At 65.4% G+C, this 57,671-nt stretch carries 43 protein-coding genes and 1 riboswitch (2 of these 44 only partly in view); of the genes, 12 read left to right on the forward strand and 31 right to left on the reverse strand.

The genetic code is table 11. The annotated features are described in order from the left end of the window. Nucleotides 1-1,311, forward strand: the 3' portion of a protein-coding gene (locus JQ573_RS20690) for an acetyl-CoA carboxylase biotin carboxylase subunit (RefSeq protein ID WP_212316789.1). Its footprint begins 669 nt before the window's first position; the window shows 1,311 of its 1,980 coding nt (coding positions 670-1,980); the start codon falls outside the window, past its left edge; the stop codon is at nucleotides 1,309-1,311. A 133-nt stretch (nucleotides 1,312-1,444) separates the two neighbouring features. On the opposite strand, the gene JQ573_RS20695 is transcribed toward JQ573_RS20690, so the two are convergent. From JQ573_RS20695 to JQ573_RS20735, 9 genes are all read right to left on the reverse strand, one after another. Beyond that, nucleotides 1,445-2,437, reverse strand: coding sequence for an ABC transporter ATP-binding protein (locus JQ573_RS20695; RefSeq protein WP_212316791.1), 993 nt, complete (start codon nucleotides 2,435-2,437; stop codon nucleotides 1,445-1,447). Further along, complete coding sequence (locus JQ573_RS20700) at nucleotides 2,434-3,447, reverse strand: ABC transporter ATP-binding protein (protein WP_212316793.1); 1,014 nt, start codon at nucleotides 3,445-3,447, stop codon at nucleotides 2,434-2,436. Before JQ573_RS20700 ends, JQ573_RS20695 begins: the two co-directional genes overlap by 4 nt. After that, entirely contained in the window at nucleotides 3,447-4,340 is an 894-nt protein-coding gene (locus tag JQ573_RS20705; RefSeq protein ID WP_212316795.1) for an ABC transporter permease, read from the reverse strand. Before JQ573_RS20705 ends, JQ573_RS20700 begins: the two co-directional genes overlap by 1 nt. Nucleotides 4,341-4,344: 4 nt before the next feature. Beyond that, on the reverse strand, nucleotides 4,345-5,292 hold the full coding sequence (locus JQ573_RS20710) for an ABC transporter permease (RefSeq protein ID WP_212316796.1): 948 nt from the start codon (nucleotides 5,290-5,292) through the stop codon (nucleotides 4,345-4,347). A gap of 85 nt (nucleotides 5,293-5,377) precedes the next feature. Further along, complete coding sequence (locus JQ573_RS20715) at nucleotides 5,378-6,973, reverse strand: ABC transporter substrate-binding protein (RefSeq protein ID WP_212316797.1); 1,596 nt, start codon at nucleotides 6,971-6,973, stop codon at nucleotides 5,378-5,380. A gap of 412 nt (nucleotides 6,974-7,385) precedes the next feature. After that, a complete protein-coding gene (locus JQ573_RS20720; protein WP_212316798.1) occupies nucleotides 7,386-8,273 on the reverse strand; it encodes a TauD/TfdA family dioxygenase in 888 nt (295 codons plus the stop codon). A 79-nt stretch (nucleotides 8,274-8,352) separates the two neighbouring features. Further along, nucleotides 8,353-9,051, reverse strand: coding sequence for a DUF2270 domain-containing protein (locus JQ573_RS20725; protein WP_249132057.1), 699 nt, complete (start codon nucleotides 9,049-9,051; stop codon nucleotides 8,353-8,355). A 122-nt stretch (nucleotides 9,052-9,173) separates the two neighbouring features. Then, nucleotides 9,174-10,724, reverse strand: coding sequence for an AMP-binding protein (locus tag JQ573_RS20730; protein WP_212316800.1), 1,551 nt, complete (start codon nucleotides 10,722-10,724; stop codon nucleotides 9,174-9,176). 114 nt (nucleotides 10,725-10,838) lie between these two features. Continuing rightward, the gene (locus tag JQ573_RS20735) at nucleotides 10,839-11,993 is read right to left on the reverse strand and encodes an iron-containing alcohol dehydrogenase (protein ID WP_212316801.1); all 1,155 of its coding nucleotides are present in this window, start codon (nucleotides 11,991-11,993) and stop codon (nucleotides 10,839-10,841) included. A 618-nt stretch (nucleotides 11,994-12,611) separates the two neighbouring features. Here JQ573_RS20735 and JQ573_RS20740 point away from each other — a divergent pair. Further along, nucleotides 12,612-12,914 (forward strand): DUF6916 family protein, encoded by a 303-nt coding sequence (locus JQ573_RS20740; protein ID WP_249132058.1) that lies wholly within the window; start codon nucleotides 12,612-12,614, stop codon nucleotides 12,912-12,914. Here the strand turns inward: JQ573_RS20740 and JQ573_RS20745 are convergent. The 5 genes from JQ573_RS20745 to JQ573_RS20765 form a co-directional block, all read right to left on the reverse strand. Further along, on the reverse strand, nucleotides 12,896-13,456 hold the full coding sequence (locus JQ573_RS20745; protein WP_212316803.1) for a GNAT family N-acetyltransferase: 561 nt from the start codon (nucleotides 13,454-13,456) through the stop codon (nucleotides 12,896-12,898). The genes JQ573_RS20740 and JQ573_RS20745 overlap by 19 nt on opposite strands. A gap of 7 nt (nucleotides 13,457-13,463) precedes the next feature. Further along, nucleotides 13,464-13,991: a phage tail protein gene (locus tag JQ573_RS20750; protein WP_212316805.1), complete on the reverse strand. Its 528-nt coding sequence runs from the start codon at nucleotides 13,989-13,991 to the stop codon at nucleotides 13,464-13,466. 9 nt (nucleotides 13,992-14,000) lie between these two features. Continuing rightward, nucleotides 14,001-14,504 (reverse strand): phage tail protein, encoded by a 504-nt coding sequence (locus tag JQ573_RS20755; protein WP_212316807.1) that lies wholly within the window; start codon nucleotides 14,502-14,504, stop codon nucleotides 14,001-14,003. 12 nt (nucleotides 14,505-14,516) lie between these two features. After that, on the reverse strand, nucleotides 14,517-15,014 hold the full coding sequence (locus JQ573_RS20760; RefSeq protein WP_249132059.1) for a phage tail protein: 498 nt from the start codon (nucleotides 15,012-15,014) through the stop codon (nucleotides 14,517-14,519). Nucleotides 15,015-15,249: 235 nt separating this feature from the next. Then, nucleotides 15,250-22,803 carry a cadherin repeat domain-containing protein gene (locus JQ573_RS20765; protein WP_212316809.1) on the reverse strand — a complete coding sequence of 2,518 codons (7,554 nt, stop codon included), beginning with the start codon at nucleotides 22,801-22,803 and terminating at the stop codon, nucleotides 15,250-15,252. 873 nt (nucleotides 22,804-23,676) lie between these two features. Here JQ573_RS20765 and JQ573_RS20770 point away from each other — a divergent pair. The 3 genes from JQ573_RS20770 (at nucleotide 23,677) to JQ573_RS20780 (ending at nucleotide 29,572) form a co-directional block, all read left to right on the forward strand. After that, a complete protein-coding gene (locus JQ573_RS20770; RefSeq protein WP_312011596.1) occupies nucleotides 23,677-24,915 on the forward strand; it encodes an efflux RND transporter periplasmic adaptor subunit in 1,239 nt (412 codons plus the stop codon). Continuing rightward, the gene (locus JQ573_RS20775) at nucleotides 24,912-28,085 is read left to right on the forward strand and encodes an efflux RND transporter permease subunit (RefSeq protein WP_212316811.1); all 3,174 of its coding nucleotides are present in this window, start codon (nucleotides 24,912-24,914) and stop codon (nucleotides 28,083-28,085) included. The genes JQ573_RS20770 and JQ573_RS20775 overlap by 4 nt, the downstream gene beginning before the upstream one ends. Nucleotides 28,086-28,381: 296 nt before the next feature. Continuing rightward, nucleotides 28,382-29,572, forward strand: a complete 1,191-nt coding sequence (locus tag JQ573_RS20780) for an ABC transporter substrate-binding protein (protein WP_212316812.1) — start codon at nucleotides 28,382-28,384, stop codon at nucleotides 29,570-29,572. Between the two features lie 276 nt (nucleotides 29,573-29,848). Here the strand turns inward: JQ573_RS20780 and JQ573_RS20785 are convergent, their stop codons facing one another. The 5 genes from JQ573_RS20785 to JQ573_RS20805 form a co-directional block, all read right to left on the reverse strand. Continuing rightward, a complete protein-coding gene (locus tag JQ573_RS20785) occupies nucleotides 29,849-30,238 on the reverse strand; it encodes an MAPEG family protein (RefSeq protein ID WP_212317256.1) in 390 nt (129 codons plus the stop codon). A 106-nt stretch (nucleotides 30,239-30,344) separates the two neighbouring features. Further along, nucleotides 30,345-31,430: a lipocalin-like domain-containing protein gene (locus tag JQ573_RS20790; protein WP_212316814.1), complete on the reverse strand. Its 1,086-nt coding sequence runs from the start codon at nucleotides 31,428-31,430 to the stop codon at nucleotides 30,345-30,347. Continuing rightward, nucleotides 31,420-33,879 carry an ABC transporter permease gene (locus JQ573_RS20795; RefSeq protein ID WP_212316816.1) on the reverse strand — a complete coding sequence of 820 codons (2,460 nt, stop codon included), beginning with the start codon at nucleotides 33,877-33,879 and terminating at the stop codon, nucleotides 31,420-31,422. The genes JQ573_RS20790 and JQ573_RS20795 overlap by 11 nt, the downstream gene beginning before the upstream one ends. After that, nucleotides 33,876-34,529, reverse strand: coding sequence for an ABC transporter ATP-binding protein (locus JQ573_RS20800; RefSeq protein WP_212316818.1), 654 nt, complete (start codon nucleotides 34,527-34,529; stop codon nucleotides 33,876-33,878). Before JQ573_RS20800 ends, JQ573_RS20795 begins: the two co-directional genes overlap by 4 nt. Before the next feature lie 40 nt (nucleotides 34,530-34,569). Beyond that, nucleotides 34,570-35,328 (reverse strand): class I SAM-dependent methyltransferase, encoded by a 759-nt coding sequence (locus JQ573_RS20805; protein WP_212316820.1) that lies wholly within the window; start codon nucleotides 35,326-35,328, stop codon nucleotides 34,570-34,572. A 245-nt stretch (nucleotides 35,329-35,573) separates the two neighbouring features. Between JQ573_RS20805 and JQ573_RS20810 the strand changes: the two genes are divergently transcribed. Further along, nucleotides 35,574-36,890 (forward strand): MFS transporter, encoded by a 1,317-nt coding sequence (locus JQ573_RS20810; protein WP_212316822.1) that lies wholly within the window; start codon nucleotides 35,574-35,576, stop codon nucleotides 36,888-36,890. A 322-nt stretch (nucleotides 36,891-37,212) separates the two neighbouring features. Here JQ573_RS20810 and JQ573_RS20815 read toward each other — a convergent pair whose 3' ends face one another. Beyond that, entirely contained in the window at nucleotides 37,213-38,931 is a 1,719-nt protein-coding gene (locus JQ573_RS20815) for an amidohydrolase family protein (RefSeq protein WP_212316824.1), read from the reverse strand. A gap of 365 nt (nucleotides 38,932-39,296) precedes the next feature. After that, nucleotides 39,297-41,093, reverse strand: coding sequence for a chloride channel protein (locus tag JQ573_RS20820; RefSeq protein WP_212316826.1), 1,797 nt, complete (start codon nucleotides 41,091-41,093; stop codon nucleotides 39,297-39,299). A gap of 73 nt (nucleotides 41,094-41,166) precedes the next feature. Here JQ573_RS20820 and JQ573_RS20825 point away from each other — a divergent pair, with 73 nt between their 5' ends. Continuing rightward, entirely contained in the window at nucleotides 41,167-41,631 is a 465-nt protein-coding gene (locus tag JQ573_RS20825) for a MarR family winged helix-turn-helix transcriptional regulator (RefSeq protein ID WP_212316828.1), read from the forward strand. Nucleotides 41,632-41,836: 205 nt separating this feature from the next. After that, entirely contained in the window at nucleotides 41,837-43,405 is a 1,569-nt protein-coding gene (locus JQ573_RS20830; RefSeq protein ID WP_212316830.1) for a CYTH and CHAD domain-containing protein, read from the forward strand. A gap of 70 nt (nucleotides 43,406-43,475) precedes the next feature. On the opposite strand, the gene JQ573_RS20835 is transcribed toward JQ573_RS20830, so the two are convergent. Then, nucleotides 43,476-44,708: an MFS transporter gene (locus tag JQ573_RS20835; RefSeq protein ID WP_212316832.1), complete on the reverse strand. Its 1,233-nt coding sequence runs from the start codon at nucleotides 44,706-44,708 to the stop codon at nucleotides 43,476-43,478. A 224-nt stretch (nucleotides 44,709-44,932) separates the two neighbouring features. On the opposite strand from JQ573_RS20835, the gene JQ573_RS20840 reads away from it, so the two are divergent. Next, nucleotides 44,933-46,180, forward strand: coding sequence for a hypothetical protein (locus JQ573_RS20840; RefSeq protein WP_212316835.1), 1,248 nt, complete (start codon nucleotides 44,933-44,935; stop codon nucleotides 46,178-46,180). A gap of 165 nt (nucleotides 46,181-46,345) precedes the next feature. On the opposite strand, the gene JQ573_RS20845 is transcribed toward JQ573_RS20840, so the two are convergent. Together JQ573_RS20845 and JQ573_RS20850 are read right to left on the reverse strand one after the other, a co-directional pair. Next, nucleotides 46,346-46,519, reverse strand: a complete 174-nt coding sequence (locus tag JQ573_RS20845) for a hypothetical protein (RefSeq protein WP_212316837.1) — start codon at nucleotides 46,517-46,519, stop codon at nucleotides 46,346-46,348. A 112-nt stretch (nucleotides 46,520-46,631) separates the two neighbouring features. Beyond that, entirely contained in the window at nucleotides 46,632-48,863 is a 2,232-nt protein-coding gene (locus tag JQ573_RS20850; protein WP_212316839.1) for a TonB-dependent receptor, read from the reverse strand. Nucleotides 48,864-49,043: 180 nt separating this feature from the next. After that, a riboswitch (cobalamin riboswitch) is annotated at nucleotides 49,044-49,242 on the reverse strand. A gap of 112 nt (nucleotides 49,243-49,354) precedes the next feature. On the opposite strand from JQ573_RS20850, the gene JQ573_RS20855 reads away from it, so the two are divergent. From JQ573_RS20855 to JQ573_RS20865, 3 genes are read left to right on the forward strand one after another with little or no spacing between them, the layout of a single operon-like run. Continuing rightward, nucleotides 49,355-50,398, forward strand: a complete 1,044-nt coding sequence (locus JQ573_RS20855) for an iron ABC transporter permease (protein ID WP_212316841.1) — start codon at nucleotides 49,355-49,357, stop codon at nucleotides 50,396-50,398. Continuing rightward, nucleotides 50,395-51,168 carry an ABC transporter ATP-binding protein gene (locus tag JQ573_RS20860; RefSeq protein WP_212316843.1) on the forward strand — a complete coding sequence of 258 codons (774 nt, stop codon included), beginning with the start codon at nucleotides 50,395-50,397 and terminating at the stop codon, nucleotides 51,166-51,168. Before JQ573_RS20855 ends, JQ573_RS20860 begins: the two co-directional genes overlap by 4 nt. A 5-nt stretch (nucleotides 51,169-51,173) precedes the next feature. Next, nucleotides 51,174-52,004: an ABC transporter substrate-binding protein gene (locus JQ573_RS20865; RefSeq protein ID WP_249132144.1), complete on the forward strand. Its 831-nt coding sequence runs from the start codon at nucleotides 51,174-51,176 to the stop codon at nucleotides 52,002-52,004. A 177-nt stretch (nucleotides 52,005-52,181) separates the two neighbouring features. Here the strand turns inward: JQ573_RS20865 and JQ573_RS20870 are convergent, their stop codons facing one another. From JQ573_RS20870 to soxZ, 7 genes are all read right to left on the reverse strand, one after another. After that, nucleotides 52,182-53,222, reverse strand: coding sequence for an MBL fold metallo-hydrolase (locus tag JQ573_RS20870; RefSeq protein ID WP_212316847.1), 1,041 nt, complete (start codon nucleotides 53,220-53,222; stop codon nucleotides 52,182-52,184). A 326-nt stretch (nucleotides 53,223-53,548) separates the two neighbouring features. Next, the gene (locus tag JQ573_RS20875; protein ID WP_212316849.1) at nucleotides 53,549-53,998 is read right to left on the reverse strand and encodes a DsrE family protein; all 450 of its coding nucleotides are present in this window, start codon (nucleotides 53,996-53,998) and stop codon (nucleotides 53,549-53,551) included. Between the two features lie 136 nt (nucleotides 53,999-54,134). Then, entirely contained in the window at nucleotides 54,135-54,590 is a 456-nt protein-coding gene (locus JQ573_RS20880) for a hypothetical protein (RefSeq protein ID WP_212316851.1), read from the reverse strand. Next, the gene (gene soxB / locus JQ573_RS20885) at nucleotides 54,587-56,335 is read right to left on the reverse strand and encodes a thiosulfohydrolase SoxB (RefSeq protein WP_212316853.1); all 1,749 of its coding nucleotides are present in this window, start codon (nucleotides 56,333-56,335) and stop codon (nucleotides 54,587-54,589) included. Before soxB ends, JQ573_RS20880 begins: the two co-directional genes overlap by 4 nt. 36 nt (nucleotides 56,336-56,371) lie before the next feature. Beyond that, the gene (locus JQ573_RS20890; RefSeq protein ID WP_212316855.1) at nucleotides 56,372-56,686 is read right to left on the reverse strand and encodes a hypothetical protein; all 315 of its coding nucleotides are present in this window, start codon (nucleotides 56,684-56,686) and stop codon (nucleotides 56,372-56,374) included. Next, nucleotides 56,683-57,543, reverse strand: a complete 861-nt coding sequence (gene soxA, locus JQ573_RS20895) for a sulfur oxidation c-type cytochrome SoxA (RefSeq protein WP_212316857.1) — start codon at nucleotides 57,541-57,543, stop codon at nucleotides 56,683-56,685. Before soxA ends, JQ573_RS20890 begins: the two co-directional genes overlap by 4 nt. Then, nucleotides 57,540-57,671, reverse strand: partial view of a thiosulfate oxidation carrier complex protein SoxZ gene (gene soxZ, locus JQ573_RS20900; RefSeq protein WP_212316859.1) — the 3' portion only. Its footprint extends 180 nt past the window's final position; the window shows 132 of its 312 coding nt (coding positions 181-312); its start codon lies off the right edge, out of view; its stop codon occupies nucleotides 57,540-57,542. Before soxZ ends, soxA begins: the two co-directional genes overlap by 4 nt.

Below are 57,671 nucleotides of genomic sequence, written 5' to 3' on the forward strand. Positions count from 1 at the left end.
GGCGATCGCTATGGCAACGCCGTCCATCTCGGCGAACGCGATTGCTCGGTGCAGCGGCGGCATCAGAAGCTGATCGAGGAGGCCCCGTCGCCCGCGGTGACGCCGGAGCTGCGCGCGCGGATGGGTGCGGTTGCCGTGCAGGCGGTCAAGGCGATCGGCTATGAGGGTGCGGGCACGCTGGAATTCCTGCTCGATCGCGCCGGCAATTTCTACTTCATGGAGATGAACACGCGGCTGCAGGTCGAGCATCCCGTCACCGAGGCGATCACCGGGCTCGATCTGGTTGAATTGCAGCTTCGTGTCGCCCGGGGCGAGCCGCTCGGCCTGAGGCAGGAGGACGTCACCTTCTCCGGTCACGCCATCGAGGTCCGGCTCTGCTCGGAGGATGCCGGACACGACTTCATGCCGCAATCCGGCACCATGGCGCGGTGGCAGATGCCTGAAGGCATCCGCGTCGAGCACGCGCTGCAGTCCGGCTCGGAGATTCCGCCGTTCTATGATTCGATGATCGCCAAGGTGATCAGCCACGGCGCAACCCGCGATGAGGCGCGCGGGAAGCTGATCTGCGCCCTGGAGCAGGTCACGGCCTTCGGCGTCACCACCAATCAGGGCTTCCTGATCGATTGCCTGCGCCATCCGGTGTTTGCCAAGGGCGAGGCGACCACAGCCTTCATCGGCAGCAACCGCGATGCCCTGCTGGCGTCCCGGCTCGATCGCGGCGGTGATCTCGCGCTTGCGGCGCTGCTGCTCTATGTCACCAATCCGCACGCGCCGCCATGGCAGCGCGGACGGTCGTTGTCAGCGACATTCCCGCTCGGCTTGCGGATCGACCTCGGCCAAGGCGTGCAGGAGATCGAGATCGTCCGCGAGCGCGACGGCAGCTACCTCGCGACCCGCAATGGCGATCGCTTCAGCTTCGAGATCGACGAACTGGTTCAGGACAGCATCCGCTTCCACCACGATGGCCTGATGGAGCAGGCCAAGTTCCTGCGCGACGGCGACCGGCTTTACATCCTGCATCGCGGCGTCACGCTGTCGGTGCGCGATCTCACCCTCGCGCCGCCGGAGAGTGCTGCGGCTGCAGGTGGCGACGGCAAGGTCCGTGCGGCGATGAACGGCCGGGTCGTCGCGGTGCTGGTGAAGGCCGGCGACAAGGTCGCGGCCGGTCAGCCGGTGATGACGCTGGAGGCGATGAAGATGGAGCACGTGCACACCGCCGGTGTCGCGGGCACGGTGTCGTCGATCGATGTCGCCGAGGGCGAGCAGGTGACGACGGGGAAGATCGTGGTGGAGATCGAGGCGGCGGCGTAGCGACTGTCGTCCCGGCGAAGGCCGGGACCCATACTCCGCGGCCGGAGTTGTGAAGGGGACTCGTCGTGCAGCGGCGCGCAACGATCAGCCGTCGTGGTTATGGGTCCCGGCCTTCGCCGGGACGACGATGAAATTATTCCCCACGCCCCGTCCCGTCATTCAGCCAGCAGGCGACCTGATGCGCGGTGCCGGCCGCCTGCAGCGTGGGGCGCTCGGTCTTGCAGCGATCGATCGCGTAGCGGCAGCGGGTATGGAAGGCGCAGCCCGAGGGCGGGTTGATCGGGCTCGGCACGTCGCCGTCGATCATCGGCGCCAGCCGCCTGGCCTTGGGGTCGGCGATCGGCACCGAGGCGAGCAGCGCCTGGGTGTAGGGGTGACGCGGGTTGGCGAACAGCTCGTGCTTGTCGGCGATCTCGACGATGCGGCCGAGATACATCACGGCGACGCGGTGGCTGATATGGGCGACCACCGCGAGATCGTGCGCGATGAACAGATAGGAGAAGTTCTGCTTGCGCTGCAGGTCGATCAACAGGTTGATCACCTGCGCCTGGATCGAGACGTCGAGCGCGGAGACCGGCTCGTCGCAGACGATCAGCCGCGGACCGAGCGACAGCGCCCGCGCGATGCAGATGCGCTGACGCTGCCCGCCGGAGAACTGATGCGGAAAGTTCTTCATCTGGTCGGGCCGGAGACCGACCTGCTGGAACAGTTCCGCGACGCGCTCCTGCTTCTTCGCGCCGGTCGCGAGCCCATGCACGATCAGTGGCTCACCGACGATGTCGCCGGCCGTCATGCGTGGATTGAGCGAGGCGAACGGGTCCTGGAACACGATCTGCATCGAGCGGCGGTACGGCCGCAGCGCGCTCTTGCTGAGCGGTGCGATGTCCTCGCCGTCCAGCCTGATCGCGCCGCTGGTCGGCTCGACCAGCCGCAGCACGGTGCGCGCCACCGTCGACTTGCCGCAGCCGGATTCGCCGACCAGTCCGAGCGTCTCGCCTGCGCCGAGCGCGAAGCTGACGCCGTCGACCGCATGCACGGTGCCGACCTGACGGCGCAGCACGCCGCCGCGCACCGCGTAGTGCTTGACGAGATCGGTCACCTCGAGGAGCGGCCGTTGCTCGGTCATGGCGCCTCCACCATCTCGCCGGCGCGCCAGCATGCCGCCCAGTGCTTGCTCTTGACCTCGTCGAGCGGCGGATACTCCTTGAGGCAGCGGTCGATCGCGAACTTGCAGCGCGGCGCGAAGGCGCAGCCGGGTGGCAGATTGGTCAGCGACGGCACCATGCCGGGAATTTCGGTCAGCCGCGCATCGGTCTTCGCGCCCAGCGCGATCACCGCCGGCATCGAGGCCATCAGCCCGCGCGTATAGGGATGCAGCGGCGTTTCGAACAGCGACTCGACCGTCGCCTCCTCGACCTTCTTGCCGGCATACATCACGATCACGCGCTGCGCGGTCTGCGCGACGACGCCGAGATCATGGGTGATCAGGATCAGCCCGGTGCCGAGCCGCTGCTGCAGATCGACGATCAGCGCGAGGATCTGCGCCTGGATGGTGACGTCGAGCGCGGTGGTCGGCTCGTCCGCGATCAAGAGCGCCGGCCGGCACGCCAGCGCCATCGCGATCATGGCGCGCTGGCGCATGCCGCCGGAGAGCTGATGCGGATATTCCTGCGCGCGGCGCTCCGGTTCGGGGATGCGCACCAGCCGCAGCATGTCGACCGCCTGCGCCCACGCCTCCTTGCTGCTCATCTTCCGATGCAGGCGCACGGCCTCGGTGATCTGGTCGCCGATCCGCATCACCGGATTGAGCGAGGTCATCGGCTCCTGGAAGATCATCGAGATGCGGTTGCCGCGGATGGCGCGCATCGCGGCATCGTCGAGCTTCAGCAGGTCGGTGCCTTCGAGCGTCACGGAGCCGCCAACAATGCGGCCGGGCGGATCGGGCACCAGGCGCATGATCGAGAGCGCGCTGACGCTCTTGCCGCAGCCGGACTCGCCGACGATCGCAAGCGTCTCGCCGCGGCGGACCGAGAACGAGACGTCGTCGACCGCGCGGAACAGGCCGGAGTTGGTGAAGAATACCGTCTGCAGGTTCTGCACGTCGAGAACCGTCTCTGCCGGAAGTGCCTCGCTCATCAGCCGCGCTGCCTCGGATCGAGGATGTCGCGCAGCGCGTCGCCGAACATATTGGTGCCGAACACCGCGAGACTGATCGCAATGCCGGGGAAGATCACCAGCCAAGGCGCGGTGCGGACATATTCAGCGGCGGATTCCGACAGCATGCGGCCCCAGGACGGATAGGGCTCGGGGATTCCGAGGCCGAGGAACGACAGCGACGCCTCGGTCAGGATGGTCGAGCCGAGCTGCGCGGTGGCCAGCACGATCAACGGCGCGATGGTGTTCGGCAGCACGTGGCGCAGCGCGATGCGCGTCTCGCTCATGCCGATCGATTTTGCGGCCTCCACGAACGGCTGCTCGCGCAGCGCCAGCGTGTTGGCGCGGATCACGCGGGCAACCGTCGGGATCAGGGGAATGGCGATGGCAAGGATCACGTTCGGCAGCGACGGGCCAAGCGCCGCGGTCATCACCAGCGCGAGCACCAAGAGCGGCAGCGATTGCAGGATGTCGGTCACCCGCTGGAACACGAGATCGACCCAGCCGGAGAGATAGCCTGAGGTGAGACCCACAATGACGCCGAGCGTGGCGCCCAAGGTCGTGGAGCCGATGCCGACCGCAAGCGAGATCCGCGCGCCATGGACGATGCGGCTCCAGACGTCGCGACCGAAGGAATCGGTGCCGAACCAGTGCAGCGTGGAGGGGGCGGCGAGCCGGTGCGCGGAATCGACGGCAAGTGGATCGTAGCGGCTGATCAGATCGGCTGATATCGCGGTCAGCACGAACAGCAGCATGATGGTCAGGCCGATGGTGCCGAGCACGTGGCGCTGCGCAAGGAAGGCAAACCGTCCCCACCCGCCGCTGGCGTTGGCCCCGGCGCGTCGCAGTTCGCTGTCGAAATTGATCGTCGCCATCGGGCTAGTCCCCAAACCGAATGCGCGGGTCGATTGCGGCATAGAGCATGTCGACGATGAAATTCACGACCACCACGACGACAGCGATGAACATGACGAGGTTCTGCACGATCGGGTAGTCGCGCCAGCGCAGCGCCTCGACCAGGAAGCGGGCGATGCCGGGGATGTTGAACACGGTTTCCGTCACGATAAGCCCGCCGATCAGGAATGCGGCCTCGATGCCGATCACGGTGATGACCGGCAGCACCGCGTTCTTGAGCGCGTGGCGATAGTTCACCGAGGCCTCGGAGGCGCCCTTGGCGCGCGCGGTGCGGATGTAGTCCTGACGCAGGATCTCCAGCATCGAGGAGCGGGTGATGCGCATGGTCAGCGCCGCGCTGCGGAAGCCGACCGCCATCGCCGGCACCGCATAGATGGTCAGCGCCTCGAGCCATGTCTTCGGGTTCGGATTGAAGATCGGCATGGTGCCGAACAGCGAGACCGAGGCCATCAGGATCAAGAGGCCGAGCCAGAATGACGGCAGCGACAGGCCGCTGAGGCTGACGACGCGCAGCGCATAATCAAGCTTCGAGCCCTGATGCACGGCGCTGATGACGCCGAGCGGAATGCCGATCGAGGCAGAGAACAATAGCGCCAGCCCCGCAAGCCGCGCGGTGATCGGTATCCGCGGCAGGATTTCCTCCAGCGCCGGCTTCTCGGAGACATAGGAATAGCCGAGATCGCCATGCAGCAGGCCGCTGATCCAGTGCAGATACTGGATCACGATCGGCTGGTTGAGGCCGAGCTCGCGCTCGAGATTGGCCTTATCGGCGGGATCGACGAAGCCCGCGGCGTCGAACAGGATATCAACGATGTTGCCCGGAACGACGCGCAGCAGCACGAAGATGATGACCGAGATCCCGAACAGGGTCACGAGCATCAGGAACAGCCGCCGCACGATATAGGCAAACACCCTGGCTCTCTCCCTGATCCCGAATCTTCTCTTGACGCGTTTTCTTGACGCGAACCGGTATCCACTTCGCTCGAAGACGCTATGCCTACTTGTCCAACCAGACGTCTTCGTAGCGATAGCCGTTATAGGAGCTGTTGGACATGATCGTGACATTCTTCACGTAAGGCTTCCAGCAAGTGCCGGTGCGGGCATGGAAGATGATCGGACGCGCGACGTCTTCCTGCAGCTTCTTGTCGATCTCCCAGACCAGCTTCTTGCGCTTGTCGATGTTGGTCTCCTCGGATTGCTGGTCGAACAGCTTCTCGATGTCCTTGTTGCAATAATTGGTGTAGTTCCGCTCCGAGCCGCAGGCATAGTTTTCGTAGAAGGACTGATCGGGCTCGTCGACGGCATTGCCGGTGAGGTTGAGGCCGAGCGAATAGTCCTTGCGCGCGATCTTCGGAAACCACTGCGCGGTATCGACGACGTCGAGCTCGGCGTCGATATAGATGCTCTTGATCTGGTCGATCAGGATGATCGCGGGATCGCGGTAGACCGCGATGTTGCGGGTCGACACCTTGATCTGCAGGTGCTTGTCCGGGCCATAACCTGCTTTCTGCATCAGCTTGCGGGCTTCCTCGCGATTCTTCTCGATGTCGGGACCGTAGCCGGGGATCTGCTCCAGCATCTCCTTCGGCATCGCCCACAAGCCGTCGGGTGCCGGCTCCATGGTGCCGCCGATGTCGCCCTGGCCCTCGAACATGATCTGGATGAACGCCTTGCGATCGAGCGCCAGCGCCAGCGCGTGACGGATGTCGAGATTGTCGAACGGCGGTCCGCTCGAATTGATGATGATGTTGGTGGAGACATTGTTCGGTTCCACCATACAGACCGCCTTGGGGTCCTGCGACTTGACGTCCTTGAGCAGCGGGATCGAGACCTCGGTCGGGAATGTCATGTCGAACTTGCCCGAGACGAAGCCGAGGATCGCCGTCGAGCGGTTGGTGATAATGGTGAACTCGATGCCGTCGAGATAGGGCAGGCCCTTCTTGAAGTAATCGGGGTTCTTGGTGAGCTTGATCGATTCGTTGGCCTTGAACTCGACGAACTTGAACGGGCCGGTGCCAACAGGCTTGGTGCGCATCTCCGCCGGCGACACGTGACAGGGATAGACCGGCGAATAGCCCGAGGCGAGCAGCGACAAGAGCGCGGGCTGCGGCCGCTTCAGCTTGAACGATGCCTCATAGTCGCCGTTGGTGGTGATCTCGTCGACCTGGTCGTACCAGGATTTGCGCGGGTTCTGCCGGAACTTCTGCTGCGACTTGCCCATCAGCATGTCGAAGGTGCATTTGACGTCAGCCGCGGTGAACGGCTTGCCGTCGTGCCACTTCACGTCCTTGCGCAGCTTGAAGGTCAGCGTCTTGTTGTCGCCGCTCCAGGCCCAGCTCTCCGCAAGCTCGGGCCGGATCGTGTCGGCGCTGTTCTGCGCGATATGCTGGTCGAAGATGACGAGGTTGTTGAATATCGGCATGAACGGAATATTCACCGAATAGGTCGCGCCCTCGTGGATCGAGGCACTGCCGGGGCTATCGCGGTGGTAGATCCTGAAGATGCCGCCGGATTTCGGCTCGGCTGCGCACGAAACGTCGCTGATGGTCAGTACAGACAACACCGCGACGGCCAGCGCTTGCACGCTCCGCATGGTCCCCTCCACAAATTTCGGTCTCAATGGCCGATTGGCATCGACGATACCACGGTGAGGCTGTCGGGCAACAAGCGAGGGCCGTGCGGGGATTGGCAATTCGGATGACGTGGCAGCATTGAAATTTCCACGGACGGGGAATAATGGCTGTGATTGCGGGGAACTCAGTCTGTTTTGCTATGAAGCTACGAATCTCCGTTCGAATTCGATTGATAGCGCCGATGCGTGCGATGTGAGACCTTCCGCAATCAGCGACAGTTTGTCGCCGACATGATGTTTGTATTCCAAACTCTCACCGTCATCCTGAGGTGCGAGCGGAGCGAGCCTCGAAGGATGCACGGCCACCGGCCGGGCCGATTCATCCTTCGAGGCTCGCTGCGCTCGCGCTCAGGATGACGGGGAAACATTCGCTTCATTCCGCCGCCTGCGTTGAGGGCGGCTGCATGTTCGCGACACCATCGGCCTCGGTCGCCGAGATCGTGGTGCGGATCATCAGGCGGCCCTCATGCGCCGGCCAGGGGCGGCCGCGATGCATGGTGGCGCGGTTGTCCCACATCACGACGTCACCCTGCTTCCACTGATGCAGATAGCTGACGCCGGGCGCGGTGGCGGCTTCGGTCAACTGCTCGATCAGCGTCTTGCCGGCATCGGCCTCCATGCCCTCGACGCCATAGGCGTGGGAGGCCAGATACAGTGCGCCGCGGCCGTTGACGGGATTGCGCCAGACCATGCGCCAGCACACCGGCGGCAGTGCGTCGACTTCTTCCGATGTCGCGAGTCCGGTTGCCACCTTGTTGCGCGAATGCGCGTAGGAGTGCCAGGCGAACGAGTTCTCCAGCCGCTTCGCCACGTCCTTGTCGAGCCGCTCGAACGCAAGCCGCATCGAGACGAACTCGGTCTCGCCGCCATGTTCGGGGATGATGCGCGCGGACAGGATCGAGGTCAGCGCCGGCACGCGCTTGAAGGAGGAGTCGGTGTGCCAGAGCTGATTGGCCTTGGCGCGCAGCTGCTGCCGATGGTCCGATGGAACTACCTTGCCGTCGGGTCCGAAGGTCGACAGGATCACGAAATGCGAGCCGGTGCCCATCGAGCCGACCTTGGTCGTCTCGGGCGGACCGAAGCGGCGCGAGAACGCGAGCTGGATGTCGTCGCTGAGCTCCTGGCCGCGGAACACCAGCACCGAGTGTTCCTCGAACGCCGCGCGCACCGCGGCATAGGCGGCATCGCTGCCGGCAACATCCGAAAGTGTGACGCCGCGCAGTTCGGCTCCGAATCCCTCGCGCAGTGGGATCACTTCCATCGGCAAATCCTCCCTGACGTTTCTTCTTGAGGCGAGGTTAGGGGAAAAGCCCGCCAGCGGCAACGCGGCTCGCGCCGCCTCACCCCATCGCGATCAGATTGTGCCGCGTCCGGCGGTCAGCGACCTCCATGCGATGCGTGACGAAGGCGAACAGCGCCCAGCTGGAATGGAAGGCGACGCCGGCCAGAACAACGATGGCTCCGGGAATCGGGCCGATCGAGGCGCGGTCCCAGATCTCGCTCAGCGTGGTCAGCGGCAGCGGATGGATCGCCAGCTTGCCGTAATAGGCGATGGCCTGGATCGCGAAGATCCAGCCATAGGTTCGGCGCAGCCGCCGGCCGATCGCCCGTGCAAGGCTGATGTGATACCTCGGGTGGCGGTAGTCGTTGGCGAGCAGCTCGGTCCAGGCCGAGCCCGGCGAGGGACCTTCGCCGCGGATCATCGGCGCGTAGAAATCGGTTTCGAGCAACCGCGCCCGGGCACGCCAGACGTTGAAGTAGCGGTAGCGCCGCGCCTCGAACAACAGAAAGACCGTGACCAGCAGCCCGACCAGCACCATCGGCAAAGGCGAAGCCTCCGCGCTGCTGTAGGTCGCCGACAGCGCGATGCCGGTCGTGACTACCGCCCAGTTGGTGGAGCTGTCGAGGCGGGTGCGCCAGACCGTGCTGCGGTAGACCTCGCCACGATAGAGATGGGCGAGCGCACCGATCTCGGCGGCAGTGAATTCGAGCCTTCCGGCCTGTCCCGGCTCGGGCTCGCGCGGCTGGGGCGACGGCATGGCGGCCTCCGGCGAAGCGGGCTTGCGATCCCGGAGCATAGCGCGAAATCCGCGCGAGGAGCGAGTCCGTTACGCCGTGCGGCGTCCCCGGCTGCGAGGGCTCGGCGCGCCGCATCGCCTGTTCAGACGATCCGTGAGGTCTTGTTGCCCCAATAGCGATCGCGCAGCAGGCGCTTGTAGAGTTTTCCGGTCGGCAGCCGCGGCAGCTCGGCCTCGAAATCGACCGAGCGCGGCACCTTCTGGCGCGACAGCGCGCTTGCGCAGAACGCGATCAACTCCTCGGCGAGATCAGGTCCGGGTGCGACGCCGTCGACCGGCTGCACCACCGCTTTCACCTCCTCGCCGAGATCGACATTGGGCACGCCGAACACCGCGGCGTCGGCGACCTTGGGATGGGTGATCAGGAGGTTCTCGCATTCCTGCGGGTAGATATTCACGCCGCCGGAGATGATCATGAAGGTGGCGCGATCGGTCAGATAGAGGAAGTTGTCGTCGTCGACATAGCCGACGTCGCCGACCGTGCTCATGCTGCCGTCCGCCGAGCGGGCCTCGCTGGTCTTGGCCGGATCGTTGAAATACTCGAACGGCGTGGCGGTCTTGAACCACACGGTGCCGGGCGTGCCCTTCGGGCAGGGCTGCATGTTCTCGTCGAGGATATGGAGGTCGCCGAGCAGCACCTTGCCGACGGTGCCGCGATGCGCGAGCCATTCCTCGCTGTTGCAGGCGGTGAAGCCGAGGCCCTCGGTCGCGCCGTAATATTCGTGAATGATCGGGCCCCACCATTTGATCATGTCGTCCTTGACCAGCGCCGGGCAGGGCGCCGCGGCATGGATCGCGATCTCGAGCGTCGACAGATCGTAGCGGGTACGAATCTCCTCGGGCAGCTTCAACAGGCGCGAGAACATCGTCGGCACCAGCTGGCTGTGGGTGATGCCCCATTTTTCGACGAGCTGGAGATAGCGCTCGGGATCGAAGCTTTCCATGATGACGACGGTGCCGCCCATCCGGATGGTGAGATTGACCGCGGCCTGCGGCGCCGAGTGATAGAGCGGCGCCGGCGACAGATAGACCATGCCCTCGCGGTAGTGCCAGAGCTTGGTCAGGAAATCGAACAGCGGCAGGTTTTGCGACGGCGGCTGCTCGGGCAGCGGCCGCACGATGCCCTTCGGCCGGCCGGTCGTGCCGGACGAATAGAGCATCGCGGTGCCCGCATATTCGTCCGCGATCGGCGTCGCCGGCAGCCCCGCGGTGGCCTGTTGCAGTCCGACGATGCGATCGCTCTCACTGTCGCCGTCGACCACGATGCAGAGCTCGACCTGCGGGCACTCCTTCAGCGCCTCGCGCGCGATGTCGAGCTTCAGCTTCGAGGTGATCAGGATCCGCGACTGGCTGTTGGTCAGAATGTAGGCGAGCTCACCGTGCGTGAGGTAGGAATTGACGCAGGTGAAGTAGAGGCCGGAACGTTCACCGGCGCCGCAGGCCTCGAGGTAGCGGTTGTTGTTCTCCATGAAGATCGAATAGTGGTCGAGCCGCTTCATGCCGCGGTTGCGGAACAGATGCGCGAGACGGTTGTTGCGCGCCTCGAGCTCGCGATAGGTGACGATCTCGCCGGTCCCGGCCATGATGAAGGCCGGTTGCAGCGGGCGCAGGTAAGCATGCTTGCCGGTGTACATCGAAGCTCAGATCTCCCTCAGTGTTGTTTTGCTTCCTGTTTGAGCATGATCTCCGCGCAAACGCTTCGCGTTTGTCGCGAGGGAAAACCGCTTCGCACTTTTCCGGATCATGCTTTAAGCGGCCATCATCAGAATCTCGCGGACCTGGGATGGACCGTCGATCCTGCGCGGATTGCGCGGCACCCAGGGCGTGCGCATCGCACCCGCCGCGATGCGGTCGAAATGCTCAGGGCCAACACGGACCTCCTGCAGGCTGCGCGGCATGCCGAGGTCGCGGATGAAGCGGTCGAGCACGTCGCCGGCGTCCGCGCCCGGATGGCCCATCGCGGCCGCGACCAGCGCCTGCCGGTCGGCATTGTCGCGCTTGTTCCAGCGCATCACCGCCGGCAGCATCACGCATGACGTGTAGCCGTGCGGCACGTCGAATTCGGCGCCGAGCACATAGCCTATGCCGTGGCTCGCGCCCATCGGCACGCCGGAGGCGAGCGGGCCGGTCGACAGCCAGGTGCCGATCTGGCAATCCATCCGCGCCGGGATGTCCTTCGGATCGGCCTTCACCCGCGGCAGGCCCTGCGCCAGCATCTCCAGCCCCTTCAGCGCCTGCGCATCGCCGTAAGGATGCGCCTCGCGCGAGCAGATGCCCTCGACGCAATGATCGACCGCGCGGATGCCGGTCGACAGGAACAGCCAGTCCGGCGTGTGCACCGACAGGTCCGGATCGAGGATGGTGGCGCGCGGCATCACCAGGGGATGGCGCAGCATCTCCTTCTGCCGCTTGGCCTCGTTGGTGACGCCTGCGATCGAGGAGAACTCGCCGCCGGCGATCGTGGTCGGCACGCTGATCTGGCGCACGGTGGGAGGATTCATCTCGGGCGAGACGCCGCCACGGGTGCGGATCGTGTCGATGCCGTCGGATGTCGTGACGTTGTTGGCGAGGCAAAGCTGCACCGCCTTGGCGCCGTCGGTGATCGAGCCGCCGCCGATGGTGACGATCAGGTCGGCCTTCGCGTCACGCGCCTGTTCCGCCGCCGCGATGACGGCGGCACGCGGCGTGTGCGCCGGCATCTGGTCGAATGTACCGACGCAGCGGGCGCCGAGCGCCTGGCGGACTTTTTCGATCTCGTCGGTCTCGCGGTTCAGCGTACCCGACACCATCAGGAAGGCGCGCTGGGCGCCAAGCCGGTCCAGTTGCTCGACGATGGCCTCACGGGCGGGCCGCCCGAACACGACCTCGTCCATGGCGCCGAATACGACACGGCCTCGATGCACGCGGCTGTCCTCCCTCAAGATGGCCCGCCTTGCCGGCGGCCCTTTGCGGGGAGGTTAGCGGAGGAAATCGCGGCCGTCATCAGGGCTCCTGGGTTGCACGGTCGGAGGCTCCGCGTTCAACGCAGTCGTCCCGGCGAAGGCCGGGACCCATAACCACCGCATTTGGTGATGAAAGGGACCGCGGCCCCAGCGTCGCGCAGCAATTGAGGTTTGGGGTAATGGGTCCTGGCTTTCGCCAGGACGACGCCGAGTGTGTTGCGCATTCTGTGAGTCATGCTTCCGCATCCTCGCGGCGCGATGCACCCGAGTCTTGCGTTTACTTACCCTCCTCTTGGGCAGAGGGCGCAGGGAAAGCCGGGTGCGCTTGGGGGCACCGCTCCATCCACCCGTCGTTCCGGGGCGGCGCGAAGCGCCGAGCCCGGAATCCATTGTGCCACCGAACAAGTGGATGAATGGATTCCGGGTTCTCGCTTCGCGAGCCCCGGAATGACGGTCGACGACAGGACCTCTCGACGTGAGGGCGGCAAGGGCTTCGGATCGAAGAATGGATGCCTGGCAGAAATCTTGACGGCAACATCGCGGCGTGTGTTACACCTCGAAAGCAACAGGGACGTGCGCATGTCATCCACCGTCGATCTGGCCGAACTGCATCTTGACGACTTCATGCCGCATCGAGATGCGGAGTTCGAGATGCAGACGGCGGAAGGCGTCGTGGCGTTGAAGCTCGCCAAGGTCGAGGCCGCGGGCAACAGCGGCCGGCCGGGCGGTGCGTTCTCGCTGCTGTTCACGACGTCGAAGGGAGCCTGGTTGCCGCAGGCGATCTATCCGGTGCGGCATCCGGCACTCGGCGTGATCGAGATCTTCCTGGTGCCGATCGGCCCGCTCGGAGACGGCAACGGCTATCAGGCGGTCTTCACCTGATGGCCGGAAGCTGCGGTCCCGCGCCAGCGCATCAGGTCGTAGACGCCCTTGTCTTCCTCGGTGACGAAACCGAGCCGGCGGTAGAGCCGCATCGCCGGATTGAACTTCTCGACATGGATTGACATCGCCTTGCCTGCGCCGGCGGCCTCGTCGAGCAGGTCGCGCATCAGCGCGCCGCCGAGACCCGATCCGCGATGTTCGGGCAGGAAGGCGATATCGATGACGCAATGCTCGCTCGGCCAGCGGTCGACATAGAGGCGGCCGATATCCTCTCCACCGCGCATCGTCACCAGCCAGTCGGCCGTCGGATAGTGCTGCTGGTAATGCGCATGCTGCGCCTGGAACTGCATCGCCAGGAAGGCGGCCTTCTGCTCCGCGCTCCACGGTGTCACTGCCAGTTCATCGGTGCGCGTCGAAGCATAGAGCCGCGACAGGAAGGGCAAATCGGCATCGGCGATACGACGGAAGCTCAGGCCGGCATCCGCGGCGCGCGTCCATCCGAACGCCGCTGCAGCCGCATCAGTGCTCAAACCATCCGTCATGGCCGGTCTAGCTGCGCGGCGGGAAAATGCCCTGCAACGCGATGCAGAAATTCAACGTGAGATAGGGCATCAGGTTGTTATGGGGCTGGCTGCCGCCGTTCGGCAGAATTGAACTGGTTGCCGAGAACGGCGAAACGTTGGTCAGCGTCGCCGTGTAGGCTTGCCCCGGGTTTGCGCGTGCAAGGGATCGTGCCGGACCGGGCGTGGCAAGCTGAGACTGATTGATATTGCCCAGAACCCCGTGGTTGTGCTGGGGCATCTGGCTTTGCAGCAGGGTCACAGTCGTCGTACCGGCGGACTGTCCGATGTCGTAGAAAGTGCCGGAGGAGCTCTGCCCCTGCTGCATCGGCGCGCTGCCTTGCAGGTTGGGCAACGCAAAGTTGCTCTTGCCGTCGCCGCCATAATAGGTGCCGAGCAGGGAGAAAAGCGCGGTGTTCTGCGAGATCGGTATGAGTTGCCCGTTGCAGACGGCCCACCCCAACGGCGCGAAGTCGAACGGGAAAATGCGGATCTCGGCCAGGAATTGATCAGACATGGTCCCGTCCTAGTTTTGGCTCGGGTAAACGCCGAACAGTGAAATGATGAAGTTGTAGCAGAGGTAGGGTTGCATGTTGTCGTGCGGCTGGCTGCCGCCGACGAACGAGCACGCCTGGCTCGCCATCGGCGAGGCGGCCGCGACCTCGCGGTAGATCTGGGTCGCTCCCACCGCGCCCACGACATTGCCCGTCACCGTGTTGCCGGTCGCATTGTTCAGGGACGCAGCCATCGGGTGGTTGTGGGTGGGCAGTTGCTGGGTGATCAGCGTTACCTGTTCGGAGCCCCCGGTCTGCCCGATGACGAAGCCACTGGTCTGGTGCAACGGCAGACGGCCTTGCAGGTTCGGCAGGGCGAACGTCTGCTGGCCGTCACCGCCATAGGTGGTCCCGATCAGATTGTACAAGGTGGCGTACTGGTCGATTGGCAGGATCTGTCCCTGGCAGAGCATCCAGCCGGCCGGCGCGAAATTGCCGCCGAACATGCGAATCTCGCCCACGTAAGGCTGGCCCATGGCGCGCGTCCTTCAGGTCCGGGAGGGGAAGATGCCCTGCAACGCGATGCAGAAGCTGAGCGTGAGATAGGGCTGCATGTTCTCGTGCGGCTGTGAGCCGCCGGCATTGCCGACGGTGCTCGGAGCCAGCGTCGTCAAATTGCTGGCAGCGGTATAGAGATTGGCCGACGTCGCCATCAGATTGTTGGTGACCGCGGCATTGTCGGCGCCGTTGGTGGTGCCCTGAAAAATATGCGGATGCTGGGGCATCTCGGGGATCGACAGCGTGTGAGACGTTTCACCGCCGGTTTGCCCGAGCGTGAAGCCCGAGCCCGCATGCAGCGGCACTTTTCCCTGCAGGTTGGGCAGCGCGAAGGTCGTCTGGCCGTTGCCGCCATAGACGGTGCCGAGCAATGCGAACAGCGCCTGGTTCTGATTGATCGGCAGCAACTGGCCATTGCAAAAGGCCCAGCCTTTCGGCGGGAAGTTGAACGACATCATCCTGATTTCAGAGAGAAACGGTAGGGACATCGATCCTCCGTCAGACGATCCGTCTCGTCAGTGACTCAATTAATGAAAATGCAAGGCAAATGCGGTCGCGCGATTACGAATGCACGATAGCGTGTTCTACGCGAAGTGCAACCTAAACGATTGTCGGAGTTTCGTGATTTTTTGTCTGGATGGGTGACGCGCAGATGTCGTTGCGATGACGTTCGCTTCGCCACAACGACCGATGCGAATGCGGCGCGACCGAATCGCCGTTCGATCAAACCACCAGATCGTGATGGGTCTGGAGATGATCGGTCGGGTTGTCGCCCATGGCGGCGTAGGTCATCTCGTGGCCGACCCACCATGGTGTCGCGGCACTGGACTGTCCGCTGAACAGATCGGACAAGGTCTGGGTGTTCGTGGCTACATCCACGTGGTTTGTGTTGGTCTGCGACTGCGTCTGGGTCAATGACGAGAAGTCGAAGCTGTCACCGCTGGTCATCTTGAGCGTACCGGTGGTCTGCAAAGTGGCGGTTTGCTGGTTCGAGGTTGCGGTGCCTTGCGTCGGCATCGCCTTTTGCAGGGCCGCATTGGATTGGGCGACATCCGAGGTAGTGGCAAGCCGGCGCTCGCCGTCGGCGAGGCCGATATACATCAGGCTGCTGGCATCCGATGGCGAAATCGAGTCGGGGAGGCCGAGCACGTGGCCCAATTCGTGGACCACGGTGGTCAGCAGATCGAGATGACCTGCCGCGGCCGTCGACGGATCGGTCAGGAGATCGGTGCCGGCGGCGTTGACGGCATGGGTGAACTCGAAATTGTCCGACGGGGTCGGGTCGATGAACCAGCCGTGGCCGGCGGCATCGGTGTCGATCGTGATATGCAAGGCGCCTTCCTGACCGACAATCTGGCCGGCGAGGTCGGCGATGCTGAAGGTCGCGGCATGCAGGAGGGCGAGCTGCGTCGCGTTGGCGCCCGCACTCGCCCATTCGGCGATCGCCGCCGACACCACCGAACTGAGCTCTGCCTGCGTCAGGTGCGTCTCGCCCGCGTTCGGGGTCGACGCCTGAACGCCGCCCGCTTCGGCAAGCAGCGGCGCGACCACCGCGGGCAGCGTCGGCAGCGTGCTGACCAATGTCGTCGTGCCGTTGCCACCGGTGGTGTCGACGGTGATGCCGCCCGTGGTGCTGGTGTTGTCGTCGGTGATCACGCCTGCGGCGTTGCCCGACGTCGAACCGTTCTTCGAGAGGTTCAGATGGGTGCTGGCGCCGAAGTTGCTCAGCTCGACATCGGTAGCGTAGAGCGCGCTATGGTTCAGCGTGTTCTTGCTGCCGGTGCCGCCGGAACCCATGCCGATGGCGACATTCGTCGTGCTGGTGTCGGTCGCGGTCGCGCCGTTCTCGACATCGAGCGCGGCGAAGGGACTGGCGGAAGTCGGAGACGACACCGAGTTGCCGTAGAGCGTGGCGTTCAGGGTCGAGCTGCCGTCGTTGTTCTGCAGCGCGATGCCGGCGTCGCCGACGCCGGTGATGGTGTTGTTCTGGATCAGCGTCGTCAGGCTGCCGGCGCCGGCGTCGCGGACGAAGATGCCGTCGGAGTTGGATCCCACCTTCGCCGGGCCGATATCGTTGCTGGCGATGGTGCCGGACATCGTGCCGTTGTCCTGGCCTTTCGAGACGAAGATGCCGACGGTGTCGAAGGCGTTGGTGCCGCCGTCGGTCAGGATGTTGTGCGAGATGTCGAACGTGGTGGTCGCGGCGGAGACGAGGCCACCGGATCCGCTGGCGATATGGACGGCCGTGCCGCCGCCGGGAACGATCGCCTGGCCGTTGTGGAAGGTGTTGCTCCGCACCACGGCGTCCATCGACGAATTGTTGTTGGCGGCGAACGCGATGAAGTCGGACCGCGTGCCGGCAAACGTGCTGTTGGTCACCGTGTAGTTGGCGGTCGCGGAGTTGTAGACTTGGCCGAGGACGTTGTCGTTGCCGCTCGAGCCGATCAGGCCGAACGTGTCGCTGTCCATGGTCAGGCGGTTCAGCGTGCCGCTGGTGTTGTAGAGATCGACATTCTGGGTGAAGCCGCCCGAAATGCTCGATCCCGTGATCGACGCGGTGCCGAGCAAATTGTCGAACCGGATGCTGCTTTCCTCGCGGTCGCCGGCATTGGTGGTGCCATTGGTGCCGCTGATCGCGCTGTTGGCGAGCGTGAAATTGGTGACGCCATTGCCGTAGATCGCGAAGTTGCTGAAGTCGTGCAGCGTCATGTCAGTCAGCGACACGTTGGCGGTGCTGTGCAGGAAAATGCCGGTACCGCCGTCGCCCGATGTGGTTTGCCCGCCGGCGTCGGTGCCGCTCAGGATATCGCCGCCGGTCTTGTTGTTGATCGTGCCACCGGATCCCGCGGAGCCGGTCCCGGTGACCGTGAGCCCGCCGGCCGTTCCCGTCGTGTCGAGGATGATGCCGGCATTGCCCGACGAGCCTGTCGCCGAAATGCTCTTGAAGGTGAGATTGCCGGCGCCGATGTTGGTGTGCTCGACATCGAGGGCGGTGCCGATCGTCGACGTGATGGTGTTGTTGCTGCCTGTGACGGTGATGGTGCCGCCATGGGTGAAGCTCAAGCCGGCACCGCTGGCCGTCTTGACCGTGATGTCGGACATCGTGACGGTGCCGACATTGTTGCCGTCGTCGCTGATGCCGATGCCGGTCGAGGCCGAGGTGTCGATGCTGACGCCGGTGATGGTGTGGCCCGACGTGCCGAGCAGGTCGATGCCGTTGTCGGCGCCGGTGACATGGATGACCGGATCGGTGCCGGAGCCGACATTCGCGGTCACCGTGGCGTTGGTCACCGGATTGGTGAACGTCAGGGTATGGCTGCCGCCGATCAGGTTGACGCCGCTGGCGAGGTTGATGCCGTTGGCTTCGCTGTACGTGCCGGTGCCGTGCTCGAGCACGACATAGTCGCCGGAGCCGGCCGGATTCGCCGCGTTGAAGGCCGCGATCGAGGTGTAGGGATCGTGCTGGGTACCGAGGTTGAGGCTGGTGCCTGTCGTCGAGTTGTCGATGTAGAACACCTGCGGCACGACGCCGACATGAAAGGTCTGCGCGCCGGAGGTCTGCGCGCCGGGCGTGCCGGTGTTGCCGTTGTCGTTGACGTTCAGCGTGACGGTATCCGAGCCGGTGAAGCCCTCGTCGCTGTTGTAGGTCAGCGTCGCCAGCGCGGTATTGACCTGTGCCGTCGTGCCGGTGAGCGTGACGGTGTGGCTGGCGTTGTTGGTGAAGCTCGCGAGCCCCGTGGTGTCGAAGCTCAGGGCGGCGTGGTTTGAGGCGATCGTTGCGGTGACGTTGCCGCTGCCGGCGTCGACGTCGGCGACCGACAGGCCGGAGATCGCAAGATTGGTGTGCGAGAAGGCGGTGCCGATCGAATTGTCCGCCGGCACCGTCGCGGTGGGCGCATCGTTGACGGCGGTCACGCTTCCCGTCGTCGATGCTGTCCCGGTGTTGTTGCCGCCGTTCGCGGTGCCGCCGTCATCGTGCACGGTCAGGGTATAGGAACGCGCGGTGGTGTCGGGGTTCTCGCTGGTGTTGTTGAACTGGATCTGGTCGAGCGCCGCATTGTAGTGCGCCAGCGTGTCGGTGCCGGTGAAGCTGATCGTTTCGGTGCCGGCGATGCTGGTGATGTCGAAGTGGATCCCGCCGATGTCGCCGCTGGTGCCGGCGTGACCCGCGATCGAGAGCGCGTCCGACGGCTTCAGATCGTTCAGCACGAAGGTCGCATCGGTCAGGTTGTTGCCTTCGGCGTCTGATATCGTCAGGTTTGGCGTGATCGTCACCGGCGTCGAACTCGCCGCCGGCGTGCCGTTCGGCGGCTCGGTGAATCCGGCGATGGCGCCGAAGCTGATCACCGGCGCGTCGTTGACCGGTGTGACATGGATGGTCGAGGTCGAGGTGTTGCTGTCCAGCGAGCCGTCATTGACCGTAAAGCTGACGGTACGATCCGCCCCGGACGGATTGTCGCTGGTGTTGAAATAGGTGATGGAGTCGAGCGCGGCCTTGTAGTTCGCGACGCTGGAGGAGCCGGTCAAGGTCAAAACGCCGGTCAGAGCGTTGTACGATCCGATGATGCCGTTCTGGGGGTTGAAGCCGAGCACGTCCTGGCCCGCGGCGAAGCCGCCGGTAATAGCAACCGTGGCGCTGGCCATGTTGGCGCTGTCGACGTCGGACACGTTGACCGACGTGTCGATCGCGGTCGCGGCTTGGTTCTCGATGTAGTTCAGCGTGCCGCCGGCTGACGTGACCGGCGGATCGTTGACCGGCGTGACGTGGATGGTGTCGGTGACTGCCGTGGAATTCGCGGCGCCGTCATTGGCTGTTATCGTCACCGTGCGCGCCAGGCCCGACGGGTTGTCGCTGATGTTGAAATAGGTCACCGAGGCCAGCGCGGCCTGGTAGTTGGCGACCGTGTCGGTGCCGGTCAACGTCAGTTTGCCGGTCGCAGCATCGAACGTGCCGGTGATGTTGCCGATGGTGGTGAAGCCCAGGACATCCTGGCCGTTGGCGTAGTTGCCGGTGATCTGCACCGTCGCGCCGGCCAGCGTGGTGTTGTCGACGTCGATTACCGTGATCGCCGGATCGAACGCCGTCGCGACCTGATTCTCGGTGTAGTTCAGCGTGTGGCCGGCGGTGACGACGGGCGGGTCGTTGACCGGAGTGACGTTGATGGTGTCGGTGACCGGCGTGCTGTCGAGCGTGCCGTCATTGGCTGTGATCGTGACGGTGCGCGCCAGCCCGGACGGATTGTCGCTGGTGTTGAAATAGGTCACCGACGCGAGCGCGGCCTGATAGTTGGCGACGGAATCGGTACCGGTCAGCGTCAGCGTTCCGGTCGCGGCATTGAACGTGCCGGTGATCGTGGCGGTGTTGACGAAGGCGAGGACGTCCTCGCCGCTCACATAGTGATCGGTGATCTGCACCGTCGCGTGGTCGAGCGTGGCGTTGTCGGAATCGGTGACGGTGATCGCCGAATCGATCACGGTCGCAACCTGGTTTTCGGTGTAGTTCAGGGTGTGGCCGGCGGTGACGACCGGGGCTGCGTCGATGACGACGCCGATGGTGAAGGTTTGCTGGCTGTGCAGCGTGCCGTCGGAGGAATCGACCGTAATGTCGTAGGATGGGCTGGCGGGGTTGAAGACAATCTTGGTGGGATCGGCGACCGTGACCTTGCCGGTGGCCGCATTGATGGTGAAGGCGCCGCCGGAGGTGTCGCCGACCAGCGAATAGGTCACGGCCGGGCCGTTGACGTCGGTCGAGGATGCCGTCACGCCGGTTCCGGAGCCAACCGGTGCGCCGACCGCGACGCGGTTGATGGCGCCGTCGCTGTCGACCGGGGTCGATGGCGCGACGTCGGTAACGGCGATGGTGAAGGTCTGCGAGCTCGCGAGCGTACCATCGCTCGCCTGGGCGGTGACGGTGTAGGCGTGCCCGGCCGCGCTTTCGTAGTCGATCTTGGTCGAGTCCGCGACGCTGATGACGCCCGTTGCCGCGTTGATGGTGAAGCCGCCGCCGGAGGTGTCGCCGATTAGCGAATAGGTCACGGCCGGGCCGTTGACGTCGGTCGACGATGCGGTGATGCCGACGGTCGAGCCGGCGGCCGCGCCTTCGGCGATCGAATTGGGGGTGGCGTCGGCATCGACCGGGGTCGACGGCGGAGCGTCAGCGACAGCGATGGTGAACGTCTGCGAGCTCGTGAGCGTGCCGTCGCTGGCTTGCGCGGTCACCGCGTAGGAATGAGTCGGGCCGCTGCTCTCGTAGTCGATCTTGGTGGGGTCGGCGACGGTGATGACCCCTGTTGTCGCGTTGATGGTGAAGCCGCCGCCGGAGGTGTCGCCGGTCAGCGAATAGGTGACGGCGGGACCGTTGACGTCGGTCGAGGACACGGTGACGCCGACCGTGCTGCCGGCGGCGGCGCCTTCGACGACACTGTTGGCGGCGGCATTGCTGTCGACCGGAATCGACGGCGCCGCGTCGCTGACGGCGATGGTGAAGGTCTGCGAACTCGACAGCGTGCCGTCGCTCGCCTGTGCGGTGATGGTGTAGCTGTGACCCGCGCCGCTGGTTTCGTAATCGATCTTGGTGGGATCGGCGACGGTGACGACGCCGGTCGCGGCGTTGATGGTGAAGCCGCCACCCGAGGTGTCGCCGACCAGCGAATAGGTCACGGCCGGGCCGTTGACGTCGATCGCCGACGCGGTGATGCCGACCGTGCTGCCGGCGGCGGCGCCTTCGACGACCGTGTTGGCGCCGACGTCGCTATCGACCGGGGTCGATGGCGCAACGTCCGTGACGGCGATGGTGAAGCTCTGCGTGCTGGTGCCGCCCTGGCCGTCGCTGGCCTGCGCGGTGATGGTGTAGGCGTGACCGGGCGCGCTTTCGTAATCGATCTTGGTGCCGTCGGCGACGGTGACGACACCCGTCGTCGCGTCGATGGTGAAGCCGCCGCCGGAGGTGTCGCCGACCAGCGAGTAAGTGACGGGCGGGCCGTTGACGTCGATCGCCGACGCAGTGACGCCGACCGTCGAGCCGTTGGCCGCGCCTTCGGCGATCGCATTGGGGTTGGCGTCGGCGTCGACCGGGGCCGACGGCGGGGCGTTGGTGACGCCAATGGTGAAGGTCTGCGAACTCGCGAGCGTGCCGTCGCTGGCGGTCGCCGTCACGGTGTAGGCGTGGCCGGGCGCGCTTTCATAGTTGATCTTGGTCGGGTCGGCGACGGTGATGATGCCGGTCGCCGGATCGATCGCGAAGCCGCCGCCGGAGGTATCGCCGGTCAGCGAATAGGTCACGGCCGGGCCGTTGATGTCGACCGCATGCGCGGTATTGGGATCGATCTTGAAGCCGCCGCCGGAGGTGTCGCCGGTCAGCGAGTAGGTGGTTGCGGGACCGTTCGGATCGACCGCGGACGCCGTGATGCCGACCAGCGTGTTGACGGCGGCGCCTTCGACGACGCTGTTGGCGGCGGGATTGGTGTCGACCGGCGTAGAGACCGGAACGTCGTTGACGTTGATCGTGAAGCTCTGCGAGCTAAAGCCGCCATGGCCGTCGCTGGCCTGCACGGTGATGGTGTAGGCGTGGCCCGGCGCGGTCTCGAAGTCGAGTTTGGTGGAATCGGCGACGGTGACGACGCCGGTGTTGGGATCGATCTTGAAGCCGCCGCCGGACGTATCGCCGGTCAGCGAATAAGTGACGCCGGGGCCGTTGACGTCGGCCGACGATGCGGTGATGCCGACCAGGGTGTTGACAGCGGCGCCCTCGTTGACGGCGTTCGCGGCGGCGTTGCTGTCGACCGGTGTCGATGGCGGCGCATTGCTGACCGCGATCACGAAGCTCTGCGACGAGGCGAAGATGCCGTCGGTTGCCTGCACATTGACGATGTAGCTGCCGCCGGAGCTCTCGAAGTCGACCTTGGTGGGATCAGCGACCGAGATCACGCCGGTGTTCGGATCGACCTTGAAGCCGCCATGGGAGGAATCTGATGTCAGCGAATAGGTGACCGGAAGGCCGATCAGGCTGCTCGACTGCGCGGTGATGCCGACCGAGGTGTTGGCTGCCGCGCCTTCAACGACCGTGTTGGTGCTGGAATTGGCATCGGTAGGCGGCGCCAGGAAGCCCTGGACCGGCGGCCAGAGCGTACCGGGAGGGCAGCCGAGGTAGAGATATTGCAGACCATGCGTGTCGGCGAACGCCTGCGCGGCCGGATCAAGAATGATATGTCCGGTCGGATCGAGGTGAAGTTCGGGGCGCGTTAAACCACCGATTGTATAAGCGGGTATGGTCGACATGCGCACTCCTGCGACCGGCGTGGAAGCCGATCAATATTTACAATTGTTGGGGACGATGACGTGTGAAGCCGTTCACACGTTTAAGTTGACTACCCGCGACGCGCGATCGCGCCAAGCCGCCTGCAATTTGAGAAGGCAGCGATGTTCGCGGAGCCGTGGCATCAGCGAGTTCAAATGCGCGTGCCATTTACGTAGTCGCTTTCACACACTCGCGCCGCGACAAAACACTATCAATGTTCGAGAAAAATGCGGCCGGCCAAGAATATTCATGCTTTGGCAACCATGACCGTATTGGCGATACTACCGGGTGTCAATGTGTGTCCGGATGACAACCGCGCCGTTAACTATGATTCCGCTCGTGCAGCGGGAGGTAGAGTGCGGGAACTTGGTTGGTCCTGCTGTCAGCGGGCCGGAGGTTTCTGTGCCAAAAGTGGAATCGGGTGCAGTGTGACGAATCTGTGAAGCGAACTCGCGTTGTGATTGATTCGGGGCGGCCTGTCTGTGACCTCGCAGCTCCGATAGGCCAGCCAAACTGCCCCTTTTCGTCGTCACGGTTTCGCGAGCGTGTCGTAAGGCTTTCAGATTGCGCAACTATTCGCTTGATCCGGCGGCCATCTTGAACAGACTGGGGTGCGGCTACATCTGTGACGTCCGCTGCCGCGACATTGCGGTGGTCCATCCGTGTTGAATCACCGCAATTTCAGTTGCGACTTTCGTAGCCCTGCTTTGGTCGGCGTGCTTCGTAGTCTTTTGGGGGAGAGCGAATTGAGTTCGATTGACAGAACGGGGCGTCCGGCTCCGGTGACCGGTGTCGAGCGTCGTTCGCTCCGCCGCCAGGGATTCGTCAGGGCGTGCCGGCGCGGCCTCGCGCCGATCGGGCTGTTGGCCGCGCTGACGGTCGGCGGCTGCGACGACAAGACCGCGCAATCGCCGGCCGCGCCTCCGGCGCCGCCCGTGACCGTCGCGCAGCCGGTCAAACGCACCGTCACCGACTGGGACGAATTCACCGGCCGCTTCGAGGCGGTCGAGGAGGTTCAGGTCCGCGCCCGCGTCGGCGGCTTCGTCAACAGTGTCGAGTTCAAGGATGGTGACATCGTCCACACCGGCGATCTGCTTTACATCATCGATCCGCGGCCGTTCGAGGCGGTCGTGCTGCAGGCCGAAGGTCAGCTCGCCGACGCACGCGCCAAGGGCGAGCTTGCCAAGCGGGATCTCGAGCGCGGGCTCAATCTGGTGCAGACCAGCGCGGTCTCGGAGCAGGTCGTCGACCAGCGCCGCCAGGCATTGCAGGCGGCACGCGCCGCCGAGACGCAGGCCGAGGGCTCGCTGAAGGCCGCGCAGCTCAACGTCGAATTCACCCATGTGCTGGCGCCGATCACCGGCCGCGTCAGCCGGCATCTGGTGACGCCGGGCAATCTCGTGCAGGGCAGCGAGAGCGGTTCGACGCTGTTGACCTCGATCGTGTCGCTCGATCCGATCTACGTCTATTTCGACGTCGACGAGGCGACCTATCAGCGCAACAGCAAGCTGTGGTTCGAAGGCCGGCGGCCGAGCTCGCGCGATACCGCGAACCCGGTGCAGGTGACGCTGACCGGCGAGACCAAACCCTCGCATGAAGGCAAGATGGACTTCATCGACAACCGCCTCGACGTCTCCACCGCGACGCTGCGCAGCCGCGCGGTGATCCCGAACAAGGACCTCTCGATCCTGCCCGGCCAGTTCGGCCGCGTCCGTCTGATCGGCTCCTCGCCCTACGAGGCGCTGCTGATCCCGGATACCGCCATCGCCACCGACCAGTCGCGCAAGATCGTGTTCGTGGTCAAGGACGACAACACGGTGGAAGCAAGGACAGTTACGCTCGGACCGCTGGATGAGGGTCTGCGCGTGATCCGCGAAGGCCTCAAGCCGGAGGACCATGTGATCGTCGACGGGCTGCAACGTGCCCGCGTCGGCGCCAAGGTGACGCCGAAAATGGCCCAGGCTCCGGCCGAAGCCAAGCCCTCGGCAGGGGACAAGCCGCCGGCGGGTGATAAGCCTCCGGCAGGCGACAAGCCCGCGGAAGCTGCCAAGCCCCCGGCAGCAGACAAGCCCGCGGCAGGTGCCAAGCCATGAATCTCGGCAGGCTTTCCATCAACCAGCCCATCCTCGCGATGGTGCTGTCGATCGTGCTGCTGATCGTCGGCGCGATTGCCTATCCGACGCTGCCGGTCTCGGAATATCCGCAGGTCGTGCCGCCGACCGTCACGGTGACCACGCAGTACCCGGGCGCCTCGGCGCAGACCGTGTCCGACACCGTCGCCGCTCCGATCGAGCAGGAGGTCAACGGCGTCGAGGACATGCTGTATCTCTACAGCCAGGCGACCTCGAACGGCCAGCTCACCATCACCGCGACCTTCAAGCTCGGCACCGACCTCGACAAGGCCCAGGTGCTGGTGCAGAACCGCGTCGCGATCGCGCAGCCGCGGCTGCCTGAAGAAGTGCAGCGCAACGGCGTCGTCACCCGCAAGAACTCGCCCGACATCCTGATGGTCGTGTTCATGCTGTCGCCCGACGACACGTTCGACCAGCTCTACATCTCCAACTACGCGCTGCTGCAGGTCCGCGACCAGCTGTTGCGGCTCGACGGCGTCGGCGACATCCAGATGTTCGGCGCGCGCGACTACTCGATGCGGCTGTGGCTCGATCCCGACCGGATCGCCAATCTCGGCCTGACCTCGGGCGAGGTGCTGGCGGCGATCCGGGCGCAGAACCTGCAGATCGCGGGCGGCCAGATCGCCGAGCCGCCGATCGCCGATCGCGCATTCCAGCCGAACCTCGTCTTCACCGGCCGCCTCAAGGACATCAGGCAGTTCGAGGACATCGTGGTGAAGGCCGGCTCCGACGGCCGCACCGTGCGCCTGCGCGACGTTGCCCGCGTCGAGCTCGGTGCGCTGTCCTACGCCACCAACAGCTTCCTGCTGCGCAAATCGGCGGTCGCGCTGCTGGTGACGCAACGGCCCGGATCGAACGCGCTCGCCACCGCAAAGAACATCTCCGACACGATGGAGCGGATGAAGGCGAGTTTCCCGAAGGGGCTCGACTACAATATCGGCTATAACCCGACCGAATTCATCGCCCAATCGGTCCATGAGCTGATCAAGACGATCTACGAAGCGATGGCGCTCGTCGTCATCGTGGTGCTGGTGTTCCTGCAGGGCTGGCGGCCTGCGATCATCCCGATCATCGCGATCCCGGTGTCGCTGGTCGGCACCTTCGCGGTGATGGCCGCGCTCGGCTTCTCGATCAACAATCTGACCTTGTTCGGCCTGGTTCTCGCGGTCGGCATCGTGGTCGACGACGCCATCGTGGTGGTCGAGAATGTCGAACGGCATCTCGAGCACGGCATGAGCCGGCGCGAGGCTGCGCTCAAGACCATGGAGGAGGTCGGCGGCGCGCTGGTCTCGATCGCGCTGGTGCTGTGCGCGGTGTTCGTGCCGACCGCCTTCCTCGGCGGCATCTCCGGGCAGTTCTTCCAGCAATTCGCCGTGACGATCGCGGTCGCGACCGCGATCTCCTGCTTCTGCTCGCTGACGCTGTCCCCGGCGCTGGCCTCGCAGATCCTGGTCCCGCACGAGGAGAAACGCCCGCCGGCGCGCTGGAACATCATCGCGCGCGGCTGGGACAGCTTCACCGCGCTGTTCAACCGCGTATTCGACCGGCTGGCGCACGGTTATGCGGCGGTCGCCGACTTCGTGATCCGGCACACGGTGGTGATGGTCGCGATCTACCTCGTCTTGATCGGCAGCGCCGGCTGGCTGCTCGCGACCACCTCCCAGGGCTTCATCCCGGCGCAGGACCGCGGCTATGTCATCATCTCGGCGCAACTGCCGGGCGCCGCATCGCTGGCGCGGACTACGGCTGTGGTGCGCGAGATCGAGCGGATCGCGCTGGATACGCCGGGTATCGTCCGCGTCGCGGCGTTCGCCGGCTTCTCCGGTGCGACGCGTACGCAGGCGGGCAACGCAGCGGCGCTGTTCCCGGTGTTCGACGAGCCGGAGGCTCGCCTGAAGAAGGGACTGACGGCGACCGCGATTACCGCCGACCTGCGCAAGCGTCTGTCGGTGATCCAGGGCGCCTTCATCATCGTCATTCCGCCGCCGGCCGTGCCCGGTATCGGCACCGGCGGTGGTTTCACCATCCGCGTCCAGGATCGACAGGGGCGCGGGCCCGAACTGCTGGCGTCCGCGACCGACGAACTGGTGTTGGCCGCGCGCAAGTCGCCGAGCCTCACATCGGTGTTCTCGCCTTACTCCGCGAACACCCCGCAGCTGTTCGTCGATATCGATCGCGTCAAGGCGCAGAAGCTCGGCGTTCCCATCGCCAACATCACCGACACGATCGAGACCTATTTCGGCTCGACCTATGTCAACGACTTCAACCTGTTCGGGCGCACCTATCACGTCACGGCGCAGGCCGATCTGCCGTTCCGCAAGGAGACCACCGATCTTTCGCGGCTGCGCACCCGCAACGCCGCCGGCGACATGGTGATGCTCGGCAGCGTCGTGGACTTCAAGGACATCTCGGGCCCCGACCGAGTCGCGCGCTACAATCTCTACTCGGCGTCTGAACTGCAGGGTGAGCCGGCGCCGGGCGTCAGCTCGACGACGGCGCTCAACACCATCAAGAAGCTCGCCGACGAAACCCTGCCGAGCGGCTTCTCGTTCGAATGGACCGACCTGTCCTACCAGCAGGTCAACGGCGCCAATGCGGGCCTCTACGTGTTCCCGATCTGCGTGCTGTTCGTCTATCTGGTGCTGGCCGCGCAATATGGCAGCTGGACGCTGCCGTTCGCGGTGATCCTGATCGTGCCGATGTGCCTGTTCGCGGCCACCATCGGCGTGCGCATCATGGGCCAGGACGTCAACATCCTGACCCAGATCGGCTTCGTGGTGCTGGTAGGCCTCGCCGCCAAGAACGCGATCCTGATCGTCGAGTTTGCGCGCGATATCGAGCTCGAGGGCCGGCCACGGCTGGAGGCGGTCATCGAGGCCTGCCGGCTTCGCCTGCGGCCGATCCTGATGACGTCGTTCGCCTTCATCCTCGGCGTGCTGCCGCTGGTGCTGTCGACCGGCTCGGGCTCGGAGATGCGCCAGGCGGTTGGTGTCGCCGTGTTCTTCGGCATGCTCGGCGTCACCCTGTTCGGCCTCGTCTTCACGCCGATCTTCTACATGGTGGTGCGCAACCTCGCGGAAGGAAAGAACGAGGGCAAGCCGAAGGAACCCGCAGCGAACGTGGCGGGGTAGCGGGCGGCATTCGGCGTACCGCGGCAGCAAGTCCTTCCCCGTCATCCTGAGGAGCCTGCGAAGCAGGCGTCTCGAAGGATGCACGGCCACCAGCCGGGCCGTCGACCCTTCGAGGCTCGCCCAGCGGCGCAATTGCGCCGCAAGGCTCGCACCTCAGGGTGACGGAGCAGATATTGTGCGGACTTGCGTCGGCAGCCCATACTAACGGCTGAGCGGAAAGAGATGGGCAGGCGCGGGGTTATAAAATAATGTCGCGCCGATTTTTCCTGATGAGAGACTGCTGGGAGAGCACAAAAATGAAGTCGGGATTCTTGGCTGCGGTCGCGGCGTGCAGCCTGATGCTGGCGGCGCCGGCGTCGGCACAAGGTGTCAAGATCGGCATCCTGAACGATCAGTCCGGCGTCTACGCCGACTACGGCGGAAAGTATTCGCTCGAGGCGGCGCGGATGGCGGTCGAGGATTTCGGCGGCGAGGTGCTGGGCCAGAAGATCGAGATCGTCACCGCCGATCATCAGAACAAGCCGGATCTCGCGACCGCGATCGCGCGACGCTGGTACGAGGTCGAGAACGTCGACATGATCACCGAGCTCACAACTTCGTCGGTCGCGCTCGCGGTGCAGGAGCTGTCCAAGGAAAAGAAGAAGATCGACATCGTGGTGGGTGCGGCGACCTCGCGCATTTCAGGCGACGCCTGCACGCCCTACAGCTTCCACTGGGCCTACGACACTCGCGCGCTGGCGGTCGGTACCGGCGGAGCGCTGACGGAAGCGGGCGGCGACACGTGGTTCTTTCTGACCGCCGACTACGCTTTCGGCTACGCGCTGGAAAAGGACACCAGCGACATCGTCGCCTCGAAGGGCGGCAAGGTGGTCGGTTCGGTCCGCGTGCCGCTCAACTCGTCGGACTTCTCGTCCTTCCTGCTGCAGGCGCAGAGCTCGAAGGCCAAGATCATCGGGCTTGCCAATGCCGGGCTCGACACCACCAACTCGATCAAGCAGGCAGCCGAGTTCGGCATCGTCAGGGGCGGCCAGAAACTCGCCGGCTTGCTGATGACGCTGTCGGAGGTGCACGGTCTCGGGTTGGAGGCAGCCCAGGGTCTTGTCCTCACCGAAGGGTTCTACTGGGATCACGACGACGCCTCGCGCGCTTTCAGCGAGCGCTTCATCAAGCGCACCGGCCACATGCCGAGCATGATCCATGCCGGCACCTATTCGGCGACGCTGAGCTATTTGAAGGCGGTGAAGGCCGCCGGCACCAAGGACAGCGAAGCGGTCGCCGCGAAGCTGAAGGAGCTGCCGGTCGACGACGCCTTTGCCAAGGGCAAGGTGCTCGCCAACGGCCGCATGGTCCATGACCTCTATCTGTTCGAGGTCAAGAAGCCGTCGGAATCGAAGAAGCCGTGGGACTATTACAAGCAGCTCGCCGTGGTGCCGGGCGACAAGGCGTTCTTCACCGCAAAGGACAGCGGCTGCCCGCTGACCAAGTGACGCCTAGCTAAAGCATGATCCGGAAAAGTGCGAAGCGGTTTTCCGAAAAGATCATGCTCAAACAAGGAGCTAAAGCGCGATGACGATTCAACCTGATCTCATCGCGCTTTAGGGCAACAAATATCGGTGTCGTCCCGGCGAAAGCCGGGACCCATAACCACCGATGTTAGCTATTCTGCCGCGCTGGGGCCCCAGCCATCGCAAAACTCGATCCCGTGGTTACGGGTCCCGGGTCAAGCCCGGGACGACGGCGGCGTGTGTGGCGCGATCGCGCCCTCAATGCACCAGCCGCCACACCGCGCCGCCGAGCGCGCCGATCCACAGGATGATGCACGCCACTGCCTGAATGGCGAAACCTCGGCTGCGCTTCGCCACCGCCTCGCGATAGCCGATGAAGTAGACGATGCGGCCGATCACCCAGAGTGCACCGATCGCGGCCGCCGCGGCATCGCCGACATAGATCGCAAACAGCCACAGCGACGGCAGGAAGATCGGCATCCATTCCAGCGTGTTCATCTGGATGCGGAAGATGCGCTCGAAATCCGGATGGCCTGAGATCGCCGGCAGCTTGACGCCGTAGGCGGCACGGGCGCGCGCGACCTGTGTCGAGGTGTAGAAATAGAACGCGACCGCAAGGCAGGTGACGATGGCCGTGTAGTGATACATGTCAGGCGTGTCCTCTTGTTTCATTGGCCCCGATGTCATGACGGGGCGGCAGCGACCGGTGTGACGGGCTGGACGAATTTGGGCGCGCCGATCTTCTGTCGGCGTTTCAGTACCCGGTCATCTCAAGATAGCCGATTCCCGCGTGGCTGCCCGCAAAGCGGATCGGGCCTTCCCAATAGGGGAAGCTGGTCCCCATCCAGGCCTTCGGATTGAGCGGGGTGGTTTCGACGGCAAGGCCGCGCGCCGGAACGGCGACGTGCCATGACGTCGGCAGCTTGCGGCCGTCGATCTCGGTGGTCGCAACTGGCGTGATGCTGTTGCCGGGGCCGGCGATCTCGGCCGAGCGGCCGTCCGGCGTGAACCAGTTGCCGAACAGGTTCTCGCGGCCATCCTTCTGGCGCAGCCGGTATAGCATCAGCTTCTCGTCGCCGGGCAGATGCAGCGAGAACCAGTCCCAGCCGGTTTGATCCACCGCCAATGGCTGGCTGCTCCATTCGCGATCCATCCAGGCCATGCCCGTGACGTCGACCGGTCTGTCGTCGATCACGATGCGGCCGGATGCCTGGTAGAACGGCTGGCTGTAGTAGTAGGAGGCTTGTCCGCGATCCGACTTGCGGCTGTAGCCATGGTCGCCCTGCAGCACCAGCGGGCGATTGGCGTCGAGGCGGAGCGCGGTGCTGAAGTCGGCAGCCGAAGCCTTCAGCTCGAGCGGCGCGATGCGCTGCGTATCGAATGGATCGATCCCGTACATCTCCCAGGCGTCGATCCAGGCGCGGAACGGCGTGGCCTCGACGCCGGCCTGCCCAACGCCGCCGCGCGCAAAGGTCTCGCTGAAGCGATGCGTGGTGGCGTTGGTCACGGCGGCGTGGCCCATCCAGACCTGCTGGTTGGCCCAGCCCTCGGCAGGTCCGCCCGGCTTCATCGCCTGGCGGAACAACGTCCATTGCGCGCCATAGGCCGCGCCATTCGCGTCGGAGAGATTCGCCGTCACGTACCACCATTCGATCCGGAGCTCCGGATGTGGGCCGTGATCGATTGGGAATACGAATGGCTTGCCCGGCGTGACGGCGGCAAAGCCTTCGGCATTCTCGCCGAGCCCGGCGAAGCCCTGCGCGAAACCCTTGCCGCCGAGCGCAAGCGCCAGCGCGCCGCCGGCAAAGGCGCGGCGCGTGATCATGCCGCTAGCGCTCATTGACGAAGATCCTGATCAGGCTGGCTGGCTGCATGCGCGCCAGTCTAGCGACCGGCAGCGCCGCCGCACAGAAGGCGGCGGCGAGTGCCACGGCGAGCAGCTCGATCAGCTGCAATGGGAAGACGTGGAACGGCAGCCGCCAGCCGAATGCTTTCACATTGACGATCGCAAGCAGGCACCACGCAACCAGAAGGCCGAGCGGCAGTGCGAACAGCGCGGTGATCAATGCGACCGCCATGGTCTTCAACAGTTCGAGCGCCGCGAGCCGCCGCCGCGTCAGGCCGATCGCCCACAGCGGCGCAAGCTGCGGCAGCCGCGAATTGGCCAGCGTGAGCAGGCTGGTCAGGAGCGCGATGCCGGCGACGCCGAGCGTGAAGGCGTTGAGCGCCGCGGTCACCGAGAAGGTGCGGTTGAACACCCGCCTGGATTCCCGCTTCATCGTCGCCTGGTCGGCGACGTTGCGGTCGTCGAGGCCGAATTTCTCCTGCAATGCCGTGATCAGCGGGGCGATGTGATCGGGCGCGACGCGGAGCCCGATCCGGGTCTGCGGCGTCAGCGGAAAGCGCCGGGTCAGCGCGGCGAAGTTGACCGCGATCTGGCCTTTGGGGTTGCCGTAATCGGCATAGATGCCGACGATCTCGAGCGGCCAGTTGCCGCCCGGGGCAGGCACCTCGATATGATCGCCAATCGCAAGCTTCATCCGCCGCGACAGTTGCTCGCTGACCAGACAAGTGTCGCCGGGACGCAAGCGCACCCAGGCATTCGCAGTGCTCTCGAGCAACGGCCAGTTGTCGCGATAGGTGACGTGGTCGGGCAGGCCGAGCACCTCGATCGGCGCGCCGCCGAATTGCGTATCGGCGCGGCCGCCGGGCAGGATGGCCTGAACCTCCGGCCGATCGCGCAGCCACGCCTTGATCTCCTTTGCCTGCTGATCGCTGGCGGCGCTGATGTAGACGTCGGCGGCAAGGCGGCCGTCGAGCCAGACCAGGAAGGTGCGGCTAAAACTTTCCACCATGGTGCTGACGCCGACATTGACCGCGAGCGCGAGCAACAGCGCCATCAGCGCCAGCGAGAGGCCCGAGAGCTGCTGGCGGCTGTCGGCCCAGAACCACATGCCGACCGGCGCCCGCGCGCTGCGCTGGCCGAACGCGAGCGCGATCTGCAGCACCATCGGCAGGATCAGCGCCGCGCCCAGCATCAGCGCAGCCAGCACGGCAAAGCCCGCGATCAGGGAATCGCCGAACTGAATCAGAGCCGCGGCGACCGCAAACACCGCGAGTGCCGCGGCACTCTGGAACATGAGCCAGCGCCGTTGCGCCTGCTGCCAGGCCTGCGGCTGCGCCGTCGTCAGCACCGGCATCCGGATCGCCTTGGCAAGGCTCGCGGCGGCGGCTGCGAGCGCGCCCAGGATGCTGATGGCGATGCCGGCGAACCACCAGGCGGGCTTGAGCGAAAGCTGTCCGGGGATCTGCGCGCCATAGAGCCCGCGCAGCGAGGCCGCGACATCGGGCAGCAAGGCTGCCGCAATGAAGTAGCCGCAGACGAGGCCAATCAGGCCGGCGACCAGCGCCAGCGACACCAGCTCGATCACCAGCACGGTGTTGAGCAGCCGTCCCGAGGCGCCACAGGCGCGCAAGGTGCGCAGCATCGGCAGCCGCTGCTCGAAAGCGAGGCCGACCGCGGAGTTGACGATGAACAGGCCGACGAAGAACGACAGCAGGCCGAATGCGGTGAGGTTGAGATGGAAACTGTCGGTCAGGCGATCGAGGTCGCTCTCAGCGCTCGGCTCCACCAGCCGAAGTTTTTCGCCGGCCACGCTTTCAAGCGTCGCGCGCGGCGTTTTCGATTTGCCGACCAGCAGGCGCGACACCTGGCCGGGCATCTTCAGGATGTCCTGCGCGATGCCGATATCGACGACCAGCGCGCCGGGTGCGAGCTCCGCCTGCACGCGCAGCGGCGGCAAGGTGATGCCGTTGGCCTGCGGCCGTTCGCCTTCCTTGAGGCCGAGATCGCGCAGCGTCTCGCCCGCCACCAGCATCTCGCCGGGCGGCGTGACGAAGGATAGCAGGCTGCCGCGTCCGACCGCCGGTGCGTTGCCGACCTCGGACGGCAGCGTCACCGGCTCGACGCCGAGCAGGCGCAAGCTGCGCCCGTCGATCTGGACCCGGCCCTCCAGCGTCGGTGACACCGGCCAGCCGGCGCGGCGCAGATCGACGAACAGTTTTTGCGGGAAGGTCGCGCTGTCGCGGCTCACCAGCATGGCGGTGCGCGAGCCGCCGAAGGTCGCGGCGGCGCGGTTATAGGCGATGCGGGCCTGCTGGTTCAGCGCCTGCACGCCGCTCCACAGCGCGGTGGCCGAGATCAGCCCGATCAACAGCGTCGCGAGCTGCATCGGATGCCGCCGCCAATGGCTCAGCAGCACCGCAAGAATCCACAGCGCCCGCCTCATGCGATTATACCGGCATGCAGGGTGACCTGGCGGTCGAGCGTCGCGGCGAGCCGCGCGCTGTGGGTGACCATCAGGAAGCCGCAGCCGGTGCGAGCAACCAGATCGCGTGCCAGCCGCAGCACCTCGTCGGCGGTGTCCTCGTCGAGATTGCCGGTCGGCTCATCGGCGAGCAGCAACAGCGGCTTCGGCGCCAGCGCGCGGCCGATCGCGACGCGCTGCTGCTGGCCGCCGGACAATTGCTCGGGATAGCGCTTGAGGAGCTGCTTGAGCCCGAGCCGCTCGACCAGCTCGTCATGCCAGGCGGAATCGTGCCGGCCGGCGATGCGGGACTGGAACACGAGATTGTCCGCGACCGTCAGACTCGGGATCAGGTTGAATTGCTGGAACACGAGGCCGAGCCGGTCGCGGCGCAGCTCGGCGCGGCCGGCGTCGCTGAGGGCGGAGACCGTGATATCGGCAAGCCTGATCTCGCCGCTGTCGGCGGCGTCCAGCCCCGCGATCAGATGCAGCAGCGTGCTCTTGCCGCTGCCGGATTCGCCTGACAGCGCCACGCTCTCGCCGGTTGCAACGGCCAGATCGACGCCGCGCAGCACCGCGACGTCTTCACCGGCAGAGCGGTAACTCTTGGTCAGGCCGGTGACGCGAAGCACCGCGGCGGTCTGGTCAGATGAAGCGATGGCCGTGCCTCATTCAAGGCTTCTGGTATTTCAGGACGAACTCGTCGATCGGCACCGGCGCCTTGAAGACGGGAATGTCCTTCGGGTCCTCCGCATGATGCAGGAAATCGGCCTCGGCCACCAGCTTGAAGCCGGCCGCCTCGATCTCCTGCTTCAGGGTGCTCTCCTCGATCCGGTGCAGCGTCTTGGCGACGCTTACGCCTTCGCCCGCCTTGGCCGAGTGGTCCGCGATGACCAGGAAGCCGCCGGGTTTGAGCGCGGCGAACATCTTCTTGTTCATCGCGGTGCGGTCGACCGGCAGATAGCTGATGTCGTGATAGAAAAAGAACAAGGTGATCATGTCGAGGTTGTTGACCTCGGGCGGGATCGGATCGTCATAGTCGCGCACGACATGGACGACGTTCTTCATCGCCGGCGACTTGGCGCGGGTGTCGAACTTGTCCTTGACGAAGCGCTCGAGCACGGTAGCCGAATCCTGCGCGTAGACCTTGCCCGAAGGGGCGACGGTGCGCGCGAGCAATTCGGTGCTGTAGCCGGCGCTCGCGGCCATGTCGAGAATGGTCATGCCGGGCTTGACGCCGGCAAAGGCGAGCATCTTGGCCGGCTGGCGGCGCTGGTCGACCTGGCGATCCGCATCGCTGCGATCGGGCGCGGCGACGATCGCCGCATAGTCGGGACCGGCGGCGTCCTCGGCGCGGACTTCAGGCACGGCGAGCAGCGTGGCGGACACAAGCGCAGCGCAGGCGGCCGCGCGAAGGATCGATCTGTTCATGAAATAACCCAACCTTCAATAACCTCGGCTTTTCGTTGCCCCGAGCATAGCAGCCGGCCCATGACAGATCACCGCTTCACTGGCCGCGACGACGCGATCGTGATCGGGGCGCGCTTGCCCGGCCGTCGTGTCGCGCCGACCACAGAACCCGAGGAAATGCGGGTTGCGTTGCGCGGCGAGGCGTGGCTAGCATCCCGGCGGGGCCGATCTTACGAGCCAAAAAACGAAACGACGGGGAGCCAGACATGACGACGCAACCGACGCCCAAGGGGATGTCGAAGGGGACGCCCAAAGGCGCCTGGCAAATCACCTTCCTTCTGTTCCTGTACATGGTGGTGAACTTTGCGGACAAGATCGTGGTCGGGCTTGCCGGCGTGCCGATCCGGAAGGAGATGGGTCTCACCCCGGAGCAGTTCGGCGATCTCGGCTCATCCTTCTTCTATCTGTTCTCGATCTCGGCGATCGTGGTCGGTTTCATCGTCAACCGCGTCGACACGCGTTGGGTGCTGCTGATCCTGGCGGTGATCTGGTCGCTGACGCAATTTCCGATGATCGGCACCGTCAGCCTCACGACGCTCACGATCTGCCGCATCATCCTCGGCGCCGGCGAGGGACCGGCCTTCTCGGTCGCCGCGCACGCGATCTACAAATGGTTTCCGGATGAGAAGCGCACGCTGCCGACCGCGATCCTGTCGCAGGGGTCGGCGTTTGGCGTGATCCTCGCGGTGCCCGCGCTGAACTGGATCATCGTCAATCACAGCTGGCATCACGCCTTCGGCGCGCTCGGCATCGTCGGCCTGCTCTGGACCGTCGCCTGGTTCGCGCTCGGCAAGGAAGGGCCGCTGGTGTCGACGGCTGCCGTTCTTGCCGACGAGCCACGGATTCCCTATTGGAAGCTGCTGACGTCGCGCACCTTCGTCGGCTGCGTGGTCGCGACCTTCGGCGCCTACTGGGCGTTGTCGCTCGGGCTGACCTGGTTCACCTCCTTCATCATCGAGGGGCTCGGCTTCTCGCAGCAGCAGGCCGGCTTCGTCTCGATCCTGCCCTGGATCTTCGGTGCGACGATCGTGCTCCTGACCGGCTGGATCTCGCAGCTGATGCTGGCGCGCGGCTTCACCACCCGCGGCGCGCGCGGCGTGCTCGGCTCGGTGCCTCTGATCATCGGCGGCGCCATTCTCGCAACGCTGCCCTATGCGCCGCCCGGCGCGCTGATGATCGCACTGCTGGTGATCGGCTCCGGCCTGTGCGGCTCGATCTATGTGGTGTGTCCGCCGATGCTCGGCGAGTTCACGCCGGTGTCGCAGCGCGGCGCGATCATCGCGATCTACGGCGCGCTGTACACCATCTCAGGCATCCTGGCGCCGACGGTGATGGGCAGTGTGATCCAGCACGCTGCCACGCCGATGGCCGGCTATATGAGCGGCTTCACCATCAACGCCGCAATCATGGTCGGCTCCGGCCTGCTCGGATTGCTGCTGCTGTGGCCCAACACCGAGCGTGCGCGGCTGACCGGCAGCTCGCAGCAAGCGGGCACGATCAAGGGCGCGATGTCGCCGACGTAAGGGACGTGCTGCTTCGAGCCTCCCCTGGAGGGGGAGGGTCGGATCACATTGAGCGCAACGAAATGTGAGACGGGGTGGGGTGATCTCTCAACACGGGCAGCATCCGTGTGGAGAGACCGTCACCCCACCCCGCTGCGCATTCCGCTTCGCTACATGCCCAGCGACCCTCCCCCTCCAGGGGAGGGCGGACGCGGCGGCCGCGGTTCGCGTCAATGTCGAGCTCTCTGTAGCCCGGATGAAGCGCAGCGAAATCCGGGGCCTTGCTATCCGCGGATCGAGCTGCCCCGGATTGCGCTTCGCTTCATCCGGGCTACAAGCTACCTCAATTCATGCCCTGCGCGCCGCGCACCAGCCTGCCCGGCCGCGCGCCGGTGGCCTTGCCCTCGCGCTGGGTGACCACGCCGGAGACGATGGTGGCGTCGTAGCCGTCGACCTGTTGCAACAGGCGGCGGCCGCCGACCGGCAGGTCGTAATGCACCTTCGGCGGATGCAGATGCAGCCGGTCGTAGTCGATCACGTTGACGTCGGCCTTGAAGCCGGGCGCGATCACGCCACGATCGGTGAGGCCGACCGAAAGCGCGGTCTTGCGCGACTGCGCCGCGATCACGAACGGGATCGAGAGCTTCTCGCCGCGACTGCGGTCGCGCGTCCAGTGCGTCAGCAGATAGGTCGGGAAGCTGGCATCGCAGATGATGCCGCAATGCGCACCGCCGTCGGACAGGCCGGGCACGGCGCTGGGTTCGCGCAGCATCTCATGCACGGCATCGAGATTGCCGTCGGCATAATTCAGAAACGGCACATAGAGCATGCCGCGGCCCTCGTCGGTCAGCATCGCGTCATAGGCGAGCTCTTCCGGCTGCCGGCCCTGGCGGCGCGCCTGCGGGCCGAGCGCGTTCTCCGGCGGCTGCTCATAGTCCGGCGGATTACCCAGCAGATACATCTTGTCGTAGTTCGGCCGGAAGAACAGCGGATCGTCGGTCGCCGTCGCGCTCTCGCTCAGGATCGCCGCGCGCACTTCGGGCCGCCGCAACTGCGTCAGCCGCTCGGCCAGCGGCAGCCTGGCGATTTCGCGATAGCTCGGATGGGTCTGGAACGGGTTGCGCGACAATTCCAGCCCGAGCAGCAGCCCGACCGGCCGCGCCGCGATCTGGGTCGTGATCGACAGGCCGCGGGCGGCGGCCTCATTGATGGTGTCCATGGTCTGCCGCCAGCGCCGCGGCGCCTTGTCGGCCTGGGCGACGGAGAACGAGATCGGGCACCTCGTGTTCTCGGCGACCCGCAGCATCATCGGCAGATCTTCGTGGACGGTGCTCTGGTCGAGCACGAATTGCAGCACGCTGCGGCCGACGCCGTGCATCGCGCCGGCGATCGCGGTCAATTCATCTTCGCCCGCTTTCAGCGTCGGCGTGTAGTCGCCGGTCGAAGTGCGGTGGTTGAGCGTGCGCGAGGTCGAGAAGCCCAGCGCGCCGGACCGCACCGCATCACCGGCGAGCGCCGCCATGGCCTGATTGTCCTCGGGCGTCGCGGGATCGCGGCGCGCGCCGCGCTCGCCCATCACATAGACCCGCAGCGCCGCGTGCGGCAGTTGCGCGCCGATGTCCATGTCGAAACTGCGCTTCGACAGCCACTCCATGTAGTCGGGGAAGCTTTCCCACGCCCAGGGAATGCCGGCGGAGAGCACCGGCTCCGGAATGTCCTCAACGCCTTCCATCAGCTCGATCAGCCTGCCGTGATCGCTCGGCCGGCACGGCGCGAAGCCGACGCCGCAATTGCCCATGATCGCTGTCGTGACGCCGTTCTGCGACGACGGCGTGATGTCCTGGCTCCAGGTCACCTGGCCGTCGTAATGGGTGTGGACGTCGACGAAGCCGGGCGCCACTAGTCTGCCGCGCGCGTCGATCTCTTCCTTGCCTCTTGCGGCGACCTTGCCGACTTCGGTGATCTTGCCGCCTGAGATCGCGACATCGGCTTCATAGAGGTCGCCGCCCTTGCCGTCGGCGATGTTGCCGCCGCGGATCACGAGGTCTGGGGTCGAGGTCATGGCGTTTCATCCCGTGGCTGTTCTTGGTTGCCAGCATCATGGGTGAGCCCTTGATGCTGTCAACCATCGCCGGTGAAGCTCTGGGATGCGCTGGCGGTGATTTGCCCGCGAGGATCGCGCGTTGCGCCCGGCGGAAATTTGTTCCGCCGGGGACGCCGCTGTACTCCCTCTCCCCGTTCTTACGGGGCCGAGACGAGCGAAGCTCGCTCTTAGAGGGTTGGGGTGAGGGGCCGTCTCCGCAGATGCGGTGATAGCTGAGTTCGCGGAGGCTCCCCCTCACCCGGAACGCATCTGACGATGCGTTCCGACCTCTCCCCGCACGCGGGGCGAGGTGAAACGGAGTCCACGGCTGGATTCGTGTTGCGCTACCGCGCGCCGAAGAACGATGTCTTCTGGGTCTCCTCGGCCAGCAGCCTGGCGCGCACCTGCATCAGGTCCTTCCAGCCGATATAGCCGACGAGGCGCCGATCCTCGCGCGAGATCACCGGCAGATGCGAGACGTTGACCTGCATCAGGCGGTCGGCGAGCCGATCCAGATATTCGTCGGGATAGGCGACGGTGATCTTGCTGCCCGCCAGCAGCTGGCTGAGTGTTGCGGTGCGATGCTTGCCGGCGCGGCGCCAGCGCAGCACGGACGGCGGATCGATCACCCCGAGCACGTGATGGTTGGCGTCGACGACCGGGAAGCTCGGGTGACCGGTCTTCGGGTTGGTCAGGAAGGCTGCCGCGCCGTGCAGCGTCATGGTGTCGGAAACGGTTTCGACCGCCTTGGTCATCACGTCGCGCACGCGTGTCAGCGCAAAGGGATCGACCCGGTACTCGCGCACGAGATGGTGGCCGCGCCGCGCGACCTTCTCGGTCAGGATCGAGCGCCGCATCAAGAGCACCGTGACGCCGTGCGCGGTGCCGCAGGCCGCGATCAGCGGCAGCAGCACATGGGTGTTGCCGGTGAGCTCGACCGCGAAGAAGGTCGCGGTCAGTGGCGAGCGCATCGTGCCGCCCATCGTCGCCGCCATCGCCAGCAGCGCCCAGAAGCCGGGGCTCGCGGCCGGCAAATAGCCGCTCAGCGCCGTGCCCATCGCGCCGCCCATAATCAGCAGCGGCGCCAGCACGCCACCCGACGTGCCCGAGCCGAGCGCGACCGACCAGATCACCGCCTTCACCACGAGCAGCAGCAGCGCGGCTTTCAGCACCACGTCGCCTTGCAGCATCGAAGCCAAATTGTCATAGCCGACACCGAGCGCCTGCGGTTCGATCAGCCCGCCGAGGCCGACGACCAGGCCGCCGATCAGTGGCCACCACATCCAGTGGATCGGCAGCCTGAGGAAAGTGTCCTCGCAGCCATAGACCAGCTGGGTGAGCACACCCGACAGCAGCCCGGAGAGGATTCCGATCAGCATCCAGGCGCCGAGCTGGAGCACGGAGATGTCGACGCTGCCCGTGAACGGAAACAGCGGCGCGGGCATGTGCAGGAAGGTGCGCCCGACCGCTGCCACCACGGCGGCGACGGTGACGGGAATGAAGCTGCGCGGCGTCCATTCGAACAGCAGGAGTTCGACCGCCAGCATGATCGCGGCGATCGGCGTTCCGAACACCGTGGTCATGCCGGCGGCGGCGCCGGCCACAAGCAGGGTCTTGCGCTCGTTGTCCGTGACGGGGAGCATCTGCGCGATCAGCGAGCCGATCGCGCCGCCCGTCATGATGATCGGGCCCTCAGCGCCGAACGGGCCGCCGGTGCCGATTGATACCGCCGACGACAAAGGCTTCAGGATCGCCACCTTGGGATCGAGCCGCGAACGACCCAGCAAGATGGCCTCGATGGCTTCCGGAATGCCGTGCCCGCGGATCTTCTCGCTGCCGAAGCGTGCCATCAGGCCGATGATCAGCGAACCCGCGACTGGCACCAGCACGGTCCAGAGGCCAAGCGGCGAGTCCTGCAATTTCAGGTCGGCGAAGCTGAATTGGCCGAAATAGGCGATGTTGGTGGCAAGCTTGATCAGTTGCAGCAGTCCCGCACCGGCCAGCACGCCGGCGGCGGAGACGAACACGGCGATCGCCGAAATCACCACGACGCGCGGATCGGTGGTGAAGTCGCTTAGCAGGTGGCTGGCCTTGTCGCCGATTTTGGCGGAGGTGCTCGACTTGGTGGAAATGATGCTCATGGGTGGCGTAAGGCTCGGGTGCATGGACGCGGGCGTCATATCGCATTGCGATATAATTACAAGGAGACATCGAATGGCAGCGTTGAAAAGACCCGCGAAGTCGCAGGCCAAGACACCGAACAGGGCCCGAAAACGGGTTCCCAGCCAGGCCGATTACGAGGCGCTGTCGCAATTTCGCTATCTGATCCGTCGTTTTCTGGAATTCAGCCAGGACGCGGCGAAAGCCGAGGGCCTGACGCCGCGGCAGCATCAGGCTCTTCTGGCGATCAGGGGCTATCCGGGCGGCGGGCCGGTGACGATCGGCGATCTGGCCGAGCGGCTGCGGCTTCGTCACCACACCACGGTCGAACTCGCCGACCGGTTGTCGGAGGCCGGGCTGGTCGAGCGCGTGCTCGATCCCGCCGACCAGCGACGGGTGCTGCTGAAGCTAACAGGCCTCGCGGCCGATCATCTCGCCGAACTGTCTGCGGTTCATCTCGATGAGCTGTCGCGGATCGAGCCGCTCTTGAAGCAGGTGCTGTCGCGGCGATCGGAATGAATTCGTGCTGCGCATAACGCTTCGCGCCCGCGCAGCGCGCTTCTCGCGCTTGGATCGCGATGCGGCCAAATCCAACCTAAAGGCGTAGTTTTAGATACAATTCGCGGCCAACGCAGGCTGCAATGGCGCGATATGCCTTGTCATTGTCATGAAACCTTCATAGACCATGGCGGGGGCGATATCATCAGATGGACGGCGGCCGGTCGTGACCGATGCGGGGACTCCCATTGCCGTCAGGCATGGCGATCAGGCGGAAATCGAACTCAAGCTGCTTGCGCCGCAAGGAAGCCTCGAAAAACTGCGCGAGGCAGCCTGCATCGTGCAGCATGCGCGCAATCGCGGTGCATTTCACCGGCTGGAGACGGTCTATTACGACACGCCGGAGCGGCTGCTGTTTCAGCATGGCATGTCGCTGCGCGTGCGACGCAGCGGCAAGACCTTCGTCCAGACGCTGAAGCTTGCGCCGAATGGCGCGCAGCCCCTGATGCGACGCCAATGGGAGGCGGCGGTTGAAGGCATCGCCCCTGATCTGGCGCGGTTCCCCGCCGACGAGATCGGCGATCCCGTGGCGGCGCTGAGCAACGTTGCACTGGTGCCGGTGTTCGCGACAAAAGTGCGCCGCCACGCGCGGCAGCTCGATCTGCCCGATGCGTCGGTTGAGATCGCATTCGACGAGGGCACGATCGAGGCCGACGCGCGCCGGGAGGTGCTGTCGGAAATCGAGCTTGAACTGAAGAGCGGCAATGCCGGCGTCCTGTTCGATCTCGGAACCCAGTTGCTCGATGCAGCACCGCTGCAGATCGGCACGCGCAGCAAGGCGGAACGCGGCTACGCGCTCGCGTTCGATGTCGCACCGTCGGCAGCGAAGGCCGAGTTGCCAGGCATCACCGCGGAGCTTGCGGTCGACGACGTCATCGCGCTGTTGGTGGGCTCCTGCTGGCACCATCTTTTGAGAAATCACGCGGTGGCCGAGCAGGGATCGGACCCCGAAGGCGTGCACCAGATGCGCGTGGCCTTGCGACGCTTGCGGACGATCTGCGCGCTGTTCCGGCGCGACATTCCATCGCCGGCATTCCTGGCGATCAACAGCGAAGCAAAATGGCTGATGCGGCAACTCGGCAAGGCCCGGGATTGGGACGTGTTCGCCGAGACGACGATCAACCGCCTGGTCAGCGCGGTTCCGGATATCGATCTGGATGGCCTCCGCCAGGCAGTTCAACAGCAACGGAAATCGAGCTACGGGACCTTGCAAAGCGTCCTGGCTGACCCCCGATGCAGCCGTTTCCTGCTCTCGCTCGGGCATTTGGTGGAACGCCGCGGTTGGCGCAACGAGATCGACAGCGAAGCGCTGGCTGTGCTGTCGCAGCCAATGCCGGTGCTCGCCGATCAAATTCTGGAACGATTGCATCGCAAGACATTGAAGCGAGGTGCGCGCTTCCGGCGGCTCGATATCCACGCACAGCACAATCTCAGGATCAACCTCAAGAAGTTGCGCTATGCGGCGGAGTTCTTCCTGCCGCTCTATGCGGCCCACGCGCCGGCGAAGCGCTACGTGAAGCGGCTCGCCGGGCTGCAGACCAGTCTGGGGCGGGTCTGCGACATCGGCAGCACGCGCGTGTTGCTCCACACCATCGCGCAGGACGACCAGCCTGCGCTTCACCTCGGCATCGGCGCGATGGCCGGCTGGCTGGCCCGCGATCAGATCGCGGTGGCGAAAGCGCTGCGCAAGAGCTGGCGGCGGTTCAAGACGACGCCCGCATTCTGGGGCCGGTGAGTTCGGCAGCAGCGTGGATCGTCGCGTCTTCCTTGGACGAACGCTCGATGCGGTTTGGAGCAAGCGTGCCCTAACGGGGCTGCGCCTGGATCGCAAGTGCAGAGGCCTGCGGCTTGCGCTCGGTGACCAACGCAAGCAGCACGGTCAGCACCATGAAGACCGCCGAGGCGCCGAACACCCAGTGCGGCATGTGCTGGTCCATGATCCAGCCGAACAGCAGCGGGCTGACGATGCCGCCGAAGTTGAAGCCGGTGGAGACGATGCCGAAGGCGCGGCCGGCGGCACCGGGAGGCGCGGCGTTGCGCACCATCATGTCGCGGGACGGCGCGATCACGCCGCCGAGGAACCCGGCAAGCCCCATCGCGAGGGTCAGCGCGACCGGCGGCAGGTTCATCAGCGCAATCAGCAGCACCAGCACGGCATTGACCGCGAAGCAGGCCGCGGCGAGTTGGCTGTGGCGGTGGGTCCAGTCGGCGAGATAGCCGCCGGCGAGCACGCCCGCCGCGCTGGCGCCGAGGAACGCGGTGAGCGCGATGTTGGCGGTCGAGAACGACGCGCCGTAGCCGCCCATCAGCGCGACCACGCCGAAATTGTTGATGCCCGAGGTCGACAGGCTGAGCAGCGTGAAGAACGCCGTCAGCACCATCAGCGCCGGCGTGATCACGCTGGCCTTCGCTGCCGCGTCGTCCTTCGGCTTGTTCTTGTTGGCGCCGGCATCGGGAATGCCGAGCACGATCAGGAACAGCGCCACCAGCGGGCCGACCGCGCCGGCCACGATCAGCGCGCCGGGGCCGCCGATCGAGGCGACCAGCGCCGCCATGATCGCAGGCGCCACCGCGCCGCCGAGGAAGCCGGCAAAGGTGTGGATCGAGAAGGCGCGGCCCATCCGCGCCTCGTCCATATGGGCCGAGAGGATCGCGTAGTCAGCCGGATGATAGACGCTGTTGGCGAGGCCAAGCGCCACGGCACAGACGATCAGCGACGTATAGCTCAGATGCAGTCCGAGCCCGATCAGCGCGCAGCCGCCGATGGTCAGCCCGATCAGCAGGATCTTGCGCGCGCCGATATGGTCGGCGAGGTAGCCGATCGGCGCTTGGGTCAGGCCCGACACCACCGCAAACGCCGTCAGCGCGAAACCGAGTTCGACATAGCCGACGCCGAGCTGCTGCTTCAGGAACGGGAACAGCATCGGCAGCACGAAGATATGGAAATGGCTGACCCAGTGGGCGACCGAAATCCCCGTCAGCGTGCGCAGCGCGCTGTCGGCTTTCGCTTGCTGCGGTGCGGCCAGAATGTCGACCATGTCAGTGAAGCCCCAATTCCAAAGCGTTTTCGAGCGAAGTGGGTACCGGTTCGCGTGACGAAAACGCGTCAAAAAAAAGCCCGGCAGGGCCGGCAGAAAATAAAGGCTGGCCGCTAATTGTCCATGAACGCGGGCGCATGGCTGCCCCCGGCGCGGGCGTGCCGGATCGACACATGCGGCATTAAAGGCGGCGACAAAGTGTGGTCCTGCGGTGATGATCGGCCATGATCGACGCCAAAAAGCCGCTCCGGGTGCTTGTGTCAGAGGGCTCCAGCACCTCCGGCCGCGAGGCGATCACGATCCTGGGGCTGGCCGGCCATCACGTCGAGATCTGTGACCCCTCGCGCTGGTGCCTGGCGCGTTATTCCCGCTTTGTCCGCAAATACCATCATTGTCCGCCGCTGCGGTCAGATCCGGCCGGCTTCCTCCGCTTCGTCGAGCGGCTGTTGGCGTCGCGGCATTTCGATGTGCTGCTGCCGACCCACGAGCAGGGCTTCTTGTTCGCCCGCGCCGCGGCGCGGCTGACATCGCGGACCGGCCTGGCGCTGCCGGATTTCGACAGCTATCGCGCGGTGCACAGCAAGGCTGGCTTCAGCCGGCTGCTCGACCAACTCGGCCTGCCGCAGCCGCCGACCCGGATCGTGCGCTCGGCCGACGGACTGCGCGAGGCGGTGCGGTTTCCATCCGTGGTCAAGACATCGGTCGGCACCGCCAGCCGCGGCGTCTGGTTCGTGCGCGATGCAGGTGATCTCAATCGCGCGCTCTATGATCTCGAATCCGCCGGTGACTTTGCCGGCGAGGTGCTGGCGCAGGATCTCATTACCGGCACGGTCGAGAAGGCCCAGTCGGTGTTCTGCCGCGGTACGCTGACTGGCTTCCACGCCTACCGGCAGATCGCGGCCGGCGTCGGCGGCGGCGAGGCGATCAAGGAGAGCGTGAGCCGGCCGGCGATCCGCGCCGCGCTCGAGACCATCGGCGCGCATCTCGGCTGGCACGGCGCGCTCTCGGTCGACGTCATCATGCCGCTCGACAGCGCAACGCCGCTGTTGATCGACTGCAATCCGCGGCTGGTCGAACCTGTCAACGCGTACCGGTCGGGCACCGATCTGGTCGACCTGCTGCTGCGCGTCTCGCTCGGCGAGACACCGGCGCCGCTGGCCGAGAGCCGTGCCGGGGTGCGGACGCATCTCGCGATGCAGGCGCTGCTCGGCAGCGCATCGCGCGACGGCACGCGGCGCGACCTGATCAGGGAATGCGGCCGCATCGCCGCGGGCGAGGGTCTCTATCGGGGAAGCAGCGAGGAGTTGACGCCGGTGCGGCTCGATTGGCTCAGTGCCGTGCCGCTGGCGATGACGACAGTGCTGCTACTGGCATCGCCGCCGATCGCCTCATCGCTGGCGCGCGGTGGCTTTGGCGCGCATCTGCTCGATCGCGCGAGTATCAGGAAGATCGAGGCTAAGGATTTCTGCTAACCCCATTCTCGTCGTCCCGGGCAAGCGAAGCGCGACCCGGGACCCATAACCACCGCTGGCGATTGTTGTGCATCGCTGGGCCACAGCGTGTTTCAACAACCCGACCCTGTGGTTATGGGTCCCAGCTTTCGCCGGGACGACGTGGGGATGGATATCGCTCATCCCTCACAACGGCTCGTCATCATTGCCGTAGCGATCGACCTTCGGCGTGGCGATGTCGCCGTCCTCGTAATAATCGTCGTCCTGTGGTGCCGCGGGCGGCGGAGGCTTTTTCGACTTGTCGTCGGTCTTGTCGTCGATCTTGCCGCTGCCCTTGCTCTTCTTTCCGGCCTTGGCCATGCGTTTCCCCTGCGCGGGTCAAATCAGCAGCCGGAATTCTACCCCAGTTCGTCGGTGCTTGTAACGTGAGGAGATGGCGCGGCCGGGTCACACCCGCCACGACCATCATGCCCTAGAACGTCGCGCCCGCCTTGACCATGTAGGTGCGGCCGGGCAGCGGATAGGCCGAGAAGCGGCCGGCCGTGAACGAGCTCGCGATGGCGTAGTCGTAGTACAGCGCGTTGAACAGATTGTTCACGCTGAGCGACCAGAAGAAGCGGTCAACTTGCCCGCTGAGCTTCAGATCGGCGGTGGCGTTGCCAGGAATCCGGTTCTGGGTGTTGGCCTGGTCGTTGTCCATGATGCGCGAGCTCCAGGCCCGCACCGTGGCATCGAACACCAGATAGTTCTGCCAGATGTTCCAGGTCACGCCGAGATTGCCGGTATAGCGCGACACCAGCGGAACGTCGTTGCCGGCCCATATGCCTTCGCGGAACACGGCGCGGGTGATCGCCATGCCGCCGCGCAACGTCACGGTGTCGCTGACCTTGAGCGAGGCGCTGGTCTCCGAGCCGTAGCGGCGGGTGGGGTCGAGGTTGACGTTGTAGAACAACAACGGGTTGAAATGGATCTCGTTCTCGAGATCCATCAGATAGAGGCTGGTCTGCACCTGAAACAGGTTGGTCTTGACGCGGAAGCCGCCCTCGACGTCCTGCGACGTCTGGGTCTTGAGCTGGAAGTTCTGCGGGATCGGGGCGAAGGTCAGCGGGTCGAATGACGGACCCGATGCGACGCGCTCGTCGACATCGGGCGTGCGGAATGCGCGCGCGGCGCGGCCGAACACCGAGAAGGTCTCGGTGAAGCGATGCTCGGCGCCGATATGCAGCGCGTATTGGGTCTCGTTGCTGTCGAGCGGCGCCGCCTGCGTGTCGAACGCAAACGGTGCATTCGGATCGTAGCGGTCGCGTGCCGACACGCTCGTGTTCTGGACGCGCGCGCCGTAGGAGAAGTCGGTCGTCGGCAGCAGGCCGATCGTGTGCTGCCAGTACCCGGCGACGGTCTGCTGCTCGATATTGTAGATGTGGTAGGGATCGACGCCCTGATAGGCGCCGCGTGCCTCGCGGAACGTCGAATCGTAATAGTCGATGCCGGTCAGGATCGTGGACGGCATCCCGAGCATGACGTTCTTGACGCTGAGGCGCGGCGTGATCGACCAGGTCTGCAGCGCGGCATCATTGTAGGTCGAGGCGAAGCTGATCGTCGGCACGGTGCCGAAGAAGCCGCTTTGCGTCTCGCGCTGGCGCCAGCCGCCATCGACGATGAGGTCGACGCCGTTCATCAGCGTCTTGGTGAAGCCGGCAGTGACGCTGGCGGTTTGCTGATTGGCGTAGTCGAACGGCGTCGCCGCGCCGCGGCGGTCGGTGAGCAGCTCGTTGACGCCGATCGACGGATCGACCAGCCGTCCGCCGGGCAGGCCGAGCTTCTGGTCGCTGCCGGTGACGGTGAGGAAGGCGGTGAGATCCGATGTCGTGTAGTTGACGTTGCCGACGGCGTTGCGCTGGTCGAGCGCGTTGTTGACGCGGTAGCCGTCGGACTTGATGCCGTTGCCGTAGAACGAGGTCGACCACGGTCCGGAATTGAGTGCCGCGGACACCGCGGCCATGCGGGTGTTGAACGAGCCGAAGCCGCCTTCGGCCCGGATCGTGGCCGGCGGACCGCCGGCGCCGGTCTTGGTGATGATGTTGACCACGCCGCCTACCGCGTTGTCGCCGTAGAGAACCGCGCCGCTGTTGCCGCGCGTGATCTCGATGCGTTCGATCGAATCGAGCGGGATCGTGGTGAGATCGAAGCCGGCCTTGTCGACGTCGTTGAGGCGGCGGCCGTTGAGCAGGAACAGGGTATTGTCGGAGGCGAATGCGCCGAAGCCGCGCAGGTCGACCGCGGTCTTGGCGCCGTTCGGGCCGCCATAAAGCGATTGCAGCTGCACGCCCGGCGCCTGCGCGAGAATCTCGGGCAGCGACGGCACCGGCGAATGCGCGATGTCGTCGGCCGTGATCACCGTCGAGGAAGAGCCGACGATGCCGGCGAACTGGCGGCCGCCGCCACCGGTGCCGCCCGTTCCGGTGCCGCCCGTTCCGGTGGCCAGTCCGGTCCCTGTCGTGTTCGATCCTGCTCCGCTGCCCACATTGTTGCCTTGCGCGGTGCCCGGCGCCGGGCGGCGCGGCGCCGGCGCTTCGTCAGCGGCCGGCTTGGCGCGCGTAAAATTCTGGTCGCCCGGCTTGGTGATTTCGATGGCCGGCAGCTGATTGGGAGAGGGCACCTGCTGCGCCCGTGCGGTCGAGAGAACGATTGTCGGCGCGATCATCGTCGACGCGAGCAGAAGCGCGCGGCGGCGCCGGGAGGAAGAGTTGGAGAACATCTAAGTGAGACCTCGGTAACGTCAGTGGCACGTCACCGCGAACCAGTCTCACCATCGTGCTCGCAGGCTCAGCTGCTTGCAGCCTCAAGTGAAGCTCATGCCTGTACTCCCCGACCGGCATCTTCGCGTGTGACCACGGCTGACGGCAGGTCTCCTGGCTCGCGGGTCGTTACCCTTCGTCGCCTTCCCAGGACCGAGATTCCCAGTGGCCTGTGACGAAGGATTCACCGCATACAGTTGCGGGGGCAGCCGCGGCGTTGGGGAAGTTTCCCCGCACCGCATTCCCTTTTCATCTCATGAAAGAACCGTCATGTTCATCTAGGGTTCGGCTGGGCAGCAAAGTCAATCCGGCGGAGGTCGGGCGGCTGCCAGGTGGCCACGGTTTTTGTTGAGTGTCGCTTGTCTGCCACGGCGATCGCTGTAAGAGCATGGATCCAATGAGCGTGCAGGATTTTGCCTTGGCGGCCGAGGTCGCGGCGCGGCGCCGGTGGGGCGCCACCGCGGCGCTGCTCGCGCTCGTGGTGCTGCTGCTGGTGCTCTCGCTCGGCATCGGGCCGGTGCGGCTGTCGCCGCTTGCGGTGATCGAGGCGCTGTTCGGCGGCGGCAGCGACGTGGCGCAGGTGATCGTGCGCGAGATCCGGCTGCCGCGCACCATTCTGGCATTCGCGATCGGCGGTATTCTCGGGCTATCGGGCGCAGCGCTGCAGGGCCTGCTGCGCAATCCGCTGGCCTCGCCGTCGCTGTTCGGCGCGCCGCAATCGGCGGCATTCGGTGCAGTGCTGGTGATCGCGCTGGGCGTGGCCGATGTGCGTTCCTATGCACTGCCGGTGGTGGCGATCATCGCCGCGTTCGGTTCAGTGTTCGCGCTGCTTGCGATCGCCGGCCGCAATGCCGGGCTGCTGATTCTGATCCTCGCGGGACTCGCGATCTCGAGCTTTGCGGGAGCTGCGACGGCGCTGGTGATGAATCTCTCCAGCAATCCGTTCGTGGTGCTGGAGATCGCATTCTGGCTGCTCGGTTCGCTGGAGGACCGCAGCTTCCAGCACGTGGCGCTGGCGCTGCCCTTCATCATCGCGGGCGCTGCCGTCCTGCTCAGCCAGGCGAACGCGTTCCGCGCGCTGACGCTCGGCGAGGAGGCGGCGCAGAGCCTCGGCGTCGATGTCGGACGGCTAAGGTTGCTTGTGATCACGGGCGTGGCGCTCGGTGTCGGCGGCGCGGTCGCCGTTACCGGCACGATCGGCTTCATTGGCCTCGTCGCGCCGCATCTGATGCGCCCCCTGATCGGTCACGATCCGGCGCGGCTCCTGGTGCCGAGCGCGCTCACCGGTTCGGCGCTGCTGCTCGCCGCCGATATCGCGGTGCGCATCATCCCCTCGACGTCGGATATCAAGGTCGGCGTGCTGACCTCGATCATCGGCGTGCCGTTCTTCCTCTATCTGATCATGCGCGAACGCCGCGCGCTCGGCGGAGGCGTGGCATGACGCTACTCTCCGCCACCGCTCTCAACGCTTCTCTCGGCAGCCGCAAGGTGCTGCACGATGTCTCGCTGTCGCTGGAAGCGGGCCATCTGGTCGCGCTGGTCGGCCCGAACGGCGCCGGCAAGACCACGCTGCTGCGCGCGCTCGCTGGACTAATTCCATCCGGTGGCGACATCAGGATCGACGGCGACGCGCTGGCCTCGCTGTCGCTGCGCGATCGCGCGAAGCGCTTTGCGTATCTGCCGCAGGGGCACACGGTGCACTGGCCGCTGCCGGCGCGCGATATCGTGGCGCTCGGTCGCTATCCGCATGGCGCGACCGATCCGGCGCGGCTGTCGCCGAGGGATATCGAGGCGGTGCTGCGGGCGATGCAGGCGGTCGACGTCACCGAATTCGGCGATCGCCGCGTCACCGAGCTCTCCGGCGGCGAGCGCAGCCGCGTCGCGCTGGCCCGGGTGCTGGCGGTCGAAGCGCCGGTGATTCTCGCCGACGAGCCAACCGCCTCGCTCGATCCGCGTCATCAGATCGACGTGATGCAGAAGCTGCGCAACGTCGCCGACACCGGCGTGCTCGTCATCGTGGTAACGCACGATCTCGGGCTTGCCGCGCGCTTTGCCGATCACGTGCTGGTGCTGTCGGACGGGCGGCTGGCGGCGCAAGGCGCGCCCGCTGAAGCGCTGTCCGAGAGCGTGCTGGCTAGCGTGTTCCGCGTCAGCGCCTACCGCGCCGAATTTCAGCGCGAGGCCGTCATCGTGCCATGGGCGGATGTCTGATGAGGATGCAGCGTCTCGCAGCGATGGCCGCAGCGGCATGGCTGATCTTGTGCGCTGCCGCGTCCGCCGCCGGACCGCGCATCGTCTCGATGAATGTCTGCAGCGACCAGCTCGTGCTGTCGCTGGTCGACCCGGACCAGATCCTGGGCCTCAGCCGCTTTTCCCGTGATGCCTGGCAATCCTGGGCCGCCGAGCAGGCGCGAAACTATCCACTTCTGTCCGGCGAGGCCGAGGACGTACTGCTGCTCAAGCCCGACCGCGTCGTGGTCAGCCTGTTCGACAAGCGCGCGACGCGCGATCTCCTGAAGGCCAACGGATTGCACCTCGTCGAACTCACGGTGCCGCGCACGCTGGACGAGGTAAAAGATCAGATCCGCGCGATGGGCGATGTCGTGCGGCATCCGGATCGCGCAGAGGCCGAGATCTCGCGCCTCGATGCGGCGATCGCGCGGGCCCGGGCGGTGGCGGATGGTCATCACTATCGGGTGCTGCCGGTGGAGCGCCGCGGCTTTGTCCCCGGTGACAGCAGCCTGATCAGCTCGCTGCTGACGGCAACCGGCCTCACCAACGCGGCCGGCGAACTCGGCGTCGGCGCAGGTGGATTTGCCTCGCTGGAGGTAATTGTAAAGCTGCGGCCGGATTTCATCCTGGTGTCGGAGGCGGGCGATCGCGCCGAGGATGAGGGCCGCGCCTTCCTGCTGCATCCGGCGCTGGAGCGCTTCTATCCGGCCGACAAGCGGATCGTGCTGCCGGAGCGGCTCACGGTGTGCGGCGGCGTGATGCTGGCGGATGCGTTGGATCGGCTGACGGAAGAACTCAAGCGCGTGGCGCGGTAGTTGATGTGCCCGCGATCTACGTTCCGTCATCCTGAGGTGCGAGCGAAGCGAGCCTCGAAGGATGCACGGCCCGGATATCTCCAAATGTTCGCGGAGGGAGCGGGGCCGTCGCCCTTCGAGGCTCGCTTCGCTCGCACCTCAGGGTGACGGTGATAGAAATTGTGCGCGGCTAACGGCTTACCCCATCACCACCGGCCCGCCGGCCTTCTTCCACGCATCGATGCCGCCTTCGATATGGGCGGTGTTCGCCAGCCCTGCTTTCTTCGCGGCGGCTACGGCCATCGCCGAGCGCTCACCGAAGGCGCAGAAGAACACGACGCGGCGGCCGGTCGCGGCCGCGACTTCGCGCAGCATGCCGCCGGGCTGCAACGTGGCGCAAATCCCGGGATAGGGCGCGTGCAGGGCGCCGGGCAGCATGCCGTGCTTGGCCCGCTCGCCGCTCTCGCGCAAATCGACCAGCAGGATATCGGGCCGGCCGAGGCTCGCGATGGCGTCTCGCGCGCTGAGGGAGAGGCCTTCCTTGGCCAACTGGTCCTGGTGCAGGCCGACATGCATGTTGGCGGGCACCGCGACGTCCATCATCTTTGGATTTGGGAGATGAAGGTTGTTCATCAGCTCGACATAGTCGTCGATCGATTTCACCTGCAGCCGCGGATTGTAGCGCTTCTCCTCGCCGATCGTGGAGACGGTGTCGCCCTTGTAGTCATGCGCGGGGAACACCATGGTCTCTTCCGGCAGCTTGAGCAGGCGGTTGAAGATCGAATCATACTGCGCCCGCGCGCTGCCGTTCTGGAAATCGGTGCGGCCGGTGCCGCGGATCAAGAGCGTGTCGCCGGTGAAGACGCGGTCGCCCATCAGATAGCTATAGGAATCGTCGGTGTGACCGGGCGTGTACAGCGCTTCGAGGCAGAGCCCTTCGATCGTCACCTTGTCGCCGTCGGAGACGCGCATCGACACCACGTCGGCCTTGCTCTGCTCGCCCATGATGGTGATGCATTGCGTGCGGTCGCGCAGTTCGCCGAGGCCGGTGACGTGATCGGCATGCAGGTGCGTGTCGACCGCCTTGACCAGCCGGAGGTCGAGTTCCTGCAGCAGCTTGCAGTAGCGGTCGGCCTTCTCCAGCACCGGATCGAGGATCAGCGCCTCGCCGCCGGCGCGGCTCGCGAGCAGATAGCTGTAGGTGCCGGACACGCTGTCGAAGAGCTGGCGAAAGATCATGACGGCTTTCCTGTTCTCCGGGTCGAGTCGTGAAGAGGATATTATTCCATAGATAGGGTGGATTCAAAGCAAATCCATCCCCCGGGGACCAATCCGGCTTCGTCAGCTCAGGATGACAGGGTGATTGCTCAGCTTGCTCGGTGTCATCACCCGCGCATGCGGGTGATCCAGTATCCCAGAGACGCCGGTGCATGAGGCGAGAGGCCGCGGCGTACTGGATCGCCCGGTCCATGTGCGCAATTGCGCACAGGCCGGGCGATGACGGCGGTGGACGAGGATATAGCCTCACATCCTCGCAGGATGACGGTTCTGGATGGAGCGCACAATCAAGGCCGGACGTAACTCCAGCCCTGCTCCTGCAGCTCCATCAGATGGACCACGCCCGACGGTACGATGGTGGCGTCGGGGACGACGGAGATTGCGTGGCCCTCGGCCTTCTCCATGCCCTGCCTGGTATTGTTGCAGGCGGAGAACTGGATCTTGCCGGGGAAGACGAGATCCTTGAGCCGCCTGATGCGGTCCTGCACCGGCGAGGTATCGCTGCGCAGCATGTGCAGGCCGGGGCCGTAGGTGATGATGTCGACGTCCACGTCCTCGTTCCTGGCGCGGTAATATTCGATCGCGTTGTTGAGCGCGAGATTCATGATCTGCGGGTCGTTCTGGTCGACCTGGATCGTGATGCGGTGCGGCTTGTCGGCGGCGAGTGCGCTCGCTGTGAAGGCAAGCGAAAGCACGGCGGCGGCGGCGAGACGGCGAAGCATGGCAGGGTCTCTCATGTGACTGCCGCTCTCTCCGTCATTGTCTGCGACAAACGCAATAGCGTTTGCGCACGGGAGCGAAGCGACGAAGCAATCCATTGTGTCCTTGCGGCAAAGCATGGATTGCTTCGCTTCGCTCGCAAGGACGGCGGGGTTAAGGACGGACCAGCGTGTATCCGTTCTCGGTGAGGAACAAAATCTGCGCGACGCCGACCTGCACGGGGGTGGCGGCGGCGATGTAGTCCGGCCGCTCGCCGGTGTCGCGCTCGATGGTGTCGACGGTGTTGAGGCAGATGTCGACCCGCGCGCCCTGCGCGACCAGGCTCTCGACCAGCTTGCGGTTCGCATTGTCGGGCCTGAGCAGCTCGATGCCCGGGCCGAAGGCGACGATCTCGACCGCGACCTTGTCGGGGTCGTAGTGCTTCATTAGATTGCTCGCGACGCTGATGACGAGGCCCTGCTTCTTCGGATCGTTGTCGGAGAGCTGCAGCACGACCTTGTGCTCGGCGAACGGCTTGTCCTGCAACGACGCGAGCTGGGCGCGGGCCGGCGGCGTTGCCAGCGCAATCGCCGCAAGGCCGAGCGCCGCGATGAACGCGCGCCGCGTCATCCGTGCCTCGCAATGCCCGGGTTGTCCTCGACGCCTTGCAGCGTCACGCCGGGTTCGGCGCGGTTCGGCGGCCGGCCGGAGCGCAGATGCTTGGCCACCACATCCCAGATCGGTGCGCCGTTCTGCTGGTTGACCGAGGCCCAGCCCGCGACCTTGTAGTGCTTGCCGGCTTCGAGGTGCTTGCCGTTGCCGAGCTTCAGCTCGGAAATGCGCTTGCCGACGCTCTCGCCCGGCGTGCAGGTGTAGGCGAGGCCGCCGACGCGGACCATGTCGCCGCCTTGCTGATAATAGGGATCGACGTTGAACAGGTTGTCGCAGACGTCCTCCAGCACATCCTTGATCTGGCTGCCGGTCATGGTCGCGACGTAGGTCTCGGGATAGGTGATCGCGGTTTCCGACAGCACGTCTTCCATGGTCAGCGGCTGGCCGGCGAGCGTGGTGAGGCCCCAGCGGAAACCGGGCGACAGCGCGATCTCGGCGTTCAGCTCGTTCAGCAGCGCGTCGCAGATCAGCTGGTCGACGGTGCCGGTGAAATTGCCGCGCCGGTAGAGCAGACGATCGGCCGTGCCGAGCTTGTCGCTCCACTCGTCGGCATGCGGATCGCGCATCTTGTCGATCAGCGTCTGCATCGCCGGATCGGGCTTCAAGAGCTCGGCGAACACCGGCAGCAGTCGGTAGCGGACATTGGCGACCTTGCCCTTGGTAAGATCGAGATCGAGCACACCAATGAACTTGCCGTTGGAGCCGGCATTGGTGACCAGTGTGACGCCGCCGGCATTGGTCACCGTGATCGGGATCGGGATCGCGTCATGGGTGTGGCCGCCGAGGATGACGTCGATGCCGGTGACGCGGCTCGCGAGCTTGAGGTCGACGTCCATGCCGTTATGCGACAGCAGGATCACCGCCTCGACCTTGTCGTTGTTGCGATGGCCGTCGACGAGCTTTTGCAGTTCCTCGTCGCGGATGCCGAACTTCCAGTCCGGCGTGAAACGCTTGGGATGCGCAATCGGCACGTAAGGAAAGGCCTGGCCGATGATCGCGACGCGATGGCCACCGATCTCCTTGATCGTGGACGGCTTGAACACCCGCCCCGAAGCCGGATCGAACGCCTTGGCGTCGTTGAACGCCGCTTCCTCGGTCAGGAACACGTTCTGCGCCAGGAACTCGCCCTTGAAGCGCGAGAGATTGTCGCGCAGCACCTCTTCGCCATAGGTGAATTCCCAATGCCCGGTCATCGCCTCGATGCCGAGCAGGTTCGCGGCCTCCACCATGTCGGCGCCGTTCATGGCGTTGGCGAGCCCGGTGCCCTGCCAGAGGTCGCCGCCGTCGAGCAGGATCGAGCGCTTTTCGCCGACATCGGCGCGCAGCTTGTCGATCAGCGTCTTCAGATGGGCAAAGCCGCCGAGCCGGCCGAAGCGGACGGCGGCCTTCTCGAACTCGACGCAGGTAAAGGCATAGGCATCGGCGCTATCGGGCCGGATGCCGAAACGGTCGAGGAACGCTTTGCCGACCAGATGCGGCGGCTGGCCGGCCATCGCACCGACGCCGATATTGACGCCGGGCTCGCGGAAGAACACCGGCTTCAGCTGTGCATGGGTGTCGGTCATGTGCAGGATGCGGGCGTTGCCGAAGCGTTCGAAGTCGTAGACGCTGGCGGTATCGGCACTGCGCGCGAGGCGGGGCAGGCCGGCCACAAGCGTTGCGGCGGCCGAAGCTGTCAGGAAATCCCGGCGGCGGACGATCATCACTCTCTCCGCGCGGCCCCCGTGGCCTGCGCGCCTTTAGCGAACTTCCATGTCCTTCCAGCGTTCCTTTTCGCTGGTCGCCTGGAAGATCGATGCCTTTGCCAGCGCCTCGGCCTCCTTGGCCTGGGCGACTGCGGTGTCGAAATCACCAGCCTCACCGGCCTTTTTTGCGGCGGCGAGCGTCGAGGCTGTCGTAGTCCACTGGTTGCGCAGCAGGCCTGCTTCCTTGTTGGCGGCCTCAGCCGCAGCATAGGCCGCCTTGTAGTCGGCCTCGGAGGCGGCCAGGGCTGTGGTAGCCGTCGCGATCAGCAGGGCCGATGCCGCGAAGATCGCTCTCACGGCCGCGCTCATGGCCTGGCTCCCGGCCCCGAGATCGGCAGGCCATTGCTGACATAGGACAGGTAATATTCGAGATTGCGGTACTCGTCGTCCTGCGGATTGAGCGGCACGCCGCGGATCTGGCTGTTGCAGGTGGTGAAGCGGCGGCTGGTGGTGCCCATGCCCGACCATTCCGAGCGGTAGATCGGCATCGCATTCAGGATGCCGAGTGCCGGCGCCAGCACCTCGGCGCGAATCCGCTCGCCCGGGCTCTGGATATGGCAGGTGGCGCAGGAGAAATTGAGCTGACCGCGGCGGGTGTAGAAATACTCCTTGCCCTTCTGATAGGCCTCGAGCGCACGCGGATCGTCCGGGATCTTGATGTCCATCGGCTTGCCGCGCGAGGTGAAGGCCATGTAGGCGGTGAGTGCCGCCATGTCGTCCTTCACATAGGAGAACGGCGCCTCGCCATTGGCCTCGCGGCAACGGTTGAGCGCGAGCTCGAGCGTGACGACCTTGCCTTCCTTCTCGTCAAAATAAGGATAGTTCTGGCGGATGCCGATGCCCTTGTTCTCGAAGCAGTCGGCGTAGGTCTTGCCGTTCTTGAACGGCGTCGAGAACATCTCCTTGCCGGCCTCGAGCGAAAACTCGTAGGGCGGAAACTGTTCCTTCTCCTCCCACTGCTTGTGCAGGTCCTCATTCATCGAATAGGGACCGTTGACGAAATCCTCGGGCTTCAGCTTGGGGAATTTGTTGGTGAAGAATTTCTGGAAGGCGGCCTTGTCGGCGGCGGGATCGACGGCGCCGGCTGCGTGCGCGGCTGGCGCCAGCGCCAGCACGCCGAGCGCAAGCGTGGCAATTGCTGCGCGGATTGCCGAGCGCCGCGTCATTGAATCTTCGCCGTGGTGGTGTCGGTCGCGCCCTTGTTGTCGACCCAGCTGACCGTCAGGTCGTCGCCCTTCTTGCCGCCCTTGAAGGCGAATTTGACATAGGGATCCTTGGAGACGCCGCCGCCCCA

The organism is Bradyrhizobium sp. AUGA SZCCT0105, assembly GCF_018129565.1.
In the GTDB taxonomy this organism is placed as follows: domain Bacteria; phylum Pseudomonadota; class Alphaproteobacteria; order Rhizobiales; family Xanthobacteraceae; genus Bradyrhizobium.

Coding starts and splice junctions, on each gene's coding strand:
- JQ573_RS20750 (WP_212316805.1), bottom strand. CDS start 13,991: ATGTCTGATCAATTCCTGGCCGAGATCCGCATTTTCCCGTTCGACTTC.
- JQ573_RS20695 (WP_212316791.1), bottom strand. CDS start 2,437: ATGACCGAGCAACGGCCGCTCCTCGAGGTGACCGATCTCGTCAAGCAC.
- JQ573_RS20755 (WP_212316807.1), bottom strand. CDS start 14,504: ATGGGCCAGCCTTACGTGGGCGAGATTCGCATGTTCGGCGGCAATTTC.
- JQ573_RS20805 (WP_212316820.1), bottom strand. CDS start 35,328: ATGAACAGATCGATCCTTCGCGCGGCCGCCTGCGCTGCGCTTGTGTCC.
- JQ573_RS20775 (WP_212316811.1), top strand. CDS start 24,912: ATGAATCTCGGCAGGCTTTCCATCAACCAGCCCATCCTCGCGATGGTG.
- JQ573_RS20865 (WP_249132144.1), top strand. CDS start 51,174: ATGCAGCGTCTCGCAGCGATGGCCGCAGCGGCATGGCTGATCTTGTGC.
- JQ573_RS20870 (WP_212316847.1), bottom strand. CDS start 53,222: ATGATCTTTCGCCAGCTCTTCGACAGCGTGTCCGGCACCTACAGCTAT.
- soxA (WP_212316857.1), bottom strand. CDS start 57,543: ATGACGCGGCGCTCGGCAATCCGCGCAGCAATTGCCACGCTTGCGCTC.
- JQ573_RS20745 (WP_212316803.1), bottom strand. CDS start 13,456: ATGACGGATGGTTTGAGCACTGATGCGGCTGCAGCGGCGTTCGGATGG.
- JQ573_RS20890 (WP_212316855.1), bottom strand. CDS start 56,686: ATGAGCGCGGCCGTGAGAGCGATCTTCGCGGCATCGGCCCTGCTGATC.
- JQ573_RS20850 (WP_212316839.1), bottom strand. CDS start 48,863: ATGATCGCGCCGACAATCGTTCTCTCGACCGCACGGGCGCAGCAGGTG.
- JQ573_RS20760 (WP_249132059.1), bottom strand. CDS start 15,014: ATGTCCCTACCGTTTCTCTCTGAAATCAGGATGATGTCGTTCAACTTC.
- JQ573_RS20835 (WP_212316832.1), bottom strand. CDS start 44,708: ATGGTCGACATTCTGGCCGCACCGCAGCAAGCGAAAGCCGACAGCGCG.
- JQ573_RS20790 (WP_212316814.1), bottom strand. CDS start 31,430: ATGAGCGCTAGCGGCATGATCACGCGCCGCGCCTTTGCCGGCGGCGCG.
- JQ573_RS20740 (WP_249132058.1), top strand. CDS start 12,612: ATGTCATCCACCGTCGATCTGGCCGAACTGCATCTTGACGACTTCATG.
- JQ573_RS20840 (WP_212316835.1), top strand. CDS start 44,933: ATGATCGACGCCAAAAAGCCGCTCCGGGTGCTTGTGTCAGAGGGCTCC.
- JQ573_RS20815 (WP_212316824.1), bottom strand. CDS start 38,931: ATGACCTCGACCCCAGACCTCGTGATCCGCGGCGGCAACATCGCCGAC.
- JQ573_RS20765 (WP_212316809.1), bottom strand. CDS start 22,803: ATGTCGACCATACCCGCTTATACAATCGGTGGTTTAACGCGCCCCGAA.
- JQ573_RS20795 (WP_212316816.1), bottom strand. CDS start 33,879: ATGAGGCGGGCGCTGTGGATTCTTGCGGTGCTGCTGAGCCATTGGCGG.
- JQ573_RS20780 (WP_212316812.1), top strand. CDS start 28,382: ATGAAGTCGGGATTCTTGGCTGCGGTCGCGGCGTGCAGCCTGATGCTG.
- JQ573_RS20810 (WP_212316822.1), top strand. CDS start 35,574: ATGACGACGCAACCGACGCCCAAGGGGATGTCGAAGGGGACGCCCAAA.
- JQ573_RS20820 (WP_212316826.1), bottom strand. CDS start 41,093: ATGAGCATCATTTCCACCAAGTCGAGCACCTCCGCCAAAATCGGCGAC.
- JQ573_RS20720 (WP_212316798.1), bottom strand. CDS start 8,273: ATGGAAGTGATCCCACTGCGCGAGGGATTCGGAGCCGAACTGCGCGGC.
- JQ573_RS20825 (WP_212316828.1), top strand. CDS start 41,167: ATGGCAGCGTTGAAAAGACCCGCGAAGTCGCAGGCCAAGACACCGAAC.
- JQ573_RS20715 (WP_212316797.1), bottom strand. CDS start 6,973: ATGCGGAGCGTGCAAGCGCTGGCCGTCGCGGTGTTGTCTGTACTGACC.
- JQ573_RS20845 (WP_212316837.1), bottom strand. CDS start 46,519: ATGGCCAAGGCCGGAAAGAAGAGCAAGGGCAGCGGCAAGATCGACGAC.
- JQ573_RS20855 (WP_212316841.1), top strand. CDS start 49,355: ATGAGCGTGCAGGATTTTGCCTTGGCGGCCGAGGTCGCGGCGCGGCGC.
- JQ573_RS20880 (WP_212316851.1), bottom strand. CDS start 54,590: ATGACGCGGCGCGCGTTCATCGCGGCGCTCGGCCTTGCGGCGATTGCG.
- JQ573_RS20730 (WP_212316800.1), bottom strand. CDS start 10,724: ATGTACACCGGCAAGCATGCTTACCTGCGCCCGCTGCAACCGGCCTTC.
- JQ573_RS20860 (WP_212316843.1), top strand. CDS start 50,395: ATGACGCTACTCTCCGCCACCGCTCTCAACGCTTCTCTCGGCAGCCGC.
- JQ573_RS20875 (WP_212316849.1), bottom strand. CDS start 53,998: ATGAGAGACCCTGCCATGCTTCGCCGTCTCGCCGCCGCCGCCGTGCTT.
- soxB (WP_212316853.1), bottom strand. CDS start 56,335: ATGATCGTCCGCCGCCGGGATTTCCTGACAGCTTCGGCCGCCGCAACG.
- JQ573_RS20725 (WP_249132057.1), bottom strand. CDS start 9,051: ATGCCGTCGCCCCAGCCGCGCGAGCCCGAGCCGGGACAGGCCGGAAGG.
- JQ573_RS20785 (WP_212317256.1), bottom strand. CDS start 30,238: ATGTATCACTACACGGCCATCGTCACCTGCCTTGCGGTCGCGTTCTAT.
- JQ573_RS20700 (WP_212316793.1), bottom strand. CDS start 3,447: ATGAGCGAGGCACTTCCGGCAGAGACGGTTCTCGACGTGCAGAACCTG.
- JQ573_RS20705 (WP_212316795.1), bottom strand. CDS start 4,340: ATGGCGACGATCAATTTCGACAGCGAACTGCGACGCGCCGGGGCCAAC.